This window comes from Magnetospirillum sulfuroxidans (assembly GCF_018224925.1).
In the GTDB taxonomy this organism is placed as follows: domain Bacteria; phylum Pseudomonadota; class Alphaproteobacteria; order Rhodospirillales; family Magnetospirillaceae; genus Magnetospirillum; species Magnetospirillum sulfuroxidans.
This window is the reverse complement of the sequence record NZ_JAGTUF010000025.1, coordinates 1-52,577: the sequence shown is the minus strand read 5'-3', so window position 1 is coordinate 52,577 and position 52,577 is coordinate 1. Positions and strand designations below refer to the sequence as shown.

The following is a 52,577-nucleotide window of genomic DNA, read 5'->3' as shown; positions in this document are numbered from 1 at the left end:
AACAAGGACGAAGAGGCCCCCATCTTCCAGGTCGCCGATTACGGATTGGTCGCCGATTTGTTCAAGGCCGTGCCTGAATTTACGGAGAAACTGTAAACATGACCGCTCTTCCCTCCCTTGATGCGCCCATTTCTGCCCACATTCGCCAGATTGGCGTGATCGGGGCGGGTCAGATGGGCAATGGCATCGCCCAGGTTTTCGCGCAGCGCGGCTACGAGGTCGCCCTGCTCGACATCTCGGACGAGCGTTTGGCGTCGGGGATGGGGGCGATCGGCAAGAACCTTGGCCGTCTGGAAGCCAAGGGCAAGATTTCCGCCGCCGACACGGCCGAGTCCTTGTCGCGCATTCGGACCGGCACCAGCTATACCATGCTCAGCCAATGCGATCTGGTGATCGAGGCGGCAAGCGAAAATGAAACGGTCAAGCGGGCGATCTTCGCCCAATTGTGTCCGGTGTTGAAGCCCGAGGCGATCATCGCCTCGAACACTTCGTCCTTGTCCATTACTCGGCTGGCCGCATCCACCGACCGGCCGGCGCGTTTCGTCGGCATGCACTTCATGAATCCGGTGCCGGTGATGCAGTTGGTGGAACTCATTCGCGGTATCGCCACCGCCGAAGACACCTTCGCCATCACCAAGGAATTGGTGGCGCGGCTGGGCAAGATTTCGGTTTCGGCCGAGGATTTCCCCGCTTTCATCGTCAACCGCATTCTGCTGCCGATGATCAACGAGGCGGTCTATACCCTGTACGAGGGGGTCGGTCATGTGGAAGCCATCGACACCGCCTTGAAGCTGGGCGCCAATCACCCGATGGGTCCGCTGGAACTGGCCGATTTCATCGGTTTGGATACGTGTTTGGCGGTGATGCATGTGCTGCATGAAGGCTTGGCCGACAGCAAGTACCGGCCGTGCCCGCTGCTGGTGAAATACGTGGAAGCCGGCTGGCTGGGGCGTAAGACCGGCCGTGGATTTTATGATTATACCGGCGAAAAGCCGGTGCCGACCCGTTGACGGAGATTTGACCGATGACCGCCTATGCTGCGCCGCTGCGTGACATCACCTTCGTTTTGGACAATGTCGCCGGCTTGGCCAAGGTCACGGCGCTGCCGGCCTTTGCCGAAGCGACCCCCGATCTGGTGAGCTCGATCTTGGAAGAAGCGGCCAAGATCGCCGCCGACACCTTGGCTCCGCTCAATCAGGTTGGCGACAGCCAGGGTGCGCGCCTGGAAAACGGTGTGGTTCGCGTCGCCGACGGCTGGACCGAGGCGTGGAACGTGCTGGTCGAGGGCGGCTGGAACGGCTTGCCGTTCTCGCCCGATCACGGCGGCATGGGGCTGCCCAATGTGCTTAATACCGCCGTGCACGAGATGTGGCAGGCGGCCAACATGGCCTTTACCCTGTGCCCGATGCTGACCCAGGGCGCGGTCAATGCCGTCGAATCCTATGGCACCGAGGGGCAAAAGGCCTTGTATCTGCCCAAGATGGTGACGGGCGAATGGACCGGCACCATGAACCTGACCGAGCCGGGCGCCGGTTCCGATCTGGCCGCCATCCGCACCAAGGCGGTGCCGGAAGGTGACCATTATCGGATTTCGGGGTCGAAGATTTTCATCACCTATGGCGATCACGAGATGGTGGAAAACATCATCCATCTGGTGTTGGCTCGCCTGCCCGACGCCCCTGCCGGGGTCAAGGGCATTTCCTTGTTCATCGTGCCCAAGTTCCTGGTCAACGAAGATGGCAGCCTGGGGGCGCGCAACGACGCCGTTTGCGCGTCGCTGGAACACAAGCTGGGGATTCACGGCAGCCCGACCGCGGTCATGGCTTTTGGCGAGGGCGAGGGGGCCATCGGCTCCTTGGTGGGCGAGGCCAATCGTGGCCTGGAATACATGTTCACCATGATGAACCACGCCCGTCAGGCCGTTGGTCTGCAAGGTTTGGCCATCGCCGAGCGGGCCTATCAGCAGGCGCTGAATTATGCGCGGGAACGCGTTCAAGGCAAGCCGACCGGGTGGACCGGCGCGGGCGCCACCGGCATCATCAATCACCCCGATGTGCGCCGTATGCTGATGACCATGAAGTGCCAGATCGAAGCCATGCGCGGTTTGATCTATTCGGCTGCCGCCCATGTGGACGTCGCCCACAACCATCCCGACGCGGCCGAACGCGGCCGCGCCCAAATGATGGCCGATCTGTACACGCCGCTGGTCAAGGGCTGGTCGACCGAAGTTGGCAACGTCATCGCCTCGCTGGGGGTTCAGGTGCATGGCGGCATGGGATATGTGGAAGAAACCGGGGCCGCTCAGCATTTCCGCGATGCCCGCATCACCACCATTTACGAAGGCACCACCGCCATTCAGGCCAATGATCTGGTGCTGCGCAAAACCTTGCGCGATGGCGGTCAGGGCTTGCGCGGGCTGTTGCAAGATGTCGCCACCACCGCCGGCGCCGCCGAAAGCGCCGGTCTGGCCATCGGCGCCAAGCTGAACGCCGCCACCGCCACCGCCACCGCCTGCGTGGAATGGCTGGTCGGGGCGGGCAAGGAAGACCCGCGCCTGCCGGCCGGCGCCGCCGTGCCGTTCCTGGAACTGATGGGGATTTTGGTCGGGGCGCAGATGATGGCCAAGGGCGCCTTGGCGGCCAAGGGCGGCGGCGATGCCTTCTTGGCGGCTAAACTGGTGACCGCCGATTTTTATGCCGATCACGTGTTGTCGCGCGTCGATGGCCTGGGGCAGACCATTCTGGCCGGCTCTGCGGCGATCATGGCGTTGGACGAATCACAGCTTTAGAACCCGATACCGCCGGCCGGCTCCTGGCGGTTACTAGTCCCTTGGTCATGCACACGCCCCTGGGTCTGGTTGTCTCCCTCTGCAGAGCCGCAACTTGAAAAGGCCGGGCGCATGTCGCCCGGCCTCTTTTTTATTTTGACCATGACCAGTTGGCCGAGGATGACCGCAAGGAGTACGGTGAGCGGCGGCAGGTGGCCTATGGCCTGATCCGAGGCCGATTATTCGTATGTGTGTTCACCGACCGTGGCGATATCCGCCGCGTCTTCTCTTCCTTTCAAAGCTGGACACCTCTAAAAACCTGATTCCCGAGGGAATTTGCGGCGGATTGGCTGAGTGATGGACGGCAAGTTGCTGCCGTCAGCCCTGATTTTCGCCTGGGATTGATGGTTGGGTGTCCGATTTCGGCGATTTTGACCTCAAGCGGGCACACGTCTCCTCTCGAGCCACATGAAACGCCGCATGTTGTCGGCCAGGTTGATCATGCCGATCTTGGTCTCGGCCCTGGCCTTGCCGATGGTGCGGACGATGGCGGCCATCGGCCCTTTCTGGTGGGCAAAGACGTGCTCGATCTTGGAGCGCACCATGGATTTGAGGGCATTGGCCTTGCGGGTTCTCTCCGGCATCGGCTTGCCCTTGGGCTTCTTGCGATGGACCTTCGAGACGAAGCCGTTCTTCGCCATGAACGCCTCGTTCTTTTCCGAGCGATAGGCCGTGTCGGCCCAGACGCCGCTGGCGGTGTTGGTCTTGTCGAGCAGATTGGGCAGCTGCCCCGACATGGCCAGATACCCCGCGTCACGCAAGGCCCGGTCGAAGGTGTCGAACAGCCCCGGGATGGCGCCCGCTTTGGTCAAATGTTCCCGGAACATCCAGATCGTGTTGGCATCGGGAACCGTATCGGCGATCTCAAGGCCCAGAAACCGCTTCCAGGTCAGGCGGTCGCGCATGAAATATTCCGTCGCCTCGTCGCCCAGTCCGTTCATCGCTTGAAGGATCAGAACCTTCAGCATCAGCACATGATCAAACGGCGGACGACCGCCTTTGGCGCCGTTCGAACGTGGAACCGCCCGTTCCAGATCGGCGCGAAACAGTTCGAAATCCACTGTCCGGTTCAACTGCTCCAGGACGTCGCCCTTCTTCGAGAGCCCGGCCAAGCATTCCGCGACATCGAAAAAGCCCGGTTCCTTCATCGCCCCCTCGCCGCTGTCTCTCCGCCTATTGAATCAATTCATCGCCGTCACGGCCAGGGTTTTTAGAGGTGTCCGACTGCCCCCATGAGTTCAACGGAGGCCGCGACGATGCGGGAAAACGCGACATTGATGCTGCGGGGCGACAAGCTCCAGCCCGAACTGGCAGCCGCCCTTGACGGCGGCGAGGCGGGCGACGTGGTGGACGCGGACGAGGCCTTCACCCACTTGTCCAAATCCAGGTCCAGCCAGCGCATGGTGGCGACCTCGATGCGGCGTTGTCCCAGGATCAGCAACAATTTGAGATCGTCCGCATTGCCAAGGGTGGTATCACGGGGGCAGGCGCTCAGCCGATCTCAGTCATCATGGGTGAGACCTGGCGCGGGCTGAACTCGGCAAAGGGTTCGGGCAAGGCCGACACGTCGGAAAGCACCGTTTTCGTCTCGGTGCGCGCCGTCGAATTGCGGAAGTACATGGCTTCGAAAATTGCATCGGTTTGGGCTGGGGCAATGATTGAAATGCTGATATCGTCAATGCCTACCAGGAATTGAAAATGTTTCTGCGGGGGCGTGTTGAACCAGATCGTCATTTATCAAAACGAGTTCTTTAATCCCGTCTATCGCCCTTTTGTCGGCGAACGGTGGGAAATGCGTCTGGCCGACATGGTGATGTGTCGCGGCTATTGGTCGGAAGCCCGGCTGGTCATGGGCATGGCTGCGCTGATGCGGGTCAGCGATGGGGGCAAACAGGCCTGGATGTCGATGACGCCGATGGAGATCGAGAGTCAGGAATTGGGTTGCCGTCATGCCCATGGCCATGTGGTGGTCATGGGGTTGGGCATGGCGTGGGCGGCGGTCAATGCGGCGTTGCATCCCGAGGTCAGCAAGGTCACCGTGGTCGAATTCGACCCCGAGGTCATCGCCATGATCCGGCAATTAGAGGTGGTCGAGCAATTGCCGCCAGAGGCGGCGGCGCGGATCACCATCTTGCAGGGCGATGCTTATACTTTCGTCCCCGATACGCCGGCCGATACCTTGGTGGCCGATATCTGGCTGCCGCTTTTCGGTCCTGATCGCGACAAAGAGGTGCGGCGCATGCGGGCCAATACCGGGGCCAGCCGGGTATATTTCTGGGGCCAGGAAATGGTGATCGCCGATCGTGCCCGTCGTCGCGGGCTGCCGCTGACGGCGCAAACCGTCGACGCCATCGTCGCAGAGATGGACCTACCGCTGATCGGGCCGGCCGAATGTCCGAATTACCCGGATCTGATCGAGCGGGCGGCCCAGGCCTGGTATCGCCCGGTGGATTAAGCCCGGCATCAGCCCTGGGTTTTCAGCCCTGGGTTTTCAGCCCCCCGGCGGTGACGATGAAGGCGGCGATCTCGGCCAGGCCCTGACCGCTTTTCATATTGGAAAACAGGAAGGGACGGGGGCCGCGCATGCGGCGGCTGTCGCTATCCATCACCTCAAGGCTGGCGCCAACCAGCGGGGCCAAGTCGGTCTTGTTGATGATCAGCAAATCCGAACGGGTGATGCCCGGCCCGCCCTTGCGCGGCAATTTGTCGCCGGCGGCGACGTCGATGACGTACAGCGTGATATCGGCCAGTTCCGGGCTGAAGGTGGCGGTCAGATTGTCGCCGCCCGATTCGATCAGCAACAGTTCCAGATCGGGAAAGCGATCATGCATTTCATCGACGGCAGCCAGGTTGATCGAGGCATCTTCGCGGATGGCGGTGTGCGGACAGCCGCCGGTTTCCACCCCAAGGATGCGCTCGGGCGATAAAGCGCCGTTTCTGGTCAGAAACTCGCAATCTTCGCGGGTATAGACGTCGTTGGTGATGACGGCGATATCGTAGCTATCGCGGAAACGCAGACACAAAGCCAAGGTCAGGGCGGTCTTGCCCGAGCCGACCGGCCCGCCGATACCGACACGGAATGCACTCATGAGCGAAACAACCTTGTGTATTGGGTTTCGTGGGTCAGGCTGCACCAATCGACCATGGCGGTGGCGCTGCCCAAATCGGCGAACGGGCGGATACGGGCGGCGGCGGTCGCCCCAACCACCACCGCTTCCAAGGCGGCCAGCGCTTTTTGCCCGTCGGTTTGGCCCAGCGGCACCAACCGTACCGCCGCCGAGATCAGATTGGCGGCAAAGCCATGCAGGGCCGCGCTCAGGGTTTCGGTTTCGGCGATGCCGGCGCGGGCGGCGACCACGCCCACCGCGACCATATGGGCCGGCTGGCGTTTCGTGTGTTTCAGCCGGGTTTTCCAGGCGTCAAGCCAGGGATCGGGCCAGACGGCGGCGATCGTATTAAGGAAGGCGGTGCCTTGGGCGGCGGATTCCAACGCCAATTCGGCCGAACCGCGCAGGCAATCGGCTTGTTCGACCACATGATCAAGCCGCTCTGGATCGTCGTGGCCGCGATGGGCTTCCAAGAGCAGGGCGGCATCGATGCGGCCGGCGCCATGGTCGATAATGGCGGCGACCCACTCAATCAGGCTGGCGCGGTCGGTGACCAGCCCGGCCTCGACCGCGCGCTCCAGGCCATGGGAATAGCTGAAGGCCCCCACTGGAAAGGCCGGCGACAGCCAGGTCATCAGCCGCAGCAAGGGGGTCATGCCCGCCTCACCACCGGGGCGGGGGCGTTCATCAATCCGTGCGGATCATAGGCGCCGGGTTCGGGCTGGAACGGCGCTCGCCGCCGCCACGCCTGGATAGCCTGGCCATCCAGCATGGTCATCAGCACATGATCCATGGCCACCCGCAATGTGCGGTTGGGCAGGAACTGCACCGCCACATGGCGGTTGCCGATATGCCAGCAGATGCGGGCCAGCTCGGCTTCGGTGCGGCAGGAAATATCGATGACGTCCTCGTCCGCCGCCACCAGACAGAGAAAGCCGCCATCGTCCAGCTCCAGCCCGTCGCCATCCTTCATCTGCATGGCCCGCGGCAGATCAAGCAGGAATTCCCCCCCGTCATCGGCGCTCAGCATCAGGCGGCGGCGATGACGTTCGGCGGCGGCCAGGGTGACTGTGCCAGCCTTGGCCGTGCGTGGCCACGAGCCGGCGGGGTGCAAGGCGAGGGCGCGGCGCATGGGCCCCTTCTCCTAAAACAGGAAATAGCGCTGCGCCAACGGCAGTTCCGCCGCCGGTTCGCAGGTCAGCAATTCACCATCGGCGCGCACCTCATAGGTTTCCGCATCAACGTGGATGTCGGGGCAGGCATTGTTGTGGATCATCGCCGCCTTGGTCAGGCCGCGAGTGCCCTTGACCGCCAGCACGGCGCGTTTCAGGTCCAGCGTGCGGCCGATATCGGCCTCGGCCGCCGCCTGGGAGACAAAGGTCACCGAGCTGGCCTGCAAAGCCCGGCCAAAACCGCCGAACATGGGGCGGTAATGCACCGGTTGCGGCGTCGGGATCGAGGCGTTGGGGTCGCCCATCAGGGCGGCGGCGATGGTGCCGCATTTCAGCACCAGATCGGGTTTGACGCCGAAAAAAGCCGGTTTCCAGATCACCAGATCGGCCAGTTTTCCCACTTCGATTGATCCCACATGGCTGGCAATGCCGTGGGTAATGGCCGGGTTTATGGTGTATTTGGCGATATAGCGCTTGGCTCGGACATTGTCGTTGCCGCTTTCACCGGGCAAATTGCCGCGTTGGGTCTTCATCTTATGCGCGGTCTGCCACGTCCGCGTGATCACCTCGCCGATGCGGCCCATGGCCTGGGAATCCGAGCTCATCATGCTCATGGCGCCGAGATCGTGCAAAATGTCCTCGGCGGCGATGGTTTCGCGGCGGATGCGGCTTTCGGCGAAGGCCACATCCTCGGGGATGCGGGAATCCAGATGGTGGCAGACCATCAGCATGTCCAAATGTTCGTCCACCGTGTTGACGGTGAACGGCCGCGTCGGGTTGGTCGATGATGGCAACACATTGGCGACGCCGCACAGCTTGATGATGTCCGGCGCGTGGCCGCCGCCAGCCCCTTCGGTATGGAAGGCGTGGATGGTGCGGCCCTTGAAGGCGGCGACGGTGTTTTCGACGAACCCCGATTCGTTGAGCGTGTCGGTGTGAATGGCCACCTGCACGTCATATTCATCGGCCACCGACAGGCAGGCGTCAATGGCGGCCGGGGTGGTGCCCCAATCTTCGTGCAGTTTCAGGCCGCAGGCCCCGGCCTGGATCATTTCCACCAGGGCTTGCGGCTGAGTGGCGTTCCCCTTGCCGAAAAATCCCAGATTGACCGGCAATCCTTCGGCCGCTTGCAGCATGCGCCCCAGATGCCAGGGGCCGGGGGTGCAGGTGGTGGCGTTGGTGCCTTCGGCCGGGCCGGTGCCGCCGCCCAAAAGCGTGGTCACGCCGGAATACAGGGCATCCTCGGCTTGTTGCGGACAGATGAAGTGAATGTGGGCGTCGATGCCGCCGGCGGTGACGATGCGGCCTTCGCCGGCGATGACTTCGGTGCCCGGCCCGATGATGATGCTCACCCCCGGCTGGATATCGGGGTTGCCGGCCTTGCCGATAGCGGCGATGCGGCCGTCCTTCAGCCCGATATCGGCCTTGACCACGCCCCAATGATCAAGGATCAGGGCGTTGGTGATGACGGTATCCACCGCCCCTTGGGCGCGGGACAATTGCGACTGGCCCATGCCGTCGCGGATGACCTTGCCGCCGCCGAATTTGACTTCCTCGCCATAGACGGTGAAGTCCTGTTCGACCTCGATGATCAGTTCGGTGTCGGCCAGTCGCACCCGGTCGCCGATGGTTGGCCCGAACATGGCGGCATAGGCTTTGCGTTCGATTTTATAGGCCATGGATCAATCCCCCAGCTTGCCGTTGACCACCCCGTTGAACCCCCAGACTTCGCCGGTTCCAGCATAGGCGACCAAGGTCACCGTGCGGGTTTGGCCCGGCTCGAAGCGGGTGGCGGTGCCGGCGGGGATATCCAGGCGGAAACCGCATGATTTGGCGCGGTCGAAAGCCAGGGCGGCATTGGTTTCGAAGAAATGGTAATGGCTGCCGACCTGAATGGGGCGGTCGCCGGTATTGGCGACTTCGACCACGATGGTGGTGCGGCCGGCATTTAAATCGATGCTGCCCGGCTGGGTGATGATTTCGCCCGGTATCATGGTGTCCCCCTTAACGGATGGGGTTGTGGACGGTCACCAATTTGGTGCCGTCGGGAAAGGTGGCTTCGACCTGGATTTCGTGGATCATCTCGGCGATGCCGTCCATGACCTGGGCGCGGGTCAGCACTTCGGCCCCGGCCGCCATCATCTCGGCGACCGAGCGGCCGTCGCGCGCGCCTTCGACGACGAAATCGGTGATCAGCGCCACCGCTTCGGGATAGTTCAGCTTGACGCCGCGTTCCAATCGCCGCCGCGCCACCATGGCGGCCATGGCCACCAGCAATTTGTCCTTTTCCCTTGGGCTTAGGTTCATTGCTCTTGTCCTTCCCTTAAATATCCCACAGGCGCGGCAGTCGGGCCGGCCGGCCCAAGGCCGCGTGGCGCACGTGTTTCCAGGTTTCGCCAAAGGCGGCGCGCAAGCGCTGGGCGTCGCCGTCAAGCCAGCGCGCCACCAGCACGCCGTTGATCAGCCCGGCGCCAAAGCGGCCCGGATAATCGGCATGCAGAGCGCGGGCCTGATCACGCAGAGCAATCGGATCGGCGGCCAGCACCACCATGCTGGCGGCGGCGACGGCGCCGGCAAAACCGGCGGCGGCATCAAGCACGGCGCGCAGATCGTCTTGCAGGTGCAGGGCATCGGCCCAGATCAGGCGGCCGTCCTGGCGGATTTCCCACGCTTCGCGGATCAGGCCATGGGTCAGTCTTTCCCCCCGCGCCGTCCGGCCGAACACCAGGATTTCACCGGCCAGGAGACGGGCGCCCGCCGCCGCGGCGATGCGGGTGGTCCGGCGCAGCCGGGCGCCATCGAACAAGATGGTTTCTTGCGGCAGATATTCCAGCGCCGCTCCGGCATCGACGGTCAGCGACACGTCGATGCAGGTGTCAGGACCGGTGGAGCGATAGACCTTTTCCGCCGCGCTGCCCACCAAGACGGCACCGGCGGCGGGGCCGGCATGGACGGATAATTCCAAGACGTCCCCGCCGGCCAAGCCGCCGCTGGTGGTGACCAGGGCGGCGTGTGGCGGCTCGTCTTGCGGCGGATCGGGGAACAGAACCCGCAAGGGGGCGCGTTGATACAGCCGCGCCAAGCGGTCGGTCCCGTCCACATGAACGAAGCCCAACTCGGCCCGGCCCTGCATGCGGGTGAGGGGCATGCGGGTCAGTTGAGGGTCAGACGGTAAGATGCTTGCGGACATCGGTCTCGACCATATTGGCGATATCGCCGGCCAGGATAACCTCGCCGCGATCCATCACAGCGTAGCAATCGGCAAGTTCCTTGGCGAAGTCGAAATATTGTTCGACCAAGACGATGGCCATTTGACCAAAGGCGGCGATCTTGTTTTCCGCCAGCAAGCGGATGACCCGGCCGATATCCTTGATGATGGAGGGCTGAATCCCCTCGGTCGGCTCGTCCAGGATCAGCAGGCGCGGGCGGGTGACCAGGGCGCGGGCGATGGCCAGTTGCTGTTGCTGGCCGCCCGACAGATCGCCGCCGCGCCGGTGCAGCATGTCGGCCAGCACCGGGAACAGGTCGAAGATTTCGGCTGGAATGGTGCGGTCAGCCCGTTTCAGCGGGGCGAAGCCGGTTTCCAGGTTTTCGCGCACGGTCAGGCGGGCAAAGATTTCGCGGCCCTGGGGGACAAAGCCGATACCGGTCCTGGCCCGTTCATAGGCCGACAAGGTGGTGATGTCTTTGTTTTCCCACTGCACCACGCCGTTCTTGATCGTTTGCAGGCCCATGATGGCCCGCATCAGGCTGGTCTTGCCGACGCCGTTGCGGCCCAGCACGCAGGTGACCTTGCCGGTTTCGGCTTTCAGCGACACGCCGCGCAAGGCATGGCTGGCGCCGTAATACAGATTGATGTTTTCCACCATCAGCATGATCAGCGCCCCAAATAGACTTCGACGACTTTGGCATTGGCCTGGACCGCGTCAAGCGATCCCTCGGCCAGGACCGAACCTTCATGGAGAACCGTCACCCGCGCCCCCAGGGCGCGGACGAATTCCATGTCGTGTTCGACCACCACCAGCGAATGATGCGGGTCCTTGTGCAGGTCCAAGATCAGTTCGGCGGTGGCCTCGGTTTCAGCATCGGTCATGCCGGCCACCGGCTCGTCCAGCAGCAGCAGGCGTTGGTCCTGCATCAGCAGCATGCCGATTTCCAGCCATTGCTTTTGCCCGTGCGACAATGCCCCGGCCAGCATGCGCGGCTTGTCCTTCAAGCCGACGGTTCCGAGAACCTGATCGATACGGTGCTGTTGTTCGCCGGAAAGCCGGAACAGCAGTGTCGACAGGGTGTCGCGCTTGCATTTGAGCGCCAGTTCCAGGTTTTCGAACACGGTCAAATGCTCGAACACCGTCGGCTTTTGGAACTTGCGGCCGATCCCCAGATTGGCGATCTGGTCCTCGGTCATCTTGGTCAGATCGACGTGGCCGTCGAACAACACATCGCCCTGGTCGGGGCGGGTCTTGCCGGTGATCACATCCATCATGGTGGTCTTGCCGGCGCCGTTGGGGCCGATGATGGTGCGCAATTCGCCCGGCTCGATGACCAGCGACAATTCATTGAGCGCCCGGAAGCCATCAAAGCTGACGGTGACGCTGTCGACGTAAAGGATGGTGCCGGGGGCGGCGATGCCGGGGCCGTGCGGCTGGTCCATCAAGGTGTCGTCAGTCATTGGACTTCTCCGTAACGCGGGCGCGCAGGCCTGCCCACAGGCCGACCAATCCCTTGGGCAAGGCCAAGGTGACAAGGATGAACAAGGCGCCCAGGGCGAACAGCCACAATTCCGGCGCCGCCCCGGTCAGCCAGGTCTTGGCGCCGTTGACGGCAAAGGCGCCCAGCACCGGCCCCAACAAGGTGCCGCGTCCGCCCACCGCCACCCAGATGGCGATTTCGATGGAATTGGCCGGGGAAAATTCCGACGGGTTGATGATGCCGACCTGGGGCACGTACAACGCCCCGGCGATGCCGGCCAGCACCGCCGACAGGGTGAAGGCGAACAGTTTTACCCCGGTGACCGAATAGCCAAGGAAGCGGACCCGGCTTTCGGCGTCGCGCACCGCCATCATCACCCGCCCCAGCTTCGAGGCGGTGACGAAGCGCACCAGCAAGAAGGTGGCGCCCAAGACCAGCGTCGTCAGCAGGTACAGGCCCATCTTGGTGGCGTCCTGCGACAGGTCGAAGCCCAAGATGTCCTTGAAATCGGTCAGGCCGTTATTGCCGCCAAAGCCCATTTCATTGCGGAAAAAGGCCAGCATCAGGGCATAGGTCATCGCTTGGGTGACGATGGACAGATAGACGCCGTTGATGCGAGAGCGAAAGGCCAGCCAGCCGAAGACGAAGGCCAGGGCGCCGGGGATGGCCATGACCATCAGGGCGGCGAACCAGAAATGGTCGAACCCAAGCCAATACCACGGCAATTCCTTCCAGTTGAGGAAGACCATGAAATCGGGCAGATCGGCATTGCCATAGACGCCGCGTGCGCCAATCGAGCGCATCATGTACATGCCGATGGCATAGCCCCCCAGGGCGAAAAAGGCGCCGTGGCCCAGGGACAGCACGCCGCAATAGCCCCAGACCAAATTCATCGCCATGGCCAAGATGGCGTAACACAGATATTTGCCGATCAAGGTGACCATGTAATTGGGCACGTGCAGGGCCGAATCGGCCGGCAGCAGCAGGTTCAGTGCCGGAACAAGCAGCAGGAACAAGACGCCCAGGGCGGTGAAACCGGCCCAGAAGCGACGGTCGCCGGGATTGAGGAACAAGTGCGACAACGAATGCATGCGCGGGGTCTCCATTACGATTCCACCGACCGGCCCTTAAGCGCGAACAGGCCGCGCGGGCGCTTTTGGATGAACAAGATGATGAAGACCAGCACCAGGATCTTGCCCAGCATGGCTCCGGCATAGGGTTCAAGGAATTTGTTGACCACGCCCAGCGACACGGCCCCGACCAGGGTGCCCCACAGGCTGCCGACGCCGCCAAACACCACCACCATGAACGAATCGACGATATAGCCCTGGCCCAAATTGGGACTGACATTGCCGATCTGGGACAGCGCCACCCCGGCGATGCCGGCGATGCCCGAGCCCAGGCCGAAGGTCATGGCGTCGACGCGGCCGGTGGGAATGCCCATGGCCGAAGCCATCGGCCGGTTTTGCGTCACCGCCCGCATGTGCAAGCCGAAGCTGGACCAGCGCAGCAGCGCCGCCAGTCCGCCGAGGACGGCCAGACAAAACAGAATGATGACGACGCGGTTATAGGTCAGGGTGAAGCCGCCGGCCAGATCCCAGCCGCCGGTCATCCAACTGGGGTTGGCCACTTCCATGTTCGAAGCGCCGAAAATCTGGCGCACCACCTGTTGCAGCACCAGCGAGATGCCCCAGGTGGCCAGCATGGTTTCCAATGGCCGGCCGTAAAGAAAGCGGATGATGCCGCGTTCCAGCCCCATGCCGACCAGGGCGGTGACCAGGAAGGCGGCGGGAAGGGCGGCGACCAGATACAGATCAATCAGATCCGCGGGCAGAAAGGCGCGAAAGCCTTGCTGCACGGCGAAGGTGGTATAGGCGCCCAGCATGATCATCTCGCCATGGGCCATGTTGATGACCCCCATGACGCCGAAGGTGACGGCCAGACCAATGGCCGCCAGCAACAAAACGCTGCCCAGGGACAGGCCTTGGAACAGGTTGGCGACGAAGCCCATCAGCGTTACCCGGAACTCGATGCTGCCCAGGGTCTTTTCCGCCACCTTGCGGACTTGAAGATCGGTCTCGGTTTCCAGCAGCCGTTGAATTTGACTGCGAACGGATGGATCGGACGAATCGGCCAATTGGGTGACGGCGGCCAAACGGTGCCCGGCATTGTCGCTGGACAGGTCCAGGCTGGCCAGGGCGGTGACCATCAGCGCCTTGATCGTGGCATCGCTTTCCTTGGCCAAGGCGGCACGGACCATGTCGGCGGCTTCGTCCGAGGGGGAATTCATGATTGCCTCGACGGCGGCGCCACGGGCCTGGGCGTTGGGGCTGAACAGGGCCAAGCGGCCGGCGGCCCCACGGGCGACGCCGCGCAGGCGGTTGTTGACGGTGATCGCCTCGGCCTTGTCGGTGGTGACGATTTTTTGGCTCAGCGGCTCCAGATAGGTGCCGGCTTGTTCGATCAGAATGGCGCCATCGGGGGTGACGTAAAGCCGGCCATCGGCCAAGGCGTCAAGGATAGGCGCGGCGCGGCCTTCGCCCAAGGCGGCCAAAGCTTCGGCGGCGGCGATCTTATCGGCATAAGAATCAGCGTTCAGCGCCCGCAGCGCGGTGGAAAAATCATCGTCCGCGCGGGCGGAGGGCGTGGCCAGCAGCAAGGCGGCCAAGGCAAGGATCAGATGGAACGCACGCATGGGCACCCCCAGAGCGGAAAAAGGGCCGGGTCCCGTCTGGAACCCGGCCGGGCAGGCTTACTTGAACTTGGGTTCGGTGCAGTTGCCGCAGACCCACGGATAGGTCCAATCGGCGGTCAGCTTGGCGCTTTCGGGGATGAAGGGGCTCCAGGCGTCGGCCTTGATGACGTCCTTGGTCTTCCACACGGTCTGGAACTGACCGTTCCCCTGGATTTCGCCGATGAATACCGGCTTGGACAGGTGGTGGTTGGTGTTCATCACCGCGACGCCGCCGGTCAGGTTCTTGACCTTCTGGCCGTACAGCGCCTGACGCACGGCGTCGACATTGGTGGTGCCGGCCTGCTGAACCGCCTGGGTCCACATCTTGAAGCCGATATAGGTGGCTTCCATCGGGTCATTGGTGACGCGCTTGGGATTCTTGATGAAGCTCTGCCATTGCTTGATGAAGGCGTCGTTTTCCGGGCTCTTCACCGACTGGAAGTAGTTCCAGGCGGCCAGATGGCCAATCAGGTTCTTGGTGTCGATGCCGGCCAGTTCTTCCTCGCCGACCGAAAAGGCGACAACCGGGATCTGGTCGGCCTTGACGCCGAGATTGGCCAGTTCCTTATAGAACGGCACGTTGGCGTCGCCGTTGATGGTGGAGACCACGGCGGTTTTCTTGCCGGCCGAACCGAACTTCTTGATGTCGGCGACGATGGTCTGCCAATCGCTATGACCGAACGGCGTGTAGTTGATCATGATGTCTTCGGGCTTGACGCCCTTGGACTTCAGATAGGCTTCCAAGATCTTGTTGGTGGTGCGCGGATAGACGTAATCGGTGCCGGCCAGGACCCAGCGCTTCACTTCGCCGCCATCCTTGCTCATCAGATAATCGACGGCGGGAATGGCCTGCTGGTTGGGGGCGGCGCCGGTGTAAAAGACGTTGCGCGAGCTTTCCTCGCCTTCGTACTGCACCGGATAGAACAGCATGCCGTTCAATTGCTCGAATACCGGCAGCACCGACTTGCGCGACACCGAGGTCCAGCAGCCGAACACCGCGGCGACCTTTTCCTTTTCCAGCAGTTCGCGCGCCTTTTCGGCGAAAAGCGGCCAATTGGAGGCCGGGTCGACCACCACGGCCTCGACCTTCTTGCCGAGCAGACCGCCCTTTTTGTTGATGTCGTCCACCATCATCAGGACAGTGTCCTTCAAGGTGGTTTCGGAAATCGCCATGGTGCCCGACAGCGAATGCAGCACGCCAATCTTGATGGTGTCTTCGGCGGCATGGGCCAGCATGGGCAGGATGGACGCGGCGGTGAACAGGCCGGCGCCAAGGATCCGGTTGAACTTCATTCTGATATCCCCCGTGCGAGATTGCAGGTGCCGAGGGAATAGGCAAGGGCTGGGCCAAACGGTGTTTTTTGACCTAATGTCTTGTTTTTAAATGGCTTCACTTGTTCGGAGGCTGGCTATCTATTGTGCAAATGCGAAAACATGCCGTCTGTGGCGGCAGAAAGTGAATAAAAAGTAATCATATCGGGGCGAGTGCCAACGATATGGGCAGTTTGTGGTGGTGCTGAAGATTTTAGAATCATGGCGCAGGCTGCACGAAGGCAGGTTTTAATTTTTTTTCTGGCTTTCAAGCGCTGCGCTTAAACATGCCTAAAAAAATGGCGTCACTGTTTTCACTATATTTCTGAATTGTTTCTTTATACATGAAAATAATTACGGCGCCGAGCAATGCTTATTGCCGACGTTCCTGCCGCGTGCGAATTTGTGACATGGGCACTGTACCGCTGTTGTGTTTCTGGTATTTTTCCCAAAGCGAGAAACGGGGAAGCATGAGCGTCAAATCCAGCCTCTTGGTGGTCGATGATGACGAAACCGTCCGCGCCCTGATCGTGGCGGCGGCGGTCAAGGCCGGTTATCGCGTCGAACAGGCCGAGGACGCCGCCGGCATGCGCGCCTGGCTGGCCACCGGTCAGATCGATCTGGTGGTGTTGGACGTCAACCTGCCCGATGGCGACGGCCTCAATCTGACCCGTGATTTGCGCACCCATTCCGATGTCGGCGTCATCATGGTCACCGAACGCGGTGGTCCCGATGACCGGGCCTTGGGCATCGAGATCGGCGCCGATGATTATCTGCCCAAGCCGGTCTATCCGCGTGAATTGCTGGCTCGGGTCAAAAGCGTGCTGGAACGGCGGGCCGGTTTGCGTGGAAACGGTGTTGCCAATCGTCTGCGCTTCGCCGGTTGGACCTTGGATATCGCCGGCCGGGCCGTGCTTGATTCTTTGGGGCGTGTCGCCGATCTGACCCCGGCGGAATTCGATCTGCTGCATATTTTGGCCAGCCGGGCCGGTCGCATCCAAAGCCGGGATGTGCTGATGGCGGCGTTGGGCTCTGACGATGCGGAATCCGGGCCGCGCAGCATCGATATCCTGATCAGCCGCTTGCGCAAGAAATTAGGTTCCGACGATTCGCCGTTGATCGAAACCTGTCGCGGTCATGGTTACCGCTTTGTCCCTGGGGTCAGCCGGGGCTGATCACTCGGCCAGCCAACGCCGCAACGCCTCGCGGCCGTCGCTGAACTGGGCGGCCAGGTGGGGGAAAAGCCGGCGACAGGCGGTGATGTCGCCGGCGCGGATGTGACTTTCCATCTCCTTGGCGCACAGACGGGTGGCCGCCATACCGTGACTGCCGGCGGCGCCGGCCAGTTTATGGGCCAGATCGGCGATGCGCTCGGGCTCTTGGGAATTCACCGCTTGCTGCAAGTCCCGCAGGCGGCCGTCCATGATCTCAAGGGCGGCAATGGCCAGTCCGCGCAATTGGTCAAGGCCCAAATCCTCGGCCAGCTGCGCCAGCAGGTCGTGATCGAGAATGCCCTTGGCGGTGATCGCGGCGGTGCCGGCGCCGGGCAAGGTGTGGGGGGCGGGCCGCAGGGCGGCGGCCAGGGCGGCCTGCAATCGTGCCGGGTCGATGGGTTTGGGCACCACCGCCACCATGCCGGCCTGGGTACAGGCGGTCTGGTCCTCGGGCATCAGATTGGCGGTGACGGCCACCACCGGCACATAGCCGCCCCTTTCGCTCAGCAGCGCGTGCAGATTGCGGGTGACTTGGAAGCCGTCCATGCCGGGCAGACGCAAATCCACCAAGGCGACGTCGAAATCATGGCAAAGGGCGGCGCTCAGGGCCTCGGTCCCGTCGCGGGTAACGGTGACCGTATGACCGGCCTGGGACAGCAATGCCTCAAGGACCAGGGCATTGACCTCTTCGTCCTCGACCACCAGCACCGTCAACGCCGGCAGCTCGGCGATGGTTTCGCTTTCTTCGGGCGGCACGGCGGCGTCAGCGGCGGCGAAGGGCAGATCAACCACCAGGATCGAGCCGCCCTGGGGGCGGGGTTCATACCGGATGGAGCCGCCCATGCCGGCGATCAGCCGTTTGCAGATGGCCAGGCCCAGGCCGACACCGCCATGGCGGCGCGAGGCCGAGGAATCGGCCTGGAAAAATGGATCGAACAACCGCTCGCGGTCGGCGGCGGCTACACCGATGCCGGTATCGGCAACGCTGAACCGTAAAATGGCGTCGCTGGCCAGGGCCACCGACAGGACGATTTCGCCCTGATCGGTAAATTTGATGGCGTTGCCCAAAAGGTTCAGCAGCACCTGTCGCAGCCGGGCCGCATCGCCATGGGTGGCGGTGGGAAGGTCGTCGGCGGCATCGAGGCGAAGTTCCAACCCTTTGTCGTGGGCGGGGGGCCGCATCAGCGCCACCAGATCCTCGGCCAGGCGCAACGGAACAAAGGCCCGGTGCTCGAAACTAAGCTGGCCGGCCTCGATGCGTGAGATATCCAAGATGTCGTTGAGCAGCACGGTCAGGGTTTCGCCCGAACGCTTGATGGTGCCGGCCCAGCGTTTGCCCTCGGCGTCGGTCTCCAGGCGGCGCAGCAGCAATTCGGCCATGCCGATGATGCCGTTCATGGGGGTGCGCAATTCGTGACTCATCACCGCCAGGAAATCGGTCTTGGCCCGCGTCGCCGCCTCGGCGCTGTCCTTGGCGGCGCGCAATTCCTTGGTTCGCGCCTCGACCATGCGTTCCAGCCCTTGTTGATAGGTCTGGATTTCGACGGCCATGTCGTTGAAGGAATGGGCCAGTTCGGCGATCTCGACGCTCCCGTCGACGGTCAGCGGCGGCTGAAAGGTGCCGTTGGACAAAGCCTCGGTCGCTTGCTGCAAATTCTTCAGCGGCGCGGCGATGGCGCGGGCGATGAAGATGGCGGCCAGCAGGCCGAACAGCACGGCGGCGCTGCCGATCCACCAGCCCAACGCCCGCAAGCGCTCGACGCTGGCCAGGGTTTCCGAGACATCGATCTTGACCACCATGCCCCAACGGAAACTGGGCAGATAGCGCCAGGCCGCCAGCACCCTTTCGCCCCGGTAATCGGTGGCGAAATCGACGCCGCGCTCGCCGTGCAGGGCGCGGTTGAGCGGGATGCCGATATGGTCGGCGGCGGCCAGCACATGCAAATCCCGGCCGGGTTCGGCCAGTCGCAGCGGCCCCTGGATTTCCACCTCGCCGTTTCCGGCGCGGGCGGCGACCAGGGTTTCGCCGGTGCGGCCCAGGGCGGCGGTGTCGGCGACGATGTCGAACAATGCCGCTTGGTCCACCTCCAGCAAGACGGTGCCGAGCAAAGCGCCGTCTTTCAGCACCGGGGCGGCGGCGAACGAGGTCGGTCCGCCATCGCCAATGGTGGCGAAATCGGAAATCTCGGTTTCCAGCAGGGTGCGGGTGCGTTCGTAGATGTTGGCCAATAGCGAGCCGCGATGACGCGGCTCGGTCAGCACGGCGCCGACCAGATCATCCCGGCTGACCGCGAACAGGATTTCGCCTTCGGCCGAAACCAGCAGCAGATCGCGGGCTCCGGCGCTTTCGGCATAGCGTGACAGCAACGGCCTAAACGGGGTGGAATCGGGATTTTGCCGCAGGGCGATCAGGGCATCGCGCACGGTGGGGGTATAAGACAAGGTCGAGGCGACCTGCATGCGGTCGCGGGCAAAGGCTTCGACCCGGGCGGTTTTCTGGTCGGCGATGGTCGACAGCGAGCGACTGATTTCTTCCACCAGCACCCGTTCCGAGGCGTGGAAATACATCCAGACGATGACCACCAGCGGCAACAAGCCCAGCAGCAGGTAGCCGCCGGCGATTTCAACGGCAAGGCGGGGGCGGGGCAGCGCTTTCATGGTTTGGCCTCGGCCAGGGACGGCGCCGCCCAGTTGTTGCCCCAGCCACGATAGAGTCCGTCGAGGAAATCGGCCCATTGGCTGCGGGCCAGAAACGACGGATAGGGGACCGGCCGCACCGGCCGCTGCGAATCCCACTGGATTTCGAAATCTCCATCGGCGCGGATGCGGCCGATGCGCACGGTCTTCCAGGTGTGTTGGGTCGCCGGGTCGATGGTGACGGTGCCGCCGGGCGAGGCCATGCTTTGGCCCTTGATGGTGGCGCGGAAATCGCGGAAATCGGCGGAGCCGGCCTCGCTGACCGCGCGCGCCCACAATTTGACGCCGAAATAGGCCGCTTCCATCGGTGCGGTGGTGACGTAATCCGCGCCATAGCGGGCCTTGAAGCCGGCGACAAAGGCATGGTTTTCCGGGGTATCGACGGTCTGGAAGTAATTGCGGGCGGCATAATCGCCGGCCATCATCGCCGGGCCGATGGCCTTGACCTCGGCCTCGGCGACCGAGAACGACATCACCGGAATGTCGGCCGGCGTGATGCCGGCGGCCCGCAACGCCCGATGAAAGCCGAGATTGGAATCGCCGTTGATGGTGTTGAAGATGACGTCGGGCTGAGCCTGCTTGATGCGGGCGACGATGGCGGCGAAGTTCTGGCTTCCCAGCGGCGCATAACCTTCGCCCACCACTTCGCCCTTCAGCGCGGTGACCTGGGCTTGGATGATCTTGTTGGCGGTGCGGGGAAAAACGTAATCGGAACCGACCAGGAAAAAGCGGCGGCCCAGATTGTCCAGCGACCACTTGATCGCCGGGATAATCTGCTGGTTGGGGGCGGCGCCGGTATAGATAATGTTGGGCGAGGTCTCTAATCCCTCGTATTGCACCGGATAGAACAAGACCGAATCGTATTTCTCGAAGATCGGCTTGACCGTCTTGCGGCAAGCCGAGGTCCAGCAGCCGAAGACCGCCGACACCTTGTCGGTCTTGATCAGCCGCTCGGCCTGGGTGGCGAATATGGCCCAGTCGGATTTGCCGTCGACGACGATGGGCTTGACCGGCCGCCCCAGCACCCCGCCCGAACGATTGATCTCGTCGATGGCGTAAAGGGTGGCGTCGATCACCGTGCGTTCCGACACCGCCATGGTGCCGGTGCGTGAATGCAAGATGCCGACCTTGATCGGGCCGCGTCCGCTTGAACCGCGGTCGTCCCAGGCCTGGATCACCGCGTAAGCGGCCAGCCAACCGGCCATGGTCAGCACGAAAGCCCCGGCGAAATAGCGTCTGCGTCCCCAGCCCGACATGTGGTGTCCCATGGTTGCGAGGCGGTAAACGCAATAATCATGCCTGCCGCAAAGGGGCGAAATCGGGGCTTTTGTCGAATTTTTCGCCTAATTGGCGGGCAGGGGGGCGCTTTTTTGATCGGAGCGGCTGGTGGGCAAGGATTGCCGGGGCAAAGCCGTCGTCCGGGCAGGATTTTCCCAGGCCGGTTGCCAAGGAATGGCGGGATTGCGCCCCTTAACCAAGTGGCACGTTCCATGCAGCTAAATCAGGCGGAGAATTTTATTTTATCCGGCAAGGAGGCTGGAAATGCTTTGGGGCGCAATGAACAACGCCAGTATGGCGATGATGGCCAACAGCTGGGACATGGGGTCCATCAGCCAGAACATTTCCAATGTCAACACCACCGGCTACAAGCGGAAGGAGACGCTGTTCAAGACGGTGATGTCGGAATCGAAGGCCGGTCCCAGCACCTCTTCGGGCAAGCTGAACATCTTTGGCGTCCAAACCGCCGATCGCTCGCATATCACCGCCCAGGGCATGATCGCCGCCTCGACGCAGAGCACCGATCTGGCCATCAACGGCAACGGCTTCTTCATGGTCGGCAAGCCGCAGGCCAACATTTCCGGCACCACCTATAGCAGCGGTCCGGGGTCGGCCTATAGCGTCGATAGCCCCGGACAGGTGATGTATACGCGCGCCGGCAATTTTTATACCGCCTCGGGTCCCAACAAAGAATCCTATTTCATGGCCAATGGCGGCAATTACCTGCTGGGCTGGATGCCGGACGAGAACGGGGTGATCGACACCTCGGGCGAGCTGACTCCGGTCTATTCCATGCCTGACACGCTGATGGAAGGGCGGGTCACCAGCACGGCGACCGTGCGCGGCAATCTGCCGGCCAATGCGGCGCTGTCGCCATCGACCTTTTCCACCAGCCAAAGCATCGTCGATCCCAATACCGGCACCAGCTACAGCATGGATTTGGCGTGGCAGCGGGTCAACGGCACCGATTGGACGGTGACGCCGTCGACCACCGCCGCCGGCGCGACCATTTCCGGTGGTCCGTTCACCATCAAGAGCGACGTCAACGGGGTGATCTATGAACCGGCTCCCGGCGCCGACGGGATTTCGGTCAGTTGGGGGTCGGGGCCGCTGACCACCACGCAGAATTTGCTGGGGCCGAGCACGCATTCTTCCACCGCCACCTTCTATGATCCCAAGGGCACCAGCCAGACCGCCAATCTGACCTGGACGCGGACCTCCGGCAATCTGTGGGACGTGACGGTCAGCGTACCGGCGGGGGTCGGCACCATCGCCGATTCCACCGTGCGGGTGGCCTTCGATGGTCAGGGACGGATGATATCGCCATCGACCGGCAATCTTCCCTTTGTCGTCGATTGGGACGACGCCACCTACAACACCACCAATCCCGACAAAACGGCGATGACCAGCGAAGTGTCGCTGTATGCCGGCAACAACCTGCCGGCCAATACCCTGACCCGGCCGGATGTGCATACCGAGAAACTCAGCACCCAGGTGTGGGACAGCAGCTTCCAGGGGCATGATGCCAGCCTGGCTTTCGAGCGGGTCGGTCCCAACCAGTGGTACGTGCATAGCTACAGCACCGAATCGGGGTATCCCGACACGCCGCCGACGCCGGTTCTGGTCACCTTCAACGGCAAGGGCGCGTTGAGCGGCAACAGCACCATCGATTCAAGCTGGACCTGGACCGATAGCATCGTCGAGGGGGAAGGCGCCGCCAAGACGACGACGGCGGTGGATGCCACGGCAGCCGTGACCTTTGATTTCAGCGAACTCACCCAGTTTGATTCTTCCGCCGCCTTGGGCTCCATCGACCAAAATGGTTACGGCCAAGGGTCGTTGATCGGCGCTTATTTCAACGACAAGGGCGTTTATACCGGGCAATACACCAACGGCGAAACCCAGGCGCTGTTCAAGGTCGCCTTTGCTCAGTTCGTGTCTGAAAACAGTTTGGAATCGGTGAGCGGCACCTTGTTCCGCCGTTCGGCCGAGGCCGGTGACGTCACCGTTTCAGGGGTCGAGGACGCCAAGGGCGGCGTCAGCTTCGCCACATCGTCGCTGGAAACCTCGAACGTCGATATCGGCGAGGAATTCACCAAGATGATCGTGACGCAAAAGGCTTATTCGACCAACGCCACGGTCTTTAAGACCGCCGACGAAATGACCACCGTCGCCCGCGACCTCAAGGCCTGATCCGGAGAAAGCCTGGATCGCCCCTGCGTGTTGAGAGATACAAGATAGTCAAGATTGGACTTGCCCGGAAAGAGTCGAGTATCCGTCGGGGGCAAATCATTTTCGGCTCCCAAGCAGGCCGATTTCTCAGCAATGCGTTCGCCAAAACGGCACGCTTTCGCATGATGGCGATAATGGCCGCTTTCGCAGGTTTTCCCACGCCGGTGAGTTGTTCGTATTTCGCCTTGAGATCGGGATTTGTCCCCTGGGCGTATGACCTTGCGGTGTGTTGCGCTGATTTCGACGGTACGATATTTTTCGCGTGCTCAGCCGTTCCCCCCCCGCGGCTTGTCGGTTATTGTGACAGCTTGCGGGTTTGTTGAATGCTGAAAATCGCCTTTTTACTGATCGGACCAACCGCCTTCCGCCCCTTTGGGCGGGTGATCTCGGCGCTGGGGCTTTGCGTCATCGCCGCCGCCGGTTTGACGGCTTGGGACGCCCTGGACGGCATCGCCCGGTTCAGCCACCAATTGTTCGGCTCGCTGTTCTTGGCCATCGCGCTGTTTCATCTGTTGGCGGTGATGAACGCCCCTGATCGCGGTGAACTGGTCCAGCGTCTGTGGCGCATGGGGTTGCCCCTGGCCGTGGCCGCGGCACTGCTGGCACCGCCCTCGCTGCACGGCGACTGGGGCGCCTCGGTGGTGATGGCCGTGGCCCTGGTGATCGACGGCATTATTCGCCTGGGCATTGCCTTGGTGGTGCGCGTTCCCGGCTGGCCCCGCAACATCGTGGTTGCCCTGGCGCAATTGGGCGGGGCGGGCGGCCTGTTGTGGCAATGGCCCCTTGATCCAGCGGGCAACGTCATCTTGGCCTTGAGCCTGTCCCTCTTGCTGTCCGGCTGGGTGTTGCTGCGCCTGGGAGTGCATTTGGGGCGGCTGGACGACAAGACCTCGATCCTGCGTTCGTCGCTTTATTCGACCCGCAATTGGCATGCCCACGCGCCGTCGCTGGAAGGGAGCGACCCGCCGCGCTCCGCCGAGCAGCAACCGTTGATCATGTATAACTGGATGCCGTCCGCGGCCCCCAACGTCACCATGCGGCTGCCGGTGATCGACCGTTATTTTGCCGTTCCCGATGCCGACGGCGGCATGTCCTCGGGCCATGTGTCGTTGGAATTAGGGGCCGATTTCTACATCAGCTATTACCCCAACGAAGAGATCGAGCGTTCGAGCACCAATTTCATCAACACCATGAGCGGCGAGCCCAGCCACGACATGGTGGGATCCTTTGTTCCGTCCTTCGCTTTCGAAGTGGACGATTGGCGGGCGCCGAACCGCCAGTTCCTGCTGCGCCGTTTCAGCGAGCGCCGGCTGCGCGCCTATTGGGACAGCTTTCGTCAAGACACCACCTACAGTCTGGTCAACCGCAATTGCGCGGTGGCGGTGGGCCCTGGCCTGGAAGCCGCCATGGAAGGCGTGTGGGCCGGTCCCCGGCCCTGGCTGCGCCTGCTGCGGCTGATGGTCGATCCTGGTCTGTGGTTGGCGGCGTTGATCCGCGGGCGGGCTGATTTCCTGACCTGGACGCCGGGTTTCGTCGTCGATTACATGGGCGAGTTGAACCGCGTCCTGGACCAGTGCGAGCAAGGCCTGGGCCTGCGGGCCGCTTGGCCTTACGCCCCAGGCATGGTGGGGCAGGATTTCCCCCCGATCGGCGACGAAGCGTAACCGAGACAAGAGGACGACCTTCTGCGATGACAAGCTTTCCGCGTCCTCGGGGACGACATCTGATCCGCGCCGACAAGCGCTTCGCCACCGGCTCGGGACCGATGGCGCGTCTGCTGGCGCCGGGTTTCCGCTCGTTGTTGGATCATGTCGATCACGGCATCGCCGAAGGCGCCATCGAAGCCACCCTGCCGGACGGAACCCAACGGGTGTTGGGCGGCCGTAAGCCCGGCCCGGTGGCGGTCATCGAACTGAAATCCTGGCGGCCGCTGGTGCAGTTGGTGACTACCGGCACGGTCGGTTGGTATCGGAGCTGGGCCGTGGGCGAATGGACCAGTCCCGATCCGGTGCCGTTGTTCGACTTGGCCATGCGCAATCGTCATCCGTTGGGCGAGATTGGCCGCGCCCAAGGATTGTTTCGCTTCTTCAACCGCCTATGGCACGGCCTGCGCCACAACTCGCCGGCCAATTCGCGCAAGAACATCGCCTTCCACTATGATTTGGGCAACGATTTCTACGAGACTTGGCTTGATCCGACCATGAGCTATTCCTCGGCCCTGTTCGCCGAGCCGATTTCCGTCTCGGAACCGTTGGAGGTGGCCCAGCATCGCAAGATCACCACCTTGTTGGACCGGCTGGAATTGCAACCAGGAGCCAAGCTGCTGGAAATCGGCAGCGGCTGGGGCGGTTTGGCCGAGGTGGCGGCGGCCCATTACGACATCGACGTCACCGGCATCACCTTGTCGCAAGAGCAAAAGGCCTGGGCCGACCGGCGTATCGCCCAGGCCGGTTTGACCCACCGGGCACGGTTTCACATTTGCGACTATCGTCATGTCCAAGGCAGCTTCGACGCGGTGGCCAGTGTCGAGATGGTCGAGGCGGTGGGAGAGAAATATTGGCCCACTTTCATGGCGGCCATCGCCCGAGCCTTGAAGCCGGGCGGCAAGGCGGCGATCCAGTATATCGAGATCGATGACCAAGTGTTCGACAGCTATCGCGCCAACGCCGATTTCATCCAGACTTATATTTTCCCCGGCGGCATGCTGATTTCGGAAAGCCGTTTCCGTGCCGCCGCTGAAAAAGCCGGGCTGCGCTGGGAAAAGCGGGTTGGCTTCGGCCCGCATTACGCCGAGACGCTGCGGCGCTGGCGACGGAATTTCGACGCGGCCATTGACGGCGCCAAACTGCCACCGGGATTCGATGCCGATTTCGTCAAGCTATGGCGCTATTACCTGATGTATTGCGAAGGCGGCTTTGCCGGCGGCGGCATCGACGTGGCTCAGGTTACCTTGGTGAAGGGGTAAAACTGTCCTCGGAATCGCCGACCACCGCCTTGACGGCGGCGATGACGCGGGCGTGCAGCCCCGGCTCGGCCTGAATGATCCGCAGGAAGTGCTGGCACGACAACGACAGGCACCAGGTATCGGCCCAGGCGACGATGCTGGCCGAACGGGGCACGTTGCGCAAAAGCGCCAACTCGCCGAAGAAATCGCCGTCGCGCAGGGTGTTGACCACCTGCTCGCCGTTTGCGGTGGGGACCACCACCTGTACGCAGCCGCGCGCAATCAGATAGAAATGGTCGCCGGGATCGCCCTGGTGGAAGACGTATTGGCCCTCGGCGAAGCGAGACAGAACGAACAGATCGCTTAGTTCGTCCAGGGTCTGGCGGCTGCATTCGGACAGGAAGGGGATCAACGCCAGACGGTCCGGGGTGATCAACGGTCCGCTGCGTTCCTCGGAAACGGCGGTGGCCATGCCTTGCTGGCGCGTCCACAATTGGGAATAAAGCCCGCCTTGGGCCAGCAGATCGTCATGACGCCCGGTCTCGACCAAGCGCCCGTCTTGCAAAACCAAGATCAGGTCGTAATCCACCACCGAGGCCAGACGATGGGTGACCGACACCACCGTGCAGGCGGGGGCCAAGGCGGCGACACTGCCGTTGACCACCTGTTCCGAAGCGGGGTCCAAGGCCGAGGTCGCTTCGTCCAGCAACAGGATCGGGGCTTGACGCAACAGAGCGCGGGCGACGGCGATACGCTGGCGCTCCCCCCCCGACAAGGCCCCCGCCGCCTGGGTTACCGGCGTGTCGTAGCCCTGCGGCTTGGTCAGAATGGCCTCATGGATGCCGGCGGCCTTGGCGGCGGCGATGACGGCGTCATCGTCGGCTTCGGGCTGACCGGCCAGGATATTCTCGCCGATGGTGGCGTCGAACAGCAGGGCGTTTTGCAGCACGACGCCGACATTGGCCCGCAGGCTGTCTTCGCGGATGTGGGCAATGTCCGTGCCGTCCAGCAGCACCCGGCCGTCCAGGGCCGAACTGAACCGCATCAGCAGGGACAAGGCGGTGGACTTGCCACATCCCGACGGCCCGACCAGCGCGACCCGCTGCCCCGGCTGGATACGAAAGTTCAGTCCGGCCAAGGTGGAGGTTTCGCCGTCATAGCTGAAATGCACATTTTCGAAGACGATCTCGCCGCTTAAGCGCTCGATCGCCACCGCGTCCGGGTCTTCCTGCCGGGGGACCGGTTCGTCCAGGAAGGCCCGCAGCCGGGCATGCGCCTGCTGGGCAGAAATCATCAGCGGAATGGCGGTGGTCAACATGCCCACCGCCTCGCCGATGCCCAGCAGCAGGCCGATGAAGGCGATCAGCAGACCGGCGGTCATCATCCCGTTCACCGCCAGCACGGCGCCGACACCGACCACCACCACCTGGGCGATGCCGGCGCCCAGCACGGCCGTGCGCGCCACCAGACCGCCGAACAGATAGGCTCGGCCGCCGGTTTCGTCCATGCGGCGCAAATGAGTGCCAAAGGCCCGTTGCCGCCGCCGCCCCAGATGAAACAGCCGGATCACCGGCAAAGTGACCAGGCTTTCCTGAACGAAGCCGCCGGCCGCGGCCTTGGCCTGTTGGTGGTTGCCTTCCCAAACACCTGCGGGTTTGGCGAAAAGCTTGGGAATTAGAACCGCCATGGGCAAGACCGCCATGGTCACCAGGAACAAGATCCAGTTGATGGTCGCCAACAGCACCAAGCTGGAAACGATGATCAGGGAATGCAACAGCAGCGGGGGGACGGCGCGGATTACGGCCAACTCCATGGCCGCGACGTCGGCTCCGAACAGGTGCACCAGATCCCCCTGGGGGCGGGCGGCGACCAGGGGCGGCGGCAGGGATTGGAGCTTTTCGTACATTCGCCCGCGCAAGGCGTTCATCACCTTCATGCCCAGGGCGCTGGCCATGCGTTCCTGCAAAAAGGTGGCGAGGCTTTGCAACACCAGCAACCCGGCCAGCATCGCCACCGCCCAGATCAACACATCTTGCTGTCCCTGGGTGATGCCCTCGTCGAAGATGAATTTGTAAAGCAGCGGCGAGCCCAGGTAATAGGACGCTTCCAACAGCAAGGCGACGATCAGAAGGGCGAAGCGGCCACGGAAGGCCAGCATCTGGCGCACGTACCCCGCCACGAATGAAAACGTCACGATCGCCCCCTTGCCCACCGGCCCATGTCAGCGTCCAAAATAAATGCGTGTCAATTGCTCGGGCAAGTCGGGCGCAAGGCGAAGCGCCTGCTGGAAGTCTTGCTTGCTGAGGGTGGCGATCCGGCCATCGCCGCGACCGACCACCGTGGCGTTGCGAGGCTCGCCGGTGATCAGCGCCCTTTCGCCGAAATATTGCCCAGGTCCCAAGGTGGTGATGGCGCTCTCGCTTCCATTCTGGCTGACGATCACCTGGGCTTGGCCGTCGCGCAGCAGATAGAATAAATCGCCTTCCTCGCCCTGGCGCATGAATACCTCGCCGTCGCGGAAAGGGCGTTGCGTCATCTTTTCCGCCACCTGGGTCAACTCGGCGGTGCTGAGGCGGGCGAACAGGTCGATATTGCGCAGAGCCATGGATAGGTCCACCGCCTCGTTGACGCGGACGTCGGAGACGATGCGCCCATCGACCATGGACATGATGCGGTCGGCCAGGCCGATGATGCGATTATCGTGAGTGACCATCACCACCGCGCGGCCTTCGGTGGCGGCGAATTCGCGCAGCATGGTCACCACTTCCCGGCCCGAGGCCTGGTCGAGGGCGGCGGTGGGTTCGTCGGCCAGAATCAGCCGGGGCGCATTGACCAGGGCGCGGGCCACCGCCACCCGCTGGCGCTGTCCGCCGGAAAGCATGGCCGGCTTGTGATCGATCCGATGCCCCAGGCCCAGGCGTTCCAGCAAGGCCAGGCATCTGCGTCGCGCCTGATCGGGGGGGGTGTCGGCCACATGGGTGGCCATGATCAGGTTTTGCAGCGCCGTCAGCGAATCGAACAGATTGTGCATCTGGAAGATGAAGCCGATATCGCGGCGCAACTGGGTCAGAGCGGCGCCTTGCAGACCACTCAAGGACGTGCCGAGCACCTCCAGCCGGCCGTCCTGGATGCTGCGCAATGCCCCCATCAGGGTCAACAACGTGGTCTTGCCCGACCCCGATGGGCCGGTCAGGATGACCAGACTGCCGGGCTCGATCTCCAGCGATAAATCGAACAAGACCTGAGCGCGGGAGGCGCCGTCGCCGAAATAATGCGACAGGCCCTCCACCCGGACCGGGGCAAAGGCGGCGGCGGCGCTCATGAGAACAGATCCACCGGATCGGCCTTGCGAATCTTGCCGACGGCCAGCAAGGTCGCGGTCACCGCCATGACCACGACAAGGGCGAAAATGACCGCCATGTCGGGCAGGTTCATGCGCAGCGGCAATTTCGAGGCGTCAGCGGCCAGGGCATACACCCCCCAGGCCAGGAAAGACGACGGCACATAGGCGGCCACCGACAGCACCAAGGCGATGAAGCCGACCACGGCGCTGAAGAAGCCCTGTTGGTAGCCGATGGCCCGCAATGTGGCGTATTCCCGAAGGTTGTCGCTGACGATGCCATGTAATGCTTGGGAAATGAAGACGATGCCGACAAAGGTGCCGACGATCAGACCCAGGCGGAAAATATAGCCGATCGGCGTGTTCTCGGCGTAATAGGCGATTTCGTTGTCGATGAAATCCTGTTTCAGGAACACCTGGGCGCGGCCTTGCAGGGTTTCGGCCAGTTGGTCGCGAACCCTCTTGATGTCGTAACCATTGGCCACCCGCAAGACGCCGACGCTAACACGGTCCAGCGGGGTCGAGGTCAGGCGATAGTAATTGAGGTCCGAGGTGATCATGGTGCCGTCGATGGTGAAGGATGGCCCCAGGTCGAACAAGCCGGTCACCCAGCCGATGCGTTGCAAGGTGTCGGTGGCATTGAGCACGGTGATCTCGGACTCGCCCCTGGCCTGGACCGCGTCACGGATGGCCTCGAAATCCACCCGCGATTGGCGATCCATGATCAGCCGGTCGGGCAGGGCCAAGTGCCCGCTCAGGGCGGTGATGCCGGCGGACAGGAAGACCGGTTGCTGTGGCGAGAAGGCCAGCAGGTAACAACTGAGGCCATGACCATCCAGCGGGCTGGCGATCTGGATGGCGGCGGAATAAAGCGGCGCCACCGAGCGGACGCCGGCAACGCCTTGGGCTTCGTACAAAAGCGCGCGGTTCATCCACGGCGGCGAATCGGCCCATGACTTGAAGGTCGGCCCGGCGATCAGGATGTCGGCGTCAAGGGCGCGGGGGATGCCGACCGCGCTGTCGTAAAGGGCGTTCTGGAACCCCAATTGGGTGAAGATCAGCACGATGGCCACGCACACCCCGATCAAGGCGCCCGCCAACTTGCCGCCACGATGGAGCAACTGACGCAGGGCCAGTTCCGCCGCGATCCGCAGCATCACTTCGCCCCCGCCGCCTCGATGTCGCCCACCCTCACCACCACCTCGGCCCCCAAGATGACGGGCAAGGGGGTGTCGGGGGTGATATCGACCTCGACGATACGGGCGTCGCGTCCGGTCAAGACATCGGAAGCCGGCCGCTTTTCACGGAACACTTCGCGCGACACCCGACGGACCCGGCCGTTGACCGGTTGTTCCAGGAAACGGGCGCTGATGGTGGCGGCCATGCCGTCAACCAGTCGGCCGGCCTGGCCTTCCTCGATCTCGGCCACCACCTCCAAGCGATCCAGGGACGCCATGCGCAGCAGGCCGTTTTGGCCGATCAGTTCGCCTGCCCGGCTCTGCACCGACAAAACCACCCCGTCCACCGGCGCCAGGATCGTCAGATGCTCGGCCTGGGCCTTGGCTCGTTCCAAGCTGGCGCTTTCCACCTCGATGCGGGCGAGGGCGACGCGGTCGTCGATGCCGCGCGTCTCGGTTTGCGCCTTCAGCACGTTGGCGGCCTGGGCCACCTCGTTTTCCGCCGTCTTGCGGTCGGCGGCCAGGGAATCCAGCGATTGTTGCGACACATGACCGTCGGCGAACAAGGTCTGGCGTCGCTTCCAATCGCGCTCCAGCATATCGCGGCGGGCTTCCTTGGCGGCCAGCACGTTGCGCTGGGCGGCGATGTCGGAACGCTTGGCCCCGGCGATGGTCTGTTCCCGTTGCAGGTTGGCCAGCGCCAAGGTGCGCTCAGCCATCAGCACCTCCGCCTGGCGGATGTCGTGCCCATCCAGGATGGCCAGGACCTGCCCGGCGTTGACCTTGTCGCCTTGATTGACCAGCACTTGGTGGACCACACCGCCTTCGGATGGTCCGTAAACAGCTCGCACCCGTCCGACCGGCTCGATGCGGCCGCGGGCGACGATGAACGGGGTGGCGGAGGTCGAGGGAACTGGCTTTCGCTCCTCCCCCCCCAAGATGACGAAGCCCAAGACCAAGGTAACGGCAGCCGTTCCCCCGAGCACGGCCTGACGCCGCCGCCCAGGCGGCAAAGAAAAGGCAAACATACTCCCGAACCCCCTCAGGAAACGGACCCCCAGATCCAATATGCGATACATTGCTCGCTCCGGTGGCTGTGGGCAAGCCGCGACCTCGTTACCCGCTGGCAAGCGCTTCCCCAAGAATGTCGCCTTCGGCACCGGTCAATATGACCGCGGTCTGTGTCCGCTGGATCGCCGAAGCCTTTACGAGCGGCAGGTTGTGGCGGCGTAATTATCCAAGCGCCCGAAACAAGGCGGCTCAGCGATTGCCGATATGATATTCGATGGGGTCATTCTGGCATCCCTGTCAACACTCAATGCCACTGCCGCGCCAATGGATCAACGTGCGTCAACGCAAGGGGGCAGGTTGCGCCGCAATAGCTGGGCGAACAGGCTGAATTCCTCGAAGCGCGAGGTGGTGCGCCGCCATGCCATGTCGATGGGGCGCGACGGGGCGCCGACAGCGAAGGAGAGAACGGCGATCTGATCGTCGGCCAAGGCTTCGGCCTGAACGTAAAGGGCTGGAAGCAAGGTGGTGCCCAAACCGGTGGCGACCATCTGCCGCAGCGAATCCAACGAAGTGGCGCGGAAATCCCGGTGTTCGGAGGCGCCTGAGCGTTGGCATAAATCCAGGGCCGGGTCGCGCATGCCGTCGCCGACTTCCAGCATGATCAGACTTTCGCCAGCCAGATCGGCCGGGGCCAGTTTGGTCCGGGCGGCCAAGCGATGCCCCAGCGGCATGGTCAGCCACAAGGGTTCGTGGAACAGCGGCGTCACCGTCAGATGATTGTCATCGTCGGGGGCGGCGGAAATCAGCACGATGTCCAGGTCGCCTTGGGCCAGTTCAGCCAGCAACCGTTCGCGCGGTTCTTCCCGCAGATATAGCTTCAATTCGGGGAAGCTGCCGCGCAGTTCGGGGAGGATGTGGGGCAGCAGGTACGGCCCCAAGGTCCGCAGGACGCCGACGCGCAGGGTTCCCGAGAGCGGCGCCTGTGCCTGATGGGCGATTTCCTCTAACTCGCCGACATCACGTAACACCGCCCTGGCCCGCGTCACCACCGCGCGGCCGATGGGGGTCAACAGAACCTTGCGCCGGGTGCGCTCCACCAGCATGACGCCCAGATGGTCTTCAAGCTGAAGGATCTGCGCCGACAAGGCGGGTTGCGACATATGCAGCCGCTCGGCGGCGCGGCGAAAGTGCAAGGTTTCGGCGACGGCGGTCAGGCATTGCAATTGGCGAAAACTGATCATGAGTCCTGTGATAGTTTTTGATTATCAATTAGAGAAAATATATCGATTAGAGTTATCAGAGGCAAGGGGCTATGGTTTCAATCACGGACAACAGCCCAATGGAGACGTCGATGTCCATTCTTCGCCCCGCCTCGGATACCGCCAGCGCCTATTACAAGGCCATGCGCGAGACCGCCTTGCTGACGGGAGAGGAAGAGGTGGAACTGATCCGCCGCTGGAAAGAGGGGGGGGACGAAAAGGCTCGGACCCGTCTGCTTTCCGCCCATTTGCGACTGGTGGTGAAAACCGCCGGCCAGTTCAAGGGCTATGGCCTGTCGGGCGCCGATCTGGTGGCCGAAGGTAATCTGGGGCTGGTGCGCGCCCTGGAAAGTTTCGACCCTGACCGCAATCTGCGTTTTTCCACTTATGCCCAATGGTGGGTGCGTGCGGCCATGTTCGAATATGTGCTGAAATTCTCGACCCCGGTTAATTTCGGCCTGTCAGCCGAGCGCAAGAAGCTGTTCTTCAAGCTGCGCGGCATCAAGGCGCGGCTGACCGGCCCGTCCGGCAATGCCTTGTCGGTGGCGGAAACCTCGCAGGTGGCCGACGAGCTGGGGGTGCGCGATCAGCGGGTCGCCGAAATGGAGCGCCTGTTGACGCAAAGCCCGCGTTCGTTGGATGCCCCGGTGGGAGAAACCGGCATTCCGTTCGGCGAATTGCTGGCCGACGACACGCCGACGGCGGAAGAGGTTCTGGGCGAACGCCAGGAACTGATGTATCGCCGTGAATTGCTGAAGCAGGCCTGGGAAGGCTTGACCGAGCGCGAGCGCGATATCGTCACCCAGCGGACGTTGCGGGAAAACCCGTTGCGACTTGAGGATCTGGCCCAGCGTTACAACATCAGCCGCGAGCGGGTCCGTCAGATCGAGGCCGCCGCCCTGACCAAGCTCAAGGCCCTGGCCCGCGCCGCCGAGGCAAAACTGCTGCCCAAGGCGCGTCCCGCCTGATCCTTGCTGATTATTGTGCCACTATCACTCCACCGCTGCCCCTTCGGGGGCGGCGGTCTTTTTTTGCCGTTCCGATGGCAGCAAGGCGGCGGCGGCGGCAATGCTGACGGCGGAGCCGGCCAGCACCATGAACAGAACTTCGAAACCGCCGGTCCAGCCGCGGATCAGCGACACCAGCGGTACCGCCAGACCGGAAACGCCGAAGGACAGCACGAATTTGAGCCCGAAGGCGGTGCCCCGCCATCGGGCCGGCGTGTATTTGTTCAGCAACAGGTTTTCCGCCGGAATACCGGCCATGTTGAACAAAACCGCCAACATGGCCGCCGCGACCAGCGGCAGGCCACTGCTCCAGGCGACCAAAACCAGCAGCGGGCCTTGCAGCAAGGCCGAGATCATGTAGATGGTTTTCGCCGGATAACGGTCGGCCAGATGACCGGCGACTACCTGCATCAGGCCGGCAACAAGATAGACGGCGGTGACGGCGAAGGCGGCGCCGCCGATGCCGATGCCGTCGCCCAGACGTTCGGAAAACAGCTTGGGCAGGGCCGGCTGGGTCGCTTGATAGATCAATCCGGCGCCGAGCATGGTGATGGTCAGCACGATGCCGGCGCGCAGGGTGTCGCTTTTACTGGCGGCGGGGCTGGGGGAACGGTCGGCCTTGGTTTCGACCACGCGACCTTGCGCCAAAAACCAGACAAAGGCCATGCCGGTGATGATGACGGCGATGCCCGGCAGGATAAAGGCGAAGCGCCAGCCCAGGGTTTCGATCAAGGCGCCGGCGATCAGGCCGGCCATGGCCGGGCCGATGCCGCCAAACACACCGTTGATGCCGATGGCTTTGCCCTTATCGACAGCGTTGCGCAGCAGCCAGGAAATGCCCACCGGGTGATAGATCGAGCCGAACAATCCGGTGGCGGCCAGGGCCACGGCCAGACTTAGTGGCGTGTGGGTAAAGCCGACGGCGATGGCCGAAACGCCAAGGCCGAAAAAGAACAAGGTCATCATCCCCACCGTCGACCAGCGGTCACCCAGCCATCCGGCGACCGGGGCCAGCAAACCGTAAAGCAACTTGGCGGCGATGATCAGGGCCAGCACTTCTTCGTAGGGCAGGCCCAGTTCACCCGGCAGCGCCAGGGCGACGATATAGAAGATGGGCTCGAACACATGGGCGTAAAGGTGGCCAATGCACGAGAAGGAAAGCGAGGCGCGGGCCTGAGCGGGAGTGGACATGCCGCGCACTGTGCCAGAATGCTTTAACCGCTCACAAGCGGCTCCTTCAATATCGGCAGGCGGACTCGCCAAAAGATACGGATACGTCAAAGCCAAAAGTCTGTATCTTTTTGACAGGAACGAAATGAGGGGGGGGAAGTCTCGGCGTGTCCGCCAAAACCAGCCTGATCGACCATCTTTTTCTCCGTCTGACGGTGGTGGCCGGCAGCGGGCTGGTCTTGTTGTGTCTGATCTGGGGCGTGGTGGAGTTTCTTGAGTTCAACCGCCGCTCCGCCAGCCTGCGCGAGGCTCAGCGTCAGAATACCCAGGTTTATTTAAAGCGTTTGATCGATGATGTTTTGGACACCATCGCCTTTGAACGTCATCGGACCGAAGCGCGGGTTGAAGAAACGCTGCGCCAGCGCGTCGATGAAGCCCAGGCCATCATCGGCAATCTGCTGAAGACCCAGGCCAGGGGGCGCAGCCGGGCCGAACTGGAAAACATGGTGCGCGAAACCCTGCGGCCGATTCGATTCAACAACGGTCGCGGCTATTTCTTCGCTTTCGATTTGGACGGCACCGAGAAGCTGTTCCCGTTGCGGCCCGATCTGGAGGGCGTCTCCATGCTGGGGCAAACCGGGGCGCGAGGGGAATTCGTCGTCTACGATATGCTGCAACTGGTCAAGCGCGAAGGCGCCGGCTTATATCGCTATTACTGGGCGCGGCCGGACAAGCCGGGCAACGATCACCTGAAACTCGCGTATGTGCGGGTCATTCCCGAATTGGGCTGGGTGATCGGGACCGGCGAATATGTCGAGGACATGGAAGCCGATATCAAGGCGGAATTGCTTGAACGCATCGGGCATCTGCATTTTGACCAAGATGGCTATGTGTTCGTCAGCCAATGGGATGGTCTGTCGCTGGTCGGCGCGCTCAAGGGCGCCAACCCCCTGGCGGCAATGGATTCACCCTTGCGCGATGGAACCTTGGCGCTGATTGAAGCGGCCAAGGCCGGGGGCGGTTTCGTTTCTTATGTCATGACCGATGGCGCTGGCGGCAAGGTGCAAAAATTCAGCTACGTGGCCGGCATTGCCGAATGGCAATGGTTTGTCGGCGCGGGTTTGACACATGACCGCACCGAAGCCGAGATTGCCGAGCAGCATCGCCACTTGATCCATGGCATGGGCATAAAGGTGCTGATGGCAATGTTGGCCGCGGTGATCATCGGCGCCGTCGCCTGGGTGATCATGCGGGCCGCGTCACGCCGAGCGGCGCAGGATGCGCAAAAGCTGAAACAGGCGTTGGAGCAGGCGGCGGAATCGCCGCACCCCATCGATACCGAGCCGATGCGCTTTACCGACCATCAGGACTTCGCCGCCGCCGCCAACCAATTGATTGTCCGACGTCAGGCGGTGGAAAGCCAATTGTTGGACCGAACCGCTCAATTGGAACAGACCAACGCCGATTTAGAGCGCTTCGCCTATGTGGCGTCGCATGATTTGCAAGAGCCGCTGCGGACCATCGGTCTGTTCCTGCAATTGCTGAAACGACGGATTGCCGACAAATTGGATGGCGAATCGTTGGAATACATTGAATATGCGGTCGGTGGGGCCGATCGCATGCGCAATAATATTCAAGGCTTGCTGGCGTATTCGCGGTCGTCCCAACATGGGGATGAGCGGTGCGAGACCGATTTGGCGGTCTTGGTCGGCCGGGTGATTTCCGACCTTTCCGGGGCTATCGCCGCCACCGATGCCCGCATTGATGTGGCGCCGCTGCCGGTGTTGACGGTCAATCCCGATCAGATGGCCGCCTTGTTCCAAAATCTGATCAGCAATGCCATCCGCTATCGCCATCCCGATCGCGTGCCGCATATCGCCATCGACGCCTTTGCCCATGACGCCGGCGTGTGGGAATTCGCAATCAGCGATAACGGCATCGGTGTCCCCGAGGATTACCGGACCGCCATCTTCGAGCCGTTCCGCCGTTTCCACCCGCCGGGGATGGATGGCGGTTCAGGGATCGGGCTGGCCTTGTGCCGACGGGTGGTGGAAACGCACGGCGGCAAGATTTGGGTCGAGGCGACCGATAGCGGCAGCTCCTTCCGCTTCACCATTACTCCGGTAATTTCAGACTGAAGTAAAAACAGCTGCCCTCGCCTGGGGTGGATTCAACCCAGATATGCCCTTCGTGGCGTTCGACCACCTTGCGACACACCGCCAGACCGATGCCGGTGCCTGGATATTGGGTGCGGATGTGCAGACGCTGGAAGATGCCGAAAATCCGCTCGAAATATTCACTTTCGATGCCGATGCCGTTATCGGCAATGGCGAAGGTGGCGAATGTGTCGTCGGTGGTGGCGCTGATGGTGATGAGAGGGGGAGTGCCGGCGCGGTGGTATTTCAAGCCGTTGCCGATAAGGTTCTGAAACAGTCGGATCAATTGCGGTTCCGAGGCGAGGACGCGGGGCAGGGGGGATTGTAGGGTCACGCTGCCGCCGCAATCGACCAGGACCGCCTTTAGATTGTCGATGGCGATTTGCGCCGCCGGCGCCGATTCCATCGGCGCCAAGGCTTGGCCCCGGCCGATGCGGGAATATTCCAGCAGATCCAAAATCAGCTGGTCCATGCGGGTGACGCCCTCGCGGGCATAGGCGATGAACTGGCGGGCGTCATCGTCTAGTTGCGGGCCATAACGCCGGTCCAGCAACGCCACGTAACTGGCGACTTGGCGCAGTGGTTCGCGCAGATCGTGGGACGCCACATAGGCGAATTGCTCAAGATCCTCGTTCGAACGCTCGATTTCAGCCACGTAGGATTTAATCTTTTGTTCCGCCCATACCTGTTCGCTGATATCGCGGGAATAGACCGCGATGCGGCGGACGATTCCGGCGTTGTCTTTGAGCGGATAGATGGAATTGGAAAGGTAACGGCCGTTGCGGACGTCGCTGGTAACCACGGGTTTGCCCGCCATCACCACGCCGGCGACGGCGATCCGGCGTTCGTCCGAGACATCGGTGGGGAAATAATCCCAAAGATTGGTGCCCGTCACCTGGCTGGAATCGATGCCGAAACGGCTGGCGAAAACCTGATTGCAGGCGCGCATGGTGCCATCGGCGTCGAACAGCATGCAGGCATCGGAGGAGGCGTCAAGCAATTGCCGTGAGGTTTCCTCGGTTGTGCGCAATTCTTCTTCGGCTTGGCGGCGCAAGGTGATTTCGCGCAGTAATCGGCGGTTGGCCAAGGCGAAACTGCCCAGCAGCAACAAAGCGATGGTCAGACCGCCACCGCCCCACAAGACCACGGTCCAGGTGTCGATGCCATAATCGTAATGGGCGCTGAGCCAATGGTGGCGGATGTTGCGGTGTTCTTCGGCGGTGATGTTGGCGAGGGCCACGTCCAGGGCGGCGGCCAGTTGCGGCCAGTCCCCCCGCACGCCGAACGATAATTCCGCTGCCGCCAGTCCCGAAGGCGCCGCGATCTTGAGATTGGTGTACCCTTTGTTCTCGATATGCCAGGTGGCGACGGGCAGAACGCCGACATAGGCGTCGGCATCGCCTTGGGCGACGGCACGAATTGCCTCGGCGCTGGTATCGACCGTCTTCAAATGGAGGGCGGGGTGCCGAAGGCGGATTTCTTCCGTGTACCAATAGGATTTTTCCGCCACCACCACACGTCCGACCAGATCGTCGAGCCCACCAATGAAGCCGGAATTGTTGCGGGCGATGATGACCACGGGAAAAGAGGTGTAAGACCGGGTGAAGTGGATGTTTTGGCGCCGCTGATCGGTGGCCCGCATGGTCGGCTGCACGTCGATACCATCGCCGGTGGGCAGGCGTTTCATCACCTCGGGGAAGGTCTTGACCGCGGATGTTTCGATGGTCAGGCCCAGCTTTGCCGCCGCCAGGGTCATGTAATCGACGCTCAGTCCCCGTGCCCCGGCTTCATCTTGAAAGATCAAGGGCGGCCAGTCGTCTTGCAGGCGGACGCGGATAACCGGATGCTGGTCCAAGAAGGCGCGCAGCTCGGGATCAAGCTGCAACGTCTCCGCCCGCGAAGAGGCGACGGGCGACAGTATGATCAGGATGATCAAACCCCAGCGACATCCCCACATGTCCGCCCCCCATTCTCACGTTACACGTGAACTGTGATGGCTAAGGTGATGACCTGGCAAGCGACAAACGGTGCTGAAACGAAGGGCTATACGAAAATTCCGTCAGATACCCGCGCCCTGGTCGATCAATCCGGTTTGCCGTTCAACCTCGGTCAGCAAGGTATGCAGGCTTTTGTCGAGATAGCCGTCGGTTTCCAATCGTCGCACGGTGTTGATCAGGTAGTCACGGTTAAGGCCGGCGCAGCCTTGCGCATTCATGATGATGGAGGCCGCCTGTTCCAGCTCGAGATTGCCGGCGTAATGGCGATGGCGGCGGTCGGCGACGAAGCAATAGGCCGGAACCCGGCTGCCGTCATCCAAGCTGATTTTCAAGGTCTTGGCCACATAGGCATAGCCGACCAATTCCCGCTCGTTCAGATATTCCACCGTGATTTGGGCCTTGGCGGCGGCGACGCGGAAGGCGACGCCGCGACACGAGCCGCCGCGATCCAAGCCCAGCACCAGGCCAGGGTGATCGGGGGTGCCGCGATAATGCAGGGAATACAGGCAAAATGACCGGTTCCAGCCCTTGAGCAGGGCCGGGCGGGCCTCGACGAAGTCGAAACCCGGCCGCCACATCAGCGAGCCGTAGCCGAATACCCAAAGGTCATGGTCAAGGTCAGACGTGGTCATTGCTGCGTGCTGTCGCTATGGTGCTGGCTTCGTGCCATTTGGGACCCGCACCATGACCGAGACCGCCGCCGCCCGCCAGTCCGAAATGATCCTGAGCGACCAAGATCGCCGTGGCCTGTATCGGGCCATCCTGGGGCGGCGCGACGTGCGCGGGCAGTTTTTGCCCGACGCCATCGCCGATGACGTGCTGGCCCGCATCCTGGTCGCCGCCCATTACGCTCCCTCGGTCGGTTTCATGCAGCCGTGGAGCTTCATTATCGTCCGGTCGCCCGACCAACGCGCCCGCATCAAGGCGGCCTTTGATCGCGCCAATACCGAGGCGGCGTTGATGTTTGACGGCGAACGGGCGGAAAAATACCGCGCCCTCAAGCTCGAAGGCATTCTCGACGCGCCGATTAATCTGTGCATCACCTGCGACCGCGATCGCGCCGGCCCGGTGGTGCTGGGACGCACCCACATGCCGGAGATGGATTTGTATTCCACCGTTTGCGCGGTGGAAAATCTGTGGCTGGCGGCGCGGGCCGAGGGGCTGGGGGTGGGCTGGGTCAGCATCATCCAGCCCGAAGCCTTGCGCGCCATTCTCGGGCTGCCGGAACAGGTGGTGCCGGTGGCTTATTTGTGTCTGGGCAAGGTCAGCCATTTCCTGGCGCAGCCGGAATTGCAGAATTCCGGCTGGCGCCAGCGCTTGCCATTGCAGGATCTGGTCGCCTTTGACGCTTGGCAGGGCGCCGCCAGTACAGAGGATGATGCCTTGCTGGCGGCCCTGCGCCACGCCCAGGATAAAGCGGCGATGGGTGAAATCTGATCACAGCCGGCGAAACAGGCACCAGCGGAATTTTTGTACTTGCCCGCTTGGGGTCTGGTGATCTTCGGCGATTTCGCGATCAAGGGCGAAATCCGGCCCCAGCACGGCGGCCAGACTGGCGGCGTCGTGGGGCTGCACCGGCAGGCCCGAGCATGTTTCCGGGCCATCGGGGGCAAAGGTGGCGATGATGGCCCAGCCGCCGGGGACCAGGGCGGCCTTCATCACCTTGACATAGACCTGCTGTTCCGAGGCGGTGGTGAGAAAATGAAACACCGCGCGGTCGTGCCACAATTCGAACAGGCCGGGCACCGGCCGCCATTGCAGGACATCGGCGCAAATCCAGGCGACATCGTCGCCCATCGCGCCCAAACGGTCGTGCGATTGGACCAGTGCGGGCTCGGCGATATCAAGAACGGCGACATTGCCGTGACCGCGAATAACCAATTCACCGGCCAGCGCCGACAGGCCGCCGCCGACATCGACGATGCCGGCATCACGGCGCAGGCCGGTGGCGGCGATCAGGCCCAGCGACAGGGCCGGATTGTCTTGGAACCAACTGACCTTGTCGGTGGCCTTGGTCGTCCATATCTGTTGCCAATGGGCTTTGCGTTGGTCCGAACTGCTCATGGCGGTGACTGTGCCTGTTTGTTGAAAGTGCAGTATTGCCCCTTCCAGGGGTGCCGTCATGCTGGAAATCCGTCGCCTAAGGTCGTATAGAATTCGCTCCGTTTCCCGCTGCTGGCGGGAATGACTTTTCGTTTGTCGTGTCGAGGATGGTTTGATGGCTGACGTGTGGACTCCGGATTCCTGGCGCACCAAGACCTTGCATCAGGTTCCTTCCTACCCGGATCAGGGTAAGCTGGCTCAGGCCGAGGAAACTTTGTCGCTGTCGCCGCCATTGGTGTTTGCCGGCGAGGCCCGTCGGCTGAAGTCGTCCCTGGCCAAGGTGGCCGAGGGGAAGGCTTTTCTGCTGCAAGGCGGCGATTGCGCCGAAAGCTTCGCCGAATTCCGTGCCAACAATATTCGCGATACCTTCCGCGTCATGTTGCAGATGGCGGTGGTGTTGACCTATGGCGCCGCTATGCCGGTGGTCAAGGTTGGCCGCATGGCCGGTCAATTCGCCAAGCCGCGTTCCGCCGATAACGAGACCATCGATGGTGTGACGCTGCCCAGCTATCGCGGCGATATCATCAACGGCATCGAATTCACCCCCGAAGCCCGCATCCCCGACCCCGAGCGCATGGTGCGCGCCTATAACCAGTCGGCGGCGACGTTGAACCTGTTGCGCGCTTTCGCTCAGGGCGGCTATGCCGACCTGCATAAGGTGCACCAGTGGACCTTGGGCTGCGTCGAAGGCTCGTTGCAGGGCAAGCTGTACCGGGAAATGGCCGACCGGCTGTCCGAGACGCTGGCCTTCATGGAAGCCTGCGGCATGACCTCGGAAACCACCCCGCAGATCCGTGAGACCGAGTTCTTCACCTCGCACGAAGCCTTGCTGTTGCCCTATGAGCAGGCCTTGACCCGCGTCGATTCGACCTCGGGCGATTGGTATGATTGCTCGTCGCACATGTTGTGGATCGGGGAACGCACCCGTCAGCTTGACGCCGGCCATGTGGAATTCCTGCGCGGCGTCAAGAATCCCATCGGGTTCAAGGCCGGCCCCGGCATGTCCGGTGACGATTTGTTGAAACTGATCGACGCCCTCAATCCGGAAAATGAACCCGGCCGTCTGACCGTCATCACCCGTATGGGGGCGGAAAAGATCGAGGAAAAGCTGCCGGCCCTGGTCCGTCACATCCAGCGCGAAGGCCGTTCGGTGGTGTGGTCGTGCGACCCCATGCACGCCAACACGGTCAAGGCTTCCAGTGGCTACAAGACCCGTGAATTCGACCGCATTCTGGCCGAGGTTCGCGCCTTCTTCGCTGTCCACAAGGCCGAGGGCACGCATGCCGGCGGCGTCCATTTCGAGATGACGGGGCAAGACGTCACCGAATGTGTCGGCGGCATGCGGGCGGTGACCGAAGCCCGTCTGGGCGATCGCTACCATACCCATTGTGATCCGCGCCTGAATGCGAACCAGGCCCTGGAACTGGCATTCCTGATCGCTGATCAGTTGAAGACGGAACGCCTCAAGGGGCAGGCGCAACAGCGCGTCAACGCCGGCTGAACCGCCATTTCCCCCGGCCGCAGCGCGGCCGGGGGATCGCGTGCATTTTAATCATTTGCTAAATCAATTGTTGCTTTGGCCGAGACGCCAAGCCTATCGTGTTGCCGTGATAAGGGTGGCAGGGAGAGGCCGCGCCATGTCGGGTCGCCGGCGATGCTGAAATCGCGGCAGAAAACAACTCCCCCTTGTTCCTGGCCTGGATGGCCCGTTGACCTAAGCTTTTGTCCATCTGGTTCCGCTGTTATACGGAACCAGATATTTGAGAAATGTTCTTAACAATTCTCGGGAGGACAGGCATGAGTAGTTCCGATCAGATCTGGCGGGCGACCGCTTCTTGGAATCGGACCAGCCGCTTCTGGCTGGCGTGGCCAAAGGCCACCGGGCACCGTGATCATGATGAAATTGCCCGCGACGACAGTGTCGCTTTGGCACAATTGCTGGCGGCCCATGCGCCGGTCACCATGGTGGCGCATTCCGCCGATGTGGTGCCGTGCTCGTTGCAAATGCCGAGCGGGGTCAAGATACTGGCCGCCGATTCTGGCGCGGGCTTGCTGTCCGCGCAGCCGGTGTGGCTGACCGACGGCGCCGGCGCCATCCTGGCCGGGGTCGCCTGTGATTCGGTGTCGGGCCGGGATTTGGCGCAAGCCGCCGGGGTCGGCATTGTCGATTTGCCGGCGGGATGGCAAGGCGATCTGATCGAAACCGACGGCGAGGGCTCGGCTCTGGTTCTATCGCGTCTGGCCGATGGCCTGGATGGCGGGCGGCCCGAGGCGGAGCGGCTTTTGCGCGAGAAATTGGGAATTGTCACGGTGATCTGGCTGGATGATCCCAGAACAGGGCCCGGAACCGGGCGGGTGCCGGCGCGCTTTCTGGCTCCGGGAATTGTCGCCGTCCCCGGTGGTCATACCGCGCAGCATCCGGCTTTTGCCGCCTTGTCGGCCAATCGCGATCGCTTGCGCGTGACCTCGGACCGGATGGGGCGCAGTCTCAACGTCATTGACCTGCCTTGTCCCAACCGGACACAGGGGTGTTATTCCGATTGCATGGTGGCCGGCGATCTGGTGCTGGTGCCCGAGTTCGAAGAAAGCCGCGATGCCCAGGCCTTTGCCCAGGTGGTGGCGGCGCTTCCCGATGCCCGCGTGGTCGGTTTTCCCGCCAGCCATCTGGCCGCGCCCGGAGCCGGCCTGGGGCGGAGCGTGCTGGCCCAGCCCAAGCTGAATTAGGACCGATCCGCCTGGGAGGAAGCGGGGGCAAAGCCCCCGAAACCGCGTTCTCGCTTGTTGTATGGGCGAGCAGCACCCCGGACTACCGCATGTGTTAAAGGATGCTTTGGCCGGTCTTGGCCCAGTCGGCGCAGAAGGCGGCCAACCCCTTGTCGGTCAGCACATGGCCGTACATCTGCTTAAGGATCGACGGCGGCATGGTCACCACATGGGCGCCCAGACGGGCGGCGTCGGTGACGTGCATGGGGTTGCGGACACTGGCGACCAGCACATCGGTGGTGAAATCGGGATATTGGCCATAGATTTCGACGATGTCGGAAATCAACTGCATGCCGTCCTGGCCGATATCATCAAGGCGACCGACGAAGGGCGAGACGAAGGCGGCGCCGGCCTTGGCGGCCAAAATAGCCTGATTGGCCGAGAAGCACAGGGTAACGTTGACCAAGGTGCCTTCGTCCGACAGCACCTTGCACACCTTGAGACCGTCCACGGTCATCGGCACCTTGACGGTGACGTTGGGGCGCAGGTCGCGCAACTTGCGGCCTTCGGCCAGCATGGTGGGGTAATCGGTGGCGCCGACTTCGGCCGAAATCGGGCCGGGGATGATGTCGCAAATCTCGCAGATCACGTCCAAGATGTTGCGGCCCGATTTGGCGATCAGCGACGGGTTGGTGGTGACGCCGTCCACCAATCCGGTGTCGGCAAGGGCCTTGATCTCGGCGACCTCGGCGGTGTCGATGAAGAATTTCATGTCTGGCAGGCTTTCTGGGATCGAGAGAGGATTCAGTCAGCGGCGCGCTTAAGAACTTCGGTGACGGTTACCGCCAGATGATCTTCCACCACCACCACTTCGGCACGGGCGATGTGCTTGCGGTTGACGTAGAGATCGACGGGGTCGTTGACCTTGCGGTCCAGTTCCACCACGGCGCCGCGGCCAAGTTTCAGCAATTGGGCGATGGGCAGATTGGCGGTTCCCAGCACGGCGATGCATTCGACGTTGACGCCGTAAACTGCTTCTTGGTGCTTGGCACCCACCATGGTGTCGTCATTGGCCATTTGTCGCCGCCTTGCTGCCTGTTGGATGGACTCCAACAGGCAGTAGAACACGGTAAAGGTTAATGCTTGGTATCAGGGCATCAAGACGTACACGCCCGGCGCCTCGGCGATGGGCGGATAGCCGGCTTCGCTGGCGCCCATTTTCGGCGGCGCCACCTGGCCCGATGAATTGGCCACCAACCATTCTTGCCACGGTTCCCACCACGAACCGGCATTCTTGGGGGTCACCATGGCCCAGGAATCGGGGTCGACATATTTGTCGGCATCGGCGCGGGTGGCGATCTGGTACGAGCGGCCGCGATGGCCGGGTTCCGAAACGATGCCGGCATTGTGGCCGCCGCTGGCCAGGATGAAGGTGACGTCGGTATCGGACAGAATGCCGATCTTATAGACCGACTTCCACGGCGCCACGTGGTCCTTGGTGGTGCCGACGGCGCAGATGGGGGCGCGGATGTCGGTCAGGGCGATGGGGCGGCCCTCGACGGTGTAGCGGCCCTTGGCCAACATGTTGTTGAGGAACAGCCGGCGCAGATATTCCGTGTGCATCTTGTAGGGCAGGCGAGTGGCGTCGGAATTCCACGCCATCAAATCGTTGGCGGTGTCGCTTTCGCCCAACAGGTACTGGCGGATCATGCGCGACCACACCAAATCGTTGGAACGCAGCATCTGGAAAGCGCCGGCCATCTGTTTGGTGTCCAGATAGCCCTGGTCCCACATGACGTCTTCCAGATAGGTGACCTGGCTTTCGTCGATGAACAGCATGATCTCGCCGGCATCCTCGAAATCGGTCTGTGCCGCCAGCAAGGTTACCGAGGCCAGCCGGTCATCGCCTTCGCGGGCCATGGCCGAGGCGGCGATGGAGAGCAGCGTGCCGCCCAGGCAATAGCCGGCGCCGTGGACCTTTTGGTTGGGAACGATGGCGTTGATGGCGTCCAGCGCCGCCATGACGCCGAAGCGGCGGTAATCGGCCATGCCCAAATCACGGTCGTCGGCGGTGGGGTTCTTCCACGAGATGACAAAGACGGTGTGTCCCTTGGACACCAGCCACTTGACCATGGAATTGGCCGGCGACAGATCAAGGATGTAGTACTTCATGATCCAGGCCGGCACGATCAGGATCGGTTCGGCGTGGACGGTCTCGGTGGTCGGCGAATACTGGATCAGCTCGATCAGCTTGTTGCGGAAAACAACCTTGCCCGGGGTGCAGGCGACGCCCTTGCCGACCTGGAACTTTTCATCCTTGACGTAATCGCGCCCGGTCAGGTTGCGCATGATGTCGTCGGACAGGTTTTGCAGGCCACGCACCAGATTCTGGCCGTTTTGTTCGGTGGTCACCTTGATGACGTCGGGATTGGTCATGAAGAAATTGGCCGGCGACAGCACGTCGAGCAATTGGCGAGCGGTGAATTCCACCACGTTTTGGCGGTGCTTGCCGACGCCGCGCACGTTGGTGGTGGCGTAATGCCACCATTGCTCGGTGTAGAGGAAAGCCTGGCTCATGACGTTGTAGGGGAATTTCTGCCAGCCATCGCTGGCGAAGCGCGAATCCTGGGCCAGGGGCACGAAGGGATCGGGGTCCGAGCGGCCCATGAGCGAATCAATGGTGTAGCGGGCCAGCGGCAGCGCCTTGGACATGGCGTTCTGGGCCATTTCGCCGACCTTGCCGGGCGAGTTGGCCAGATGGACCTGCCAGTCCAGATAAGCCAGCAGCAACGAGGCCGGCGACAGGGCGTTGGTATAACGCCCCTGCATGGCGTGCATCAGCCGATCGGTGCTTTCGGTGAAAATGGGGAAAGGCGTGCGGAACTGTTCGATGCCCATGGGCATCGCCAGCATCTGGTGGACCGGGTTCACATGGGCGGGGATGACGGCCGCCGGGTTGGTCGCCGGCGCCGCCGGCGCGACAACCCCATCGGGTTGCGGTGCGGAATTGGTCGAACGGCGCGGGGGGCGGATTTCGTTCATGGTGACGGGTCCCTGTCCAGAAAGGAAAATTGGCGAAACCACTATAAGTCTTGCGGGTAAAGGGGGTGTATGAAGTTTCTGCAACTGCGAGATGGGTGCAGGGCAGGGCAAAACAAGATTTCTGTGATGAATTCGTATAATCAGGGCGAATCGGGGGGAATCCATTGGATTTTCCCCCCACCTTAAAGGTATAGTCAAGGTTGGATTAGTTTAGGCTTCGTCCATTTTCATGGTTTGGGACGAAACGGGAACAAGGTAGTCATGGCACTCGGCACCAACAAAGTCTCGGCGTTAGCGACGCCCGGCATGACGGCGGCGGCAACAGCCCGCCCCGCGTCGGGTGGTCGCAATGTCGCGTCGGTGAATGGTGGTCCGGCCGAGGCTGCTGGTTTTTCCTCGCAGATCGGCGTCAATGACAACCGCCTGTTGCGCTATGACGATGAACTTGATTTCGGCTTTTCCGAACATCATGAACCCGGCCAGCAGGGCACGCCGTTCATGTCCCGGCTGGCATCCAGTTTTCAGGCTGATCTCGCCGACGAAGCGGTCGGCGGCGGCTCGTCCGGAATCTTCATGGATTACGTCATGCGCGGCGTCGGAACTTACGAGCACAATATGCGGGTGACCACGCCCGGTTCCGTCCGTCCCGGCAGCGTCATCAACTACATGTATTGATGGATTTTGTCCGGCCTTACTGAAAGGCGGGAACTTCGCGGCGGAGATCGCCGCTGCCTTGCGCGAATGTCAGGGTGAGATGGGCGGCGATTTCAGTCTCCGCCGTGCCGATGGTTTCTGGCGGTATGGCGGAGGCCGTGATGCCGTGGCAGGCCAGGGTGTGGATCAATCGGCCGCTTTGGTCGGCAGGAAACTCGAAATTGACGACGGCCATCACGTCGGAAAACAAGGTGTGATCGATGATCCATCCGCCAATGGTTAGAATCGATTGAGTGACAGCGTCGAGGGCGCTGTGTCGCTCGGTATGGACGATGGCTTCCAGTCGCAGAAATGACCGCATCGTCCCACTCCAATTACGACCAGCGTGGCTCGGTTTGGCGACGGAGAACGTCCAAGGCCCGCTCCGCCCGCCAAAAGGCGCCATCGATCTCTTTGTTTTGATAGCGACGGATGAAATCGACGTGGCTTTCCATGGCGGCCAGCATGTCGCGCGGCCGGTCGGGGTCGGCCCTTTCTCCGGTCAGGGCGCCGATGGTGCTGTCATAATCGGGGTGTAATTCGCTGGGGAAGCCGACCCACTGGTATTCGTCCCAACGCAAGCTGCCCTCAAGGTACAATTCATGGGTGATCTCGGCGTATTGACGCGGGCTGACGTTGCGCAGGTCGTACCGGGCGCGCACTTCGGCGCGCGGCGCCGGCAAGGCCAGGATGGGGCGTGCGACGGTGGCGGCGGGATGCACGGAAGGAGCCATGGCGGATTCTCTTGCTGAGGGGCTGAGACAACGATCAAGCAGACTGCGGATAAAGCTCACTGACGGTGGGCGGAAACCCGACGCACCAAGGGGGTGCCGGCAATGGCCGGTTCCAGCATGGGCCTGAGTTCGGCGACGCGGGACAGCGATTGCAATTGGTCCCAGGTCAGGCTGCCCTCGGTGAACAATTCCTGCACCAGCTCGGCCAATTCCAAGTTGCTGGGATGGGCCGGCGCTTTTGCCGTGGCGGGGGTGACGCTGACCACGCGTAACGGCGCGGGTTCGCTTTCGCTAATGGATTGGGTGGCGGAAGGTTCCAGCCAGCCGGGAGTAAAATCGAAGGTCATGCCCATCCTCCGTGTCGTCTTTCCAACACTGTGTCGAGAGTGATGCATGTCACATGCCAGCCACGGAAGCGCGGAAAGCCGCCCCATGTGGCGATAACGGGCGGCAGGTTTTGCCGGTTGGACGGCAAGAAGTGCCGCCGTGCCGGCAAAAAAGAACCGGCACACACTTTGCTGGTGGTTGTTGGTCGGCGATGTATAATGCGACCGGTTTGTTTCGGAGGTCCTGATGGTGCGAGGCGTGTGGGCGGCAATTGCCGTGGTGGCCGTGACTGTGGCGGGCGATGCCCTGGCCGGTCCGGCCGATCTGGCGCCGCATCGTGCCATTTATTCCATGGGGCTGGCCTCGACCAAGTCGGGATCGGGCATCGCCGCCGCGTCCGGCACCATGAGCTATCAGTTCGAAGACGCCTGCGACGGCTGGCTGGTGGAAAACCGCATTGCCGTCACCTATGCCTATACCGAAGGCGGCCAGGCCTTGTCGGCCACCGATTTCATCACCTGGGAATCCAAGGACGGTCTGCATTACCGTTTCCGCATGCGCAATACCCGCGATGGCCAGGTGACCGAAGAGGTGGAAGGCCAGGCCGATCTGAAGGGCAAGGGCTTGGGCGGGACCGCTCGTTTTTCCCGGCCGGAGCCGATGACCTTGGCCTTGCCCAAGGGGACGCTGTTCCCGACCGAACACACCTTGCGTCTGCTGGATGTGGCGCAAGGCGGCGGCCGATCGTTCTGGCGGGTGGTGTTCGATGGCTCTGGCCTTGACGGCCCCTACGAGGTCAATGCCTTGATCGGTCCGCAAAGCCAGGCTTTGCCGGTCAAGCCGGTTTCGACCTTGCTCGGCTCTCCGCATTGGCCCATGCGTCTGGCCTTTTTCCCGGTTTCCAGCCCGGAAGAAGTCCCCAATTTCGAGATGTCCTTGGCTTATCACCCTAATGGGGTCGCCCAGGAGATCGTTCAGACCTTCAAGAATTTCAGCTTGAAGGGGCGTCTTGATTCGCTTGAGACGTTGCCGCGTCGCGGCTGTTGATTTTCCACCACCCTTGCACTGTGTCGCTCCTTGATCGGCTTGCGACAGGAGACCGACATGACTGATTTCACGTCCATGGACATGGCGCAATTGCAGGCCGTGATCGCCGAACACCGCCCGGCAGTGGAAGCCGATCCGCCGGCCCTGGTGCCCGCTTACGCCGAGGCGCTGCTGGCCCTGGCCGCCAAATTGTCGGAAGCCGGCGAGTTGGAAAAAGCCCTGGCCACCTCGGTGGAAGGCGTCGATCACCTGCGCCTGCTGGATGATAACGACCGGACGACCTTTGGCGTGCATCTGGCGTCGGCCTTGAACAATATGTCCAACCGGCTGTCCGATCTTGGCCGCGACGAAGAAGCCCGGATGGCCGGCGACGAAGCTTTTGCCTTGGGCAAGCGGGCCATCGATTCGAGTCCGGCCGAAGCGCGCTTCGTCTTGGTATCAACCCTGATGAACCAGTCGGGCCGATCCTGGCGCGGCGGGCAATCGCTGCGCGCCATCGAGGAATTGGGCACGGCGGTGGAGATTTTCCGTGAAGGCGGCGAGGCGCTGTATTCCTTTCTTGGCGTCATGGTCGACGCCTTGCACCGCAACGCCATGGCTCTGTCCGAGGGCAGCTTGTGGGAAGAAGCCATCGCCGTCCGCCGCATGACCGCCAAGGTCTTTCCCGAGGATCAGGTGCCGATGGCGGTGCATCATCTGCTGGCCCTGACCCTGCAACAGGGGGCCTATGCCAAAAGCCGCGACGGCTTTTTCGGCGAATCGCTGCCGTTGGTGGAAGAGGCGGCTGAATTGGCCCGTGCTCTGGCCGAGGCGGCGCCCGACCAATATCGTCTGTTCCTGGCCCAATCCCTGGCCAATCTGGCCAGCCGTCAGCATGAGGCCCATGCCGACGAAGAGGCCCTGGACGCAGCGGTGGAAGCGGTTGGTGTCTTTCAGGAAATGGCCAAGATCAATCCCGGCGCCGCCTTGGAGCCGCTGGTTCCGACCTTGGAGACCTTCGCCTCGATTCTGACGACCCTGGGTCATGAAGAGCAGGCGCAAAGCATTCTGGCCCAGCGCGAGCAATTGTTGAGCGTATTGGAACAGGCGTCGGGGGCCGAGTAGAATTTTCACCGTCATTCCCGCCATCGCGGGAATGACGGTGAAATATCAGGCGTGCTGTCCGGCGACCCAGCCCGAAGACCACGCCCATTGGAAGTTATAGCCGCCCAGCCAGCCGGTGACGTCAACGGCTTCGCCGACGAAGAACAGGCCGGGAAAGGATTTGGCCTCCATGGTCTTGGATGACAATCCGGCGGTATCGACGCCGCCCAGGGTGACTTCGGCGGTGCGCCAGCCCTCGGTGCCGGCGGGCAGCAATTTCCAGGCATTGACTAATTTACCCAAGGTGGCCAGCGCCTTGTTGGGCAGCTCGGCCATGGGTCTGTGTTCCAGTTTAGCCAAGGCCGCCAAGCCATCGGCCAGACGGCTGGGCAGTAATTCCCCCAACACCGTTTTGGCTTCGGCCTTGGGGCGTTGGTTCTTACGCTCGATCAGCCAGGCGGTGACGTCGGTGTCAGGGGCCAGGTTGACGAAGATTTCCTGGCCTTCGCGCCAATAAGACGAGATTTGCAAAATCGCCGGTCCCGACAGGCCGCGATGGGTGAACAAAACCGCCTCGCGGAACGTGGTCTTGCCGCAGGTGACGATGGCGTCGACGGCGATGCCGGTCAGCACGCGCATGAAATCCAGATCGGCGGCGGTAAAGGTCAAGGGCACCAAGGCGGGACGCATTTCCGTCACCCCCAGGCTGTAATCGCGGGCGGTGAAATGGGCGTAGCTGCTGGCCCCCATTTTGGGGATGGACAGACCGCCGGTGGCGACGATTATGGATTCCGCCGTCACCGGCCCGTCCTCGGTGTCCACGCTATAAGGTCCCGCGCCGCAGACCGGGCCGACCTTCAGGCCGACCTGGAAATCCACCGATCCGGCGCCGCATTCATCCAGCAGCATATTCAAGATCAGCGCCGACGACTGGTCGCAGAACAGTTGGCCCAGATCGCGTTGGTGAAAGGCGATGCGGTACTTGTTCACCAAGGCGATGAAATCGTTCTGGCTATAGCGCTTCAACGCCGATTTGGCGAAATGCGGGTTGGCCGACAGATAGCGGTCGGGGGCGATGTTGCGGTTGGTGAAGTTGCACCTTCCGCCGCCCGAGATCAGAATCTTGGCCCCAGCCTTTTCCCCGTGATCGAGGACCAGCACCCGGCGGCCGCGTTGTCCGGCGGCGGCGGCGGCCATCAGGCCGGCCGCGCCGGCACCAATGATGATGACGTCGTAATCCATGGGGGGGTTATAGAGAGAAGAGTGTCTCTTTTCCAGAACGGACTTATCAGATTGCGGCATGGAGAAAATTGGAACGATATTTGTAAATGAATGGATATTTAGTCGAATATATTGTTATGGTTCCGCACTTATGCATTTATAACGTATGCATTTTGTTATTATCATATTAATGATAAATGGAGTTCAACGACGATCTTCTCAGAGTCCGTCTCGAAAGTGGTTGACCGCTGAGAATCCGGTGTGATTCTGTCCTCGGCGAATTCGAACAGCCGCCGGA

General features: G+C 62.3%; 47 protein-coding genes and 3 pseudogenes. 16 read left to right on the top strand and 34 right to left on the bottom strand.

Annotated elements, in window-relative coordinates:
• The 3 genes and pseudogenes from KEC16_RS19900 to KEC16_RS17725 form a co-directional block, all read left to right on the top strand.
• Positions 1-96, top strand: a pseudogene (locus KEC16_RS19900) (electron transfer flavoprotein subunit alpha/FixB family protein); the annotation flags it as partial.
• A 2-nt stretch (positions 97-98) separates the two neighbouring features.
• Positions 99-1,010, top strand: coding sequence for a 3-hydroxybutyryl-CoA dehydrogenase (locus KEC16_RS17730; RefSeq protein ID WP_211551428.1), 912 nt, complete (start codon positions 99-101; stop codon positions 1,008-1,010).
• A 14-nt stretch (positions 1,011-1,024) separates the two neighbouring features.
• Positions 1,025-2,788, top strand: coding sequence for an acyl-CoA dehydrogenase (locus tag KEC16_RS17725; RefSeq protein ID WP_211551426.1), 1,764 nt, complete (start codon positions 1,025-1,027; stop codon positions 2,786-2,788).
• A gap of 416 nt (positions 2,789-3,204) precedes the next feature.
• Here KEC16_RS17725 and KEC16_RS20230 read toward each other — a convergent pair.
• The 4 genes and pseudogenes from KEC16_RS20230 to KEC16_RS17705 all read right to left on the bottom strand — a co-directional run.
• Positions 3,205-3,558, bottom strand: a pseudogene (locus tag KEC16_RS20230) (transposase); the annotation flags it as partial.
• A 3-nt stretch (positions 3,559-3,561) separates the two neighbouring features.
• Positions 3,562-3,975, bottom strand: a pseudogene (locus tag KEC16_RS20225) (transposase); the annotation flags it as partial.
• 62 nt (positions 3,976-4,037) lie between these two features.
• Positions 4,038-4,271 (bottom strand): hypothetical protein, encoded by a 234-nt coding sequence (locus KEC16_RS17710; RefSeq protein ID WP_211551420.1) that lies wholly within the window; start codon positions 4,269-4,271, stop codon positions 4,038-4,040.
• 47 nt (positions 4,272-4,318) lie between these two features.
• Positions 4,319-4,561 (bottom strand): hypothetical protein, encoded by a 243-nt coding sequence (locus KEC16_RS17705; RefSeq protein ID WP_211551418.1) that lies wholly within the window; start codon positions 4,559-4,561, stop codon positions 4,319-4,321.
• On the opposite strand from KEC16_RS17705, the gene KEC16_RS17700 reads away from it, so the two are divergent.
• On the top strand, positions 4,542-5,282 hold the full coding sequence (locus tag KEC16_RS17700) for a polyamine aminopropyltransferase (protein ID WP_211551416.1): 741 nt from the start codon (positions 4,542-4,544) through the stop codon (positions 5,280-5,282). The genes KEC16_RS17705 and KEC16_RS17700 overlap by 20 nt on opposite strands.
• Positions 5,283-5,304: 22 nt before the next feature.
• Here KEC16_RS17700 and ureG read toward each other — a convergent pair whose 3' ends face one another.
• Genes ureG through urtA (KEC16_RS17640) form a run of 12 tightly spaced genes read right to left on the bottom strand, consistent with a single transcriptional unit; the run spans position 5,305 to position 15,825 of the window.
• Positions 5,305-5,916, bottom strand: coding sequence for an urease accessory protein UreG (gene ureG, locus KEC16_RS17695; protein ID WP_211551414.1), 612 nt, complete (start codon positions 5,914-5,916; stop codon positions 5,305-5,307).
• Complete coding sequence (locus tag KEC16_RS17690; RefSeq protein WP_211551412.1) at positions 5,913-6,590, bottom strand: urease accessory protein UreF; 678 nt, start codon at positions 6,588-6,590, stop codon at positions 5,913-5,915. Before KEC16_RS17690 ends, ureG begins: the two co-directional genes overlap by 4 nt.
• A complete protein-coding gene (locus tag KEC16_RS17685) occupies positions 6,587-7,066 on the bottom strand; it encodes an urease accessory protein UreE (RefSeq protein ID WP_211551410.1) in 480 nt (159 codons plus the stop codon). Before KEC16_RS17685 ends, KEC16_RS17690 begins: the two co-directional genes overlap by 4 nt.
• 12 nt (positions 7,067-7,078) lie before the next feature.
• On the bottom strand, positions 7,079-8,785 hold the full coding sequence (gene ureC / locus KEC16_RS17680) for an urease subunit alpha (protein WP_211551408.1): 1,707 nt from the start codon (positions 8,783-8,785) through the stop codon (positions 7,079-7,081).
• Positions 8,786-8,788: 3 nt separating this feature from the next.
• Positions 8,789-9,100 carry an urease subunit beta gene (locus KEC16_RS17675; RefSeq protein WP_211551406.1) on the bottom strand — a complete coding sequence of 104 codons (312 nt, stop codon included), beginning with the start codon at positions 9,098-9,100 and terminating at the stop codon, positions 8,789-8,791.
• Positions 9,101-9,110: 10 nt separating this feature from the next.
• Positions 9,111-9,413: an urease subunit gamma gene (locus tag KEC16_RS17670; protein ID WP_211551404.1), complete on the bottom strand. Its 303-nt coding sequence runs from the start codon at positions 9,411-9,413 to the stop codon at positions 9,111-9,113.
• Between the two features lie 16 nt (positions 9,414-9,429).
• Complete coding sequence (locus KEC16_RS17665; protein ID WP_211551402.1) at positions 9,430-10,296, bottom strand: urease accessory protein UreD; 867 nt, start codon at positions 10,294-10,296, stop codon at positions 9,430-9,432.
• Complete coding sequence (gene urtE, locus KEC16_RS17660) at positions 10,271-10,981, bottom strand: urea ABC transporter ATP-binding subunit UrtE (RefSeq protein ID WP_211551400.1); 711 nt, start codon at positions 10,979-10,981, stop codon at positions 10,271-10,273. The genes KEC16_RS17665 and urtE overlap by 26 nt, the downstream gene beginning before the upstream one ends.
• 2 nt (positions 10,982-10,983) lie before the next feature.
• A complete protein-coding gene (gene urtD, locus KEC16_RS17655) occupies positions 10,984-11,778 on the bottom strand; it encodes an urea ABC transporter ATP-binding protein UrtD (protein ID WP_211551398.1) in 795 nt (264 codons plus the stop codon).
• Positions 11,771-12,889, bottom strand: a complete 1,119-nt coding sequence (gene urtC, locus KEC16_RS17650; protein WP_211551396.1) for an urea ABC transporter permease subunit UrtC — start codon at positions 12,887-12,889, stop codon at positions 11,771-11,773. Before urtC ends, urtD begins: the two co-directional genes overlap by 8 nt.
• Before the next feature lie 14 nt (positions 12,890-12,903).
• Positions 12,904-14,493 (bottom strand): urea ABC transporter permease subunit UrtB, encoded by a 1,590-nt coding sequence (urtB, locus tag KEC16_RS17645; RefSeq protein WP_211551394.1) that lies wholly within the window; start codon positions 14,491-14,493, stop codon positions 12,904-12,906.
• A 57-nt stretch (positions 14,494-14,550) separates the two neighbouring features.
• Entirely contained in the window at positions 14,551-15,825 is a 1,275-nt protein-coding gene (gene urtA / locus KEC16_RS17640; RefSeq protein ID WP_211551393.1) for an urea ABC transporter substrate-binding protein, read from the bottom strand.
• Positions 15,826-16,313: 488 nt separating this feature from the next.
• Here urtA (KEC16_RS17640) and KEC16_RS17635 point away from each other — a divergent pair, with 488 nt between their 5' ends.
• Complete coding sequence (locus KEC16_RS17635) at positions 16,314-17,018, top strand: response regulator transcription factor (RefSeq protein WP_211551391.1); 705 nt, start codon at positions 16,314-16,316, stop codon at positions 17,016-17,018.
• Here KEC16_RS17635 and KEC16_RS17630 read toward each other — a convergent pair whose 3' ends face one another.
• Both KEC16_RS17630 and urtA (KEC16_RS17625) read right to left on the bottom strand, forming a co-directional pair.
• Positions 17,019-19,715 (bottom strand): hybrid sensor histidine kinase/response regulator, encoded by a 2,697-nt coding sequence (locus KEC16_RS17630; RefSeq protein WP_211551389.1) that lies wholly within the window; start codon positions 19,713-19,715, stop codon positions 17,019-17,021.
• Positions 19,712-21,010: an urea ABC transporter substrate-binding protein gene (gene urtA, locus KEC16_RS17625; protein ID WP_211551387.1), complete on the bottom strand. Its 1,299-nt coding sequence runs from the start codon at positions 21,008-21,010 to the stop codon at positions 19,712-19,714. Before urtA (KEC16_RS17625) ends, KEC16_RS17630 begins: the two co-directional genes overlap by 4 nt.
• Positions 21,011-21,296: 286 nt before the next feature.
• Between urtA (KEC16_RS17625) and KEC16_RS17620 the strand changes: the two genes are divergently transcribed.
• The 3 genes from KEC16_RS17620 (at position 21,297) to KEC16_RS17610 (ending at position 26,229) form a co-directional block, all read left to right on the top strand.
• Positions 21,297-23,225 (top strand): flagellar hook-basal body complex protein, encoded by a 1,929-nt coding sequence (locus KEC16_RS17620; protein ID WP_211551385.1) that lies wholly within the window; start codon positions 21,297-21,299, stop codon positions 23,223-23,225.
• A gap of 362 nt (positions 23,226-23,587) precedes the next feature.
• Complete coding sequence (locus KEC16_RS17615; RefSeq protein WP_211551383.1) at positions 23,588-24,928, top strand: protease; 1,341 nt, start codon at positions 23,588-23,590, stop codon at positions 24,926-24,928.
• A 26-nt stretch (positions 24,929-24,954) separates the two neighbouring features.
• Positions 24,955-26,229: an SAM-dependent methyltransferase gene (locus tag KEC16_RS17610; RefSeq protein ID WP_211551380.1), complete on the top strand. Its 1,275-nt coding sequence runs from the start codon at positions 24,955-24,957 to the stop codon at positions 26,227-26,229.
• Here the strand turns inward: KEC16_RS17610 and KEC16_RS17605 are convergent.
• From KEC16_RS17605 to KEC16_RS17585, 5 genes are all read right to left on the bottom strand, one after another.
• Complete coding sequence (locus tag KEC16_RS17605) at positions 26,210-28,402, bottom strand: ATP-binding cassette domain-containing protein (protein WP_211551378.1); 2,193 nt, start codon at positions 28,400-28,402, stop codon at positions 26,210-26,212. The two genes, KEC16_RS17610 and KEC16_RS17605, sit on opposite strands and share 20 nt — an antisense overlap.
• 27 nt (positions 28,403-28,429) lie before the next feature.
• A complete protein-coding gene (locus KEC16_RS17600) occupies positions 28,430-29,530 on the bottom strand; it encodes an ATP-binding cassette domain-containing protein (RefSeq protein WP_211551376.1) in 1,101 nt (366 codons plus the stop codon).
• Positions 29,527-30,705 (bottom strand): FtsX-like permease family protein, encoded by a 1,179-nt coding sequence (locus KEC16_RS17595; protein WP_211551374.1) that lies wholly within the window; start codon positions 30,703-30,705, stop codon positions 29,527-29,529. The genes KEC16_RS17600 and KEC16_RS17595 overlap by 4 nt, the downstream gene beginning before the upstream one ends.
• The gene (locus KEC16_RS17590) at positions 30,705-31,754 is read right to left on the bottom strand and encodes an HlyD family secretion protein (protein WP_211551372.1); all 1,050 of its coding nucleotides are present in this window, start codon (positions 31,752-31,754) and stop codon (positions 30,705-30,707) included. The genes KEC16_RS17595 and KEC16_RS17590 overlap by 1 nt, the downstream gene beginning before the upstream one ends.
• Positions 31,755-32,066: 312 nt before the next feature.
• Positions 32,067-32,978, bottom strand: a complete 912-nt coding sequence (locus tag KEC16_RS17585) for a LysR substrate-binding domain-containing protein (RefSeq protein ID WP_211551370.1) — start codon at positions 32,976-32,978, stop codon at positions 32,067-32,069.
• Between the two features lie 110 nt (positions 32,979-33,088).
• On the opposite strand from KEC16_RS17585, the gene KEC16_RS17580 reads away from it, so the two are divergent.
• Positions 33,089-33,964: an RNA polymerase factor sigma-32 gene (locus KEC16_RS17580; RefSeq protein ID WP_211551368.1), complete on the top strand. Its 876-nt coding sequence runs from the start codon at positions 33,089-33,091 to the stop codon at positions 33,962-33,964.
• 24 nt (positions 33,965-33,988) lie between these two features.
• Here the strand turns inward: KEC16_RS17580 and KEC16_RS17575 are convergent, their stop codons facing one another.
• Positions 33,989-35,194, bottom strand: a complete 1,206-nt coding sequence (locus tag KEC16_RS17575) for an MFS transporter (RefSeq protein ID WP_211551366.1) — start codon at positions 35,192-35,194, stop codon at positions 33,989-33,991.
• 146 nt (positions 35,195-35,340) lie between these two features.
• Between KEC16_RS17575 and KEC16_RS17570 the strand changes: the two genes are divergently transcribed.
• Entirely contained in the window at positions 35,341-37,311 is a 1,971-nt protein-coding gene (locus KEC16_RS17570; RefSeq protein WP_211551364.1) for a cache domain-containing protein, read from the top strand.
• Here KEC16_RS17570 and KEC16_RS17565 read toward each other — a convergent pair.
• Together KEC16_RS17565 and KEC16_RS17560 are read right to left on the bottom strand one after the other, a co-directional pair.
• Positions 37,289-39,265, bottom strand: coding sequence for an ATP-binding protein (locus KEC16_RS17565; RefSeq protein WP_211551362.1), 1,977 nt, complete (start codon positions 39,263-39,265; stop codon positions 37,289-37,291). The two genes, KEC16_RS17570 and KEC16_RS17565, sit on opposite strands and share 23 nt — an antisense overlap.
• Before the next feature lie 123 nt (positions 39,266-39,388).
• Complete coding sequence (locus KEC16_RS17560; protein ID WP_211551360.1) at positions 39,389-39,958, bottom strand: gamma-glutamylcyclotransferase; 570 nt, start codon at positions 39,956-39,958, stop codon at positions 39,389-39,391.
• Between the two features lie 52 nt (positions 39,959-40,010).
• On the opposite strand from KEC16_RS17560, the gene bluB reads away from it, so the two are divergent.
• The gene (gene bluB / locus KEC16_RS17555; RefSeq protein ID WP_211551358.1) at positions 40,011-40,763 is read left to right on the top strand and encodes a 5,6-dimethylbenzimidazole synthase; all 753 of its coding nucleotides are present in this window, start codon (positions 40,011-40,013) and stop codon (positions 40,761-40,763) included.
• On the opposite strand, the gene KEC16_RS17550 is transcribed toward bluB, so the two are convergent.
• The gene (locus KEC16_RS17550; RefSeq protein WP_211551356.1) at positions 40,764-41,390 is read right to left on the bottom strand and encodes a class I SAM-dependent methyltransferase; all 627 of its coding nucleotides are present in this window, start codon (positions 41,388-41,390) and stop codon (positions 40,764-40,766) included.
• A gap of 154 nt (positions 41,391-41,544) precedes the next feature.
• On the opposite strand from KEC16_RS17550, the gene KEC16_RS17545 reads away from it, so the two are divergent.
• Both KEC16_RS17545 and KEC16_RS17540 read left to right on the top strand, forming a co-directional pair.
• Complete coding sequence (locus KEC16_RS17545) at positions 41,545-42,930, top strand: class II 3-deoxy-7-phosphoheptulonate synthase (RefSeq protein WP_211551354.1); 1,386 nt, start codon at positions 41,545-41,547, stop codon at positions 42,928-42,930.
• A 296-nt stretch (positions 42,931-43,226) separates the two neighbouring features.
• A complete protein-coding gene (locus KEC16_RS17540) occupies positions 43,227-44,153 on the top strand; it encodes an agmatine deiminase family protein (protein WP_211551352.1) in 927 nt (308 codons plus the stop codon).
• Positions 44,154-44,247: 94 nt separating this feature from the next.
• Here KEC16_RS17540 and fsa read toward each other — a convergent pair whose 3' ends face one another.
• From fsa to KEC16_RS17525, 3 genes are all read right to left on the bottom strand, one after another.
• Positions 44,248-44,904 carry a fructose-6-phosphate aldolase gene (gene fsa, locus KEC16_RS17535; protein ID WP_211551350.1) on the bottom strand — a complete coding sequence of 219 codons (657 nt, stop codon included), beginning with the start codon at positions 44,902-44,904 and terminating at the stop codon, positions 44,248-44,250.
• 32 nt (positions 44,905-44,936) lie between these two features.
• A complete protein-coding gene (locus tag KEC16_RS17530; RefSeq protein WP_024080289.1) occupies positions 44,937-45,209 on the bottom strand; it encodes a FliM/FliN family flagellar motor switch protein in 273 nt (90 codons plus the stop codon).
• A 72-nt stretch (positions 45,210-45,281) separates the two neighbouring features.
• Positions 45,282-47,174, bottom strand: coding sequence for a PHA/PHB synthase family protein (locus tag KEC16_RS17525; RefSeq protein ID WP_249209296.1), 1,893 nt, complete (start codon positions 47,172-47,174; stop codon positions 45,282-45,284).
• Between the two features lie 261 nt (positions 47,175-47,435).
• Here KEC16_RS17525 and KEC16_RS17520 point away from each other — a divergent pair, with 261 nt between their 5' ends.
• Positions 47,436-47,849, top strand: coding sequence for a hypothetical protein (locus KEC16_RS17520; protein WP_211551349.1), 414 nt, complete (start codon positions 47,436-47,438; stop codon positions 47,847-47,849).
• Between the two features lie 16 nt (positions 47,850-47,865).
• Here KEC16_RS17520 and KEC16_RS17515 read toward each other — a convergent pair whose 3' ends face one another.
• The 3 genes from KEC16_RS17515 to KEC16_RS17505 are packed head-to-tail and all read right to left on the bottom strand — an operon-like array spanning position 47,866 to position 48,948.
• Positions 47,866-48,189, bottom strand: a complete 324-nt coding sequence (locus KEC16_RS17515; RefSeq protein ID WP_211551347.1) for a hypothetical protein — start codon at positions 48,187-48,189, stop codon at positions 47,866-47,868.
• Positions 48,190-48,202: 13 nt separating this feature from the next.
• Complete coding sequence (locus KEC16_RS17510) at positions 48,203-48,601, bottom strand: hypothetical protein (RefSeq protein ID WP_211551345.1); 399 nt, start codon at positions 48,599-48,601, stop codon at positions 48,203-48,205.
• Positions 48,602-48,657: 56 nt separating this feature from the next.
• Positions 48,658-48,948, bottom strand: a complete 291-nt coding sequence (locus KEC16_RS17505) for a hypothetical protein (protein ID WP_211551343.1) — start codon at positions 48,946-48,948, stop codon at positions 48,658-48,660.
• Between the two features lie 226 nt (positions 48,949-49,174).
• Between KEC16_RS17505 and KEC16_RS17500 the strand changes: the two genes are divergently transcribed.
• Positions 49,175-49,975, top strand: a complete 801-nt coding sequence (locus KEC16_RS17500) for a cell envelope integrity EipB family protein (protein WP_211551341.1) — start codon at positions 49,175-49,177, stop codon at positions 49,973-49,975.
• Positions 49,976-50,032: 57 nt separating this feature from the next.
• On the top strand, positions 50,033-51,079 hold the full coding sequence (locus KEC16_RS17495) for a hypothetical protein (protein WP_211551339.1): 1,047 nt from the start codon (positions 50,033-50,035) through the stop codon (positions 51,077-51,079).
• 45 nt (positions 51,080-51,124) lie between these two features.
• Here the strand turns inward: KEC16_RS17495 and KEC16_RS17490 are convergent, their stop codons facing one another.
• On the bottom strand, positions 51,125-52,300 hold the full coding sequence (locus tag KEC16_RS17490) for a BaiN/RdsA family NAD(P)/FAD-dependent oxidoreductase (RefSeq protein ID WP_211551337.1): 1,176 nt from the start codon (positions 52,298-52,300) through the stop codon (positions 51,125-51,127).
• Positions 52,301-52,577: the final 277 nt, after the last annotated feature.

What these genes read in the sequence shown, in the direction of transcription:
- KEC16_RS17730 (WP_211551428.1), top strand. Translation starts at nt 99, where the DNA reads ATGACCGCTCTTCCCTCCCTTGATGCGCCCATTTCTGCCCACATTCGC.
- KEC16_RS17725 (WP_211551426.1), top strand. Translation starts at nt 1,025, where the DNA reads ATGACCGCCTATGCTGCGCCGCTGCGTGACATCACCTTCGTTTTGGAC.
- KEC16_RS17705 (WP_211551418.1), bottom strand. Translation starts at nt 4,561, where the DNA reads ATGACGATCTGGTTCAACACGCCCCCGCAGAAACATTTTCAATTCCTG.
- ureG (WP_211551414.1), bottom strand. Translation starts at nt 5,916, where the DNA reads ATGAGTGCATTCCGTGTCGGTATCGGCGGGCCGGTCGGCTCGGGCAAG.
- KEC16_RS17690 (WP_211551412.1), bottom strand. Translation starts at nt 6,590, where the DNA reads ATGACCCCCTTGCTGCGGCTGATGACCTGGCTGTCGCCGGCCTTTCCA.
- KEC16_RS17685 (WP_211551410.1), bottom strand. Translation starts at nt 7,066, where the DNA reads ATGCGCCGCGCCCTCGCCTTGCACCCCGCCGGCTCGTGGCCACGCACG.
- ureC (WP_211551408.1), bottom strand. Translation starts at nt 8,785, where the DNA reads ATGGCCTATAAAATCGAACGCAAAGCCTATGCCGCCATGTTCGGGCCA.
- KEC16_RS17675 (WP_211551406.1), bottom strand. Translation starts at nt 9,100, where the DNA reads ATGATACCGGGCGAAATCATCACCCAGCCGGGCAGCATCGATTTAAAT.
- KEC16_RS17670 (WP_211551404.1), bottom strand. Translation starts at nt 9,413, where the DNA reads ATGAACCTAAGCCCAAGGGAAAAGGACAAATTGCTGGTGGCCATGGCC.
- KEC16_RS17665 (WP_211551402.1), bottom strand. Translation starts at nt 10,296, where the DNA reads ATGTCCGCAAGCATCTTACCGTCTGACCCTCAACTGACCCGCATGCCC.
- urtE (WP_211551400.1), bottom strand. Translation starts at nt 10,981, where the DNA reads ATGCTGATGGTGGAAAACATCAATCTGTATTACGGCGCCAGCCATGCC.
- urtD (WP_211551398.1), bottom strand. Translation starts at nt 11,778, where the DNA reads ATGACTGACGACACCTTGATGGACCAGCCGCACGGCCCCGGCATCGCC.
- urtC (WP_211551396.1), bottom strand. Translation starts at nt 12,889, where the DNA reads ATGCATTCGTTGTCGCACTTGTTCCTCAATCCCGGCGACCGTCGCTTC.
- urtB (WP_211551394.1), bottom strand. Translation starts at nt 14,493, where the DNA reads ATGCGTGCGTTCCATCTGATCCTTGCCTTGGCCGCCTTGCTGCTGGCC.
- urtA (WP_211551393.1), bottom strand. Translation starts at nt 15,825, where the DNA reads ATGAAGTTCAACCGGATCCTTGGCGCCGGCCTGTTCACCGCCGCGTCC.
- KEC16_RS17635 (WP_211551391.1), top strand. Translation starts at nt 16,314, where the DNA reads ATGAGCGTCAAATCCAGCCTCTTGGTGGTCGATGATGACGAAACCGTC.
- KEC16_RS17630 (WP_211551389.1), bottom strand. Translation starts at nt 19,715, where the DNA reads ATGAAAGCGCTGCCCCGCCCCCGCCTTGCCGTTGAAATCGCCGGCGGC.
- urtA (WP_211551387.1), bottom strand. Translation starts at nt 21,010, where the DNA reads ATGTCGGGCTGGGGACGCAGACGCTATTTCGCCGGGGCTTTCGTGCTG.
- KEC16_RS17620 (WP_211551385.1), top strand. Translation starts at nt 21,297, where the DNA reads ATGCTTTGGGGCGCAATGAACAACGCCAGTATGGCGATGATGGCCAAC.
- KEC16_RS17615 (WP_211551383.1), top strand. Translation starts at nt 23,588, where the DNA reads ATGCTGAAAATCGCCTTTTTACTGATCGGACCAACCGCCTTCCGCCCC.
- KEC16_RS17610 (WP_211551380.1), top strand. Translation starts at nt 24,955, where the DNA reads ATGACAAGCTTTCCGCGTCCTCGGGGACGACATCTGATCCGCGCCGAC.
- KEC16_RS17600 (WP_211551376.1), bottom strand. Translation starts at nt 29,530, where the DNA reads ATGAGCGCCGCCGCCGCCTTTGCCCCGGTCCGGGTGGAGGGCCTGTCG.
- KEC16_RS17595 (WP_211551374.1), bottom strand. Translation starts at nt 30,705, where the DNA reads ATGCTGCGGATCGCGGCGGAACTGGCCCTGCGTCAGTTGCTCCATCGT.
- KEC16_RS17590 (WP_211551372.1), bottom strand. Translation starts at nt 31,754, where the DNA reads ATGTTTGCCTTTTCTTTGCCGCCTGGGCGGCGGCGTCAGGCCGTGCTC.
- KEC16_RS17585 (WP_211551370.1), bottom strand. Translation starts at nt 32,978, where the DNA reads ATGATCAGTTTTCGCCAATTGCAATGCCTGACCGCCGTCGCCGAAACC.
- KEC16_RS17580 (WP_211551368.1), top strand. Translation starts at nt 33,089, where the DNA reads ATGTCCATTCTTCGCCCCGCCTCGGATACCGCCAGCGCCTATTACAAG.
- KEC16_RS17575 (WP_211551366.1), bottom strand. Translation starts at nt 35,194, where the DNA reads ATGTCCACTCCCGCTCAGGCCCGCGCCTCGCTTTCCTTCTCGTGCATT.
- KEC16_RS17560 (WP_211551360.1), bottom strand. Translation starts at nt 39,958, where the DNA reads ATGACCACGTCTGACCTTGACCATGACCTTTGGGTATTCGGCTACGGC.
- bluB (WP_211551358.1), top strand. Translation starts at nt 40,011, where the DNA reads ATGACCGAGACCGCCGCCGCCCGCCAGTCCGAAATGATCCTGAGCGAC.
- KEC16_RS17550 (WP_211551356.1), bottom strand. Translation starts at nt 41,390, where the DNA reads ATGAGCAGTTCGGACCAACGCAAAGCCCATTGGCAACAGATATGGACG.
- KEC16_RS17545 (WP_211551354.1), top strand. Translation starts at nt 41,545, where the DNA reads ATGGCTGACGTGTGGACTCCGGATTCCTGGCGCACCAAGACCTTGCAT.
- KEC16_RS17540 (WP_211551352.1), top strand. Translation starts at nt 43,227, where the DNA reads ATGAGTAGTTCCGATCAGATCTGGCGGGCGACCGCTTCTTGGAATCGG.
- fsa (WP_211551350.1), bottom strand. Translation starts at nt 44,904, where the DNA reads ATGAAATTCTTCATCGACACCGCCGAGGTCGCCGAGATCAAGGCCCTT.
- KEC16_RS17530 (WP_024080289.1), bottom strand. Translation starts at nt 45,209, where the DNA reads ATGGCCAATGACGACACCATGGTGGGTGCCAAGCACCAAGAAGCAGTT.
- KEC16_RS17525 (WP_249209296.1), bottom strand. Translation starts at nt 47,174, where the DNA reads ATGAACGAAATCCGCCCCCCGCGCCGTTCGACCAATTCCGCACCGCAA.
- KEC16_RS17520 (WP_211551349.1), top strand. Translation starts at nt 47,436, where the DNA reads ATGGCACTCGGCACCAACAAAGTCTCGGCGTTAGCGACGCCCGGCATG.
- KEC16_RS17515 (WP_211551347.1), bottom strand. Translation starts at nt 48,189, where the DNA reads ATGCGGTCATTTCTGCGACTGGAAGCCATCGTCCATACCGAGCGACAC.
- KEC16_RS17510 (WP_211551345.1), bottom strand. Translation starts at nt 48,601, where the DNA reads ATGGCTCCTTCCGTGCATCCCGCCGCCACCGTCGCACGCCCCATCCTG.
- KEC16_RS17505 (WP_211551343.1), bottom strand. Translation starts at nt 48,948, where the DNA reads ATGACCTTCGATTTTACTCCCGGCTGGCTGGAACCTTCCGCCACCCAA.
- KEC16_RS17500 (WP_211551341.1), top strand. Translation starts at nt 49,175, where the DNA reads ATGGTGCGAGGCGTGTGGGCGGCAATTGCCGTGGTGGCCGTGACTGTG.
- KEC16_RS17495 (WP_211551339.1), top strand. Translation starts at nt 50,033, where the DNA reads ATGACTGATTTCACGTCCATGGACATGGCGCAATTGCAGGCCGTGATC.
- KEC16_RS17490 (WP_211551337.1), bottom strand. Translation starts at nt 52,300, where the DNA reads ATGGATTACGACGTCATCATCATTGGTGCCGGCGCGGCCGGCCTGATG.